This window comes from Pseudoduganella sp. jia 9, assembly GCF_055502615.1.
In genome coordinates, this window is the sequence record NZ_JBUPWE010000006.1 from 166,981 (window position 1) to 224,651 (window position 57,671).

The 57,671-nt window shown below is 66.2% G+C and carries 46 protein-coding genes (2 of these 46 only partly in view); 15 read left to right on the top strand and 31 right to left on the bottom strand.

The features are described from left to right. The 3 genes from ACY34H_RS08905 to cysM all read left to right on the top strand — a co-directional run. On the top strand, positions 1-2,380 hold the 3' portion of the coding sequence (locus ACY34H_RS08905) for a GH36-type glycosyl hydrolase domain-containing protein (protein ID WP_464977134.1). Its footprint begins 1,646 nt before the window's first position; the window shows 2,380 of its 4,026 coding nt (coding positions 1,647-4,026); its start codon lies beyond the left edge, outside the window; its stop codon occupies positions 2,378-2,380. Between the two features lie 44 nt (positions 2,381-2,424). Continuing rightward, positions 2,425-3,492, top strand: coding sequence for an ABC transporter ATP-binding protein (locus ACY34H_RS08910; protein ID WP_464977135.1), 1,068 nt, complete (start codon positions 2,425-2,427; stop codon positions 3,490-3,492). Between the two features lie 76 nt (positions 3,493-3,568). Next, entirely contained in the window at positions 3,569-4,471 is a 903-nt protein-coding gene (gene cysM, locus ACY34H_RS08915; protein WP_464977136.1) for a cysteine synthase CysM, read from the top strand. A 34-nt stretch (positions 4,472-4,505) separates the two neighbouring features. Here the strand turns inward: cysM and ACY34H_RS08920 are convergent, their stop codons facing one another. The 5 genes from ACY34H_RS08920 to ACY34H_RS08940 form a co-directional block, all read right to left on the bottom strand. Beyond that, on the bottom strand, positions 4,506-4,865 hold the full coding sequence (locus ACY34H_RS08920) for a hypothetical protein (protein ID WP_464977137.1): 360 nt from the start codon (positions 4,863-4,865) through the stop codon (positions 4,506-4,508). A 462-nt stretch (positions 4,866-5,327) separates the two neighbouring features. Next, positions 5,328-6,527, bottom strand: coding sequence for a lytic murein transglycosylase B (mltB, locus tag ACY34H_RS08925; protein ID WP_464977138.1), 1,200 nt, complete (start codon positions 6,525-6,527; stop codon positions 5,328-5,330). Continuing rightward, positions 6,524-8,521: a transglutaminase TgpA family protein gene (locus ACY34H_RS08930; protein ID WP_464977283.1), complete on the bottom strand. Its 1,998-nt coding sequence runs from the start codon at positions 8,519-8,521 to the stop codon at positions 6,524-6,526. Before ACY34H_RS08930 ends, mltB begins: the two co-directional genes overlap by 4 nt. Before the next feature lie 2 nt (positions 8,522-8,523). After that, positions 8,524-9,501 (bottom strand): DUF58 domain-containing protein, encoded by a 978-nt coding sequence (locus ACY34H_RS08935; protein WP_464977139.1) that lies wholly within the window; start codon positions 9,499-9,501, stop codon positions 8,524-8,526. A 2-nt stretch (positions 9,502-9,503) separates the two neighbouring features. Next, positions 9,504-10,424, bottom strand: a complete 921-nt coding sequence (locus ACY34H_RS08940; protein WP_464977140.1) for an AAA family ATPase — start codon at positions 10,422-10,424, stop codon at positions 9,504-9,506. A gap of 98 nt (positions 10,425-10,522) precedes the next feature. On the opposite strand from ACY34H_RS08940, the gene ACY34H_RS08945 reads away from it, so the two are divergent. Next, positions 10,523-11,449, top strand: coding sequence for a histone deacetylase family protein (locus ACY34H_RS08945; RefSeq protein WP_464977141.1), 927 nt, complete (start codon positions 10,523-10,525; stop codon positions 11,447-11,449). Positions 11,450-11,506: 57 nt separating this feature from the next. On the opposite strand, the gene ACY34H_RS08950 is transcribed toward ACY34H_RS08945, so the two are convergent. Next, a complete protein-coding gene (locus ACY34H_RS08950) occupies positions 11,507-12,202 on the bottom strand; it encodes a hypothetical protein (protein WP_464977142.1) in 696 nt (231 codons plus the stop codon). 94 nt (positions 12,203-12,296) lie between these two features. On the opposite strand from ACY34H_RS08950, the gene ylqF reads away from it, so the two are divergent. Then, positions 12,297-13,244 carry a ribosome biogenesis GTPase YlqF gene (gene ylqF, locus ACY34H_RS08955; protein ID WP_464977143.1) on the top strand — a complete coding sequence of 316 codons (948 nt, stop codon included), beginning with the start codon at positions 12,297-12,299 and terminating at the stop codon, positions 13,242-13,244. Between the two features lie 52 nt (positions 13,245-13,296). Here ylqF and ACY34H_RS08960 read toward each other — a convergent pair whose 3' ends face one another. The 3 genes from ACY34H_RS08960 to ACY34H_RS08970 all read right to left on the bottom strand — a co-directional run bounded on the left by ACY34H_RS08960 (position 13,297) and on the right by ACY34H_RS08970 (position 17,194). Further along, a complete protein-coding gene (locus ACY34H_RS08960; protein ID WP_464977144.1) occupies positions 13,297-14,091 on the bottom strand; it encodes a DODA-type extradiol aromatic ring-opening family dioxygenase in 795 nt (264 codons plus the stop codon). A 110-nt stretch (positions 14,092-14,201) separates the two neighbouring features. Continuing rightward, positions 14,202-15,086 (bottom strand): hypothetical protein, encoded by an 885-nt coding sequence (locus tag ACY34H_RS08965; protein WP_464977145.1) that lies wholly within the window; start codon positions 15,084-15,086, stop codon positions 14,202-14,204. Next, positions 15,083-17,194 carry a M1 family metallopeptidase gene (locus ACY34H_RS08970; RefSeq protein WP_464977146.1) on the bottom strand — a complete coding sequence of 704 codons (2,112 nt, stop codon included), beginning with the start codon at positions 17,192-17,194 and terminating at the stop codon, positions 15,083-15,085. Before ACY34H_RS08970 ends, ACY34H_RS08965 begins: the two co-directional genes overlap by 4 nt. 174 nt (positions 17,195-17,368) lie before the next feature. Here ACY34H_RS08970 and ACY34H_RS08975 point away from each other — a divergent pair, with 174 nt between their 5' ends. Both ACY34H_RS08975 and ACY34H_RS08980 read left to right on the top strand, forming a co-directional pair. Next, entirely contained in the window at positions 17,369-18,031 is a 663-nt protein-coding gene (locus tag ACY34H_RS08975; protein ID WP_464977147.1) for a thiol:disulfide interchange protein DsbA/DsbL, read from the top strand. A gap of 36 nt (positions 18,032-18,067) precedes the next feature. Continuing rightward, on the top strand, positions 18,068-18,379 hold the full coding sequence (locus ACY34H_RS08980) for a hypothetical protein (RefSeq protein WP_464977148.1): 312 nt from the start codon (positions 18,068-18,070) through the stop codon (positions 18,377-18,379). A gap of 150 nt (positions 18,380-18,529) precedes the next feature. Here the strand turns inward: ACY34H_RS08980 and ACY34H_RS08985 are convergent, their stop codons facing one another. The 10 genes from ACY34H_RS08985 to ACY34H_RS09030 form a co-directional block, all read right to left on the bottom strand. Further along, positions 18,530-19,849 carry an acyltransferase family protein gene (locus ACY34H_RS08985; RefSeq protein ID WP_464977149.1) on the bottom strand — a complete coding sequence of 440 codons (1,320 nt, stop codon included), beginning with the start codon at positions 19,847-19,849 and terminating at the stop codon, positions 18,530-18,532. Positions 19,850-20,341: 492 nt separating this feature from the next. Then, complete coding sequence (locus ACY34H_RS08990; RefSeq protein WP_464977150.1) at positions 20,342-22,735, bottom strand: glycoside hydrolase family 3 N-terminal domain-containing protein; 2,394 nt, start codon at positions 22,733-22,735, stop codon at positions 20,342-20,344. A 71-nt stretch (positions 22,736-22,806) separates the two neighbouring features. After that, on the bottom strand, positions 22,807-23,949 hold the full coding sequence (locus ACY34H_RS08995) for a sugar ABC transporter permease (RefSeq protein WP_464977151.1): 1,143 nt from the start codon (positions 23,947-23,949) through the stop codon (positions 22,807-22,809). 22 nt (positions 23,950-23,971) lie between these two features. Beyond that, positions 23,972-25,501 carry a D-xylose ABC transporter ATP-binding protein gene (xylG, locus tag ACY34H_RS09000; RefSeq protein WP_464977152.1) on the bottom strand — a complete coding sequence of 510 codons (1,530 nt, stop codon included), beginning with the start codon at positions 25,499-25,501 and terminating at the stop codon, positions 23,972-23,974. Positions 25,502-25,519: 18 nt separating this feature from the next. Further along, positions 25,520-26,518 (bottom strand): D-xylose ABC transporter substrate-binding protein, encoded by a 999-nt coding sequence (gene xylF / locus ACY34H_RS09005; protein ID WP_464977153.1) that lies wholly within the window; start codon positions 26,516-26,518, stop codon positions 25,520-25,522. A gap of 406 nt (positions 26,519-26,924) precedes the next feature. Continuing rightward, on the bottom strand, positions 26,925-28,691 hold the full coding sequence (locus ACY34H_RS09010; RefSeq protein ID WP_464977154.1) for an IlvD/Edd family dehydratase: 1,767 nt from the start codon (positions 28,689-28,691) through the stop codon (positions 26,925-26,927). Between the two features lies 1 nt (position 28,692). Then, positions 28,693-29,568, bottom strand: a complete 876-nt coding sequence (locus ACY34H_RS09015; protein WP_464977155.1) for an SMP-30/gluconolactonase/LRE family protein — start codon at positions 29,566-29,568, stop codon at positions 28,693-28,695. Further along, on the bottom strand, positions 29,565-30,362 hold the full coding sequence (locus ACY34H_RS09020; protein WP_464977284.1) for an SDR family NAD(P)-dependent oxidoreductase: 798 nt from the start codon (positions 30,360-30,362) through the stop codon (positions 29,565-29,567). Before ACY34H_RS09020 ends, ACY34H_RS09015 begins: the two co-directional genes overlap by 4 nt. Further along, positions 30,362-31,579, bottom strand: coding sequence for a fumarylacetoacetate hydrolase family protein (locus tag ACY34H_RS09025; RefSeq protein ID WP_464977156.1), 1,218 nt, complete (start codon positions 31,577-31,579; stop codon positions 30,362-30,364). The genes ACY34H_RS09020 and ACY34H_RS09025 overlap by 1 nt, the downstream gene beginning before the upstream one ends. Before the next feature lie 46 nt (positions 31,580-31,625). Next, positions 31,626-33,038, bottom strand: coding sequence for an enolase C-terminal domain-like protein (locus ACY34H_RS09030; RefSeq protein WP_464977157.1), 1,413 nt, complete (start codon positions 33,036-33,038; stop codon positions 31,626-31,628). Between the two features lie 198 nt (positions 33,039-33,236). Here ACY34H_RS09030 and ACY34H_RS09035 point away from each other — a divergent pair, with 198 nt between their 5' ends. Genes ACY34H_RS09035 through ACY34H_RS09045 form a run of 3 tightly spaced genes read left to right on the top strand, consistent with a single transcriptional unit; the run spans position 33,237 to position 38,938 of the window. Next, positions 33,237-34,496: an SGNH/GDSL hydrolase family protein gene (locus ACY34H_RS09035; RefSeq protein WP_464977158.1), complete on the top strand. Its 1,260-nt coding sequence runs from the start codon at positions 33,237-33,239 to the stop codon at positions 34,494-34,496. Beyond that, positions 34,493-36,079 (top strand): glycoside hydrolase family 43 protein, encoded by a 1,587-nt coding sequence (locus ACY34H_RS09040; RefSeq protein WP_464977159.1) that lies wholly within the window; start codon positions 34,493-34,495, stop codon positions 36,077-36,079. Before ACY34H_RS09035 ends, ACY34H_RS09040 begins: the two co-directional genes overlap by 4 nt. A gap of 3 nt (positions 36,080-36,082) precedes the next feature. Next, positions 36,083-38,938, top strand: a complete 2,856-nt coding sequence (locus ACY34H_RS09045) for a glycosyl hydrolase 115 family protein (RefSeq protein WP_464977160.1) — start codon at positions 36,083-36,085, stop codon at positions 38,936-38,938. Positions 38,939-39,001: 63 nt separating this feature from the next. Here the strand turns inward: ACY34H_RS09045 and ACY34H_RS09050 are convergent, their stop codons facing one another. Together ACY34H_RS09050 and ACY34H_RS09055 are read right to left on the bottom strand one after the other, a co-directional pair. Further along, positions 39,002-40,432 (bottom strand): family 43 glycosylhydrolase, encoded by a 1,431-nt coding sequence (locus ACY34H_RS09050; protein ID WP_464977161.1) that lies wholly within the window; start codon positions 40,430-40,432, stop codon positions 39,002-39,004. A 277-nt stretch (positions 40,433-40,709) separates the two neighbouring features. After that, positions 40,710-41,828, bottom strand: a complete 1,119-nt coding sequence (locus ACY34H_RS09055; protein ID WP_464977162.1) for an endo-1,4-beta-xylanase — start codon at positions 41,826-41,828, stop codon at positions 40,710-40,712. Positions 41,829-41,945: 117 nt separating this feature from the next. On the opposite strand from ACY34H_RS09055, the gene ACY34H_RS09060 reads away from it, so the two are divergent. After that, entirely contained in the window at positions 41,946-44,153 is a 2,208-nt protein-coding gene (locus tag ACY34H_RS09060; RefSeq protein ID WP_464977163.1) for an alpha-glucuronidase family glycosyl hydrolase, read from the top strand. A 241-nt stretch (positions 44,154-44,394) separates the two neighbouring features. Then, entirely contained in the window at positions 44,395-45,525 is a 1,131-nt protein-coding gene (locus ACY34H_RS09065; protein ID WP_464977164.1) for a LacI family DNA-binding transcriptional regulator, read from the top strand. Between the two features lie 126 nt (positions 45,526-45,651). Here ACY34H_RS09065 and ACY34H_RS09070 read toward each other — a convergent pair whose 3' ends face one another. The 6 genes from ACY34H_RS09070 to ACY34H_RS09095 form a co-directional block, all read right to left on the bottom strand. After that, on the bottom strand, positions 45,652-46,572 hold the full coding sequence (locus ACY34H_RS09070) for an HlyD family secretion protein (protein WP_464977165.1): 921 nt from the start codon (positions 46,570-46,572) through the stop codon (positions 45,652-45,654). Between the two features lie 21 nt (positions 46,573-46,593). After that, positions 46,594-46,794, bottom strand: a complete 201-nt coding sequence (locus tag ACY34H_RS09075; protein WP_464977166.1) for a DUF1656 domain-containing protein — start codon at positions 46,792-46,794, stop codon at positions 46,594-46,596. Further along, on the bottom strand, positions 46,784-48,919 hold the full coding sequence (locus ACY34H_RS09080) for an FUSC family protein (RefSeq protein WP_464977167.1): 2,136 nt from the start codon (positions 48,917-48,919) through the stop codon (positions 46,784-46,786). The genes ACY34H_RS09075 and ACY34H_RS09080 overlap by 11 nt, the downstream gene beginning before the upstream one ends. A 34-nt stretch (positions 48,920-48,953) precedes the next feature. Then, positions 48,954-49,448, bottom strand: a complete 495-nt coding sequence (locus tag ACY34H_RS09085; RefSeq protein ID WP_464977168.1) for a MarR family winged helix-turn-helix transcriptional regulator — start codon at positions 49,446-49,448, stop codon at positions 48,954-48,956. A 71-nt stretch (positions 49,449-49,519) separates the two neighbouring features. Beyond that, positions 49,520-50,965 (bottom strand): efflux transporter outer membrane subunit, encoded by a 1,446-nt coding sequence (locus ACY34H_RS09090; RefSeq protein ID WP_464977169.1) that lies wholly within the window; start codon positions 50,963-50,965, stop codon positions 49,520-49,522. 19 nt (positions 50,966-50,984) lie between these two features. Further along, positions 50,985-51,257: a DUF4148 domain-containing protein gene (locus ACY34H_RS09095; RefSeq protein WP_464977170.1), complete on the bottom strand. Its 273-nt coding sequence runs from the start codon at positions 51,255-51,257 to the stop codon at positions 50,985-50,987. 282 nt (positions 51,258-51,539) lie between these two features. On the opposite strand from ACY34H_RS09095, the gene ACY34H_RS09100 reads away from it, so the two are divergent. Further along, a complete protein-coding gene (locus ACY34H_RS09100; protein WP_464977171.1) occupies positions 51,540-51,938 on the top strand; it encodes a hypothetical protein in 399 nt (132 codons plus the stop codon). A gap of 112 nt (positions 51,939-52,050) precedes the next feature. On the opposite strand, the gene ACY34H_RS09105 is transcribed toward ACY34H_RS09100, so the two are convergent. Further along, positions 52,051-53,409 (bottom strand): MFS transporter, encoded by a 1,359-nt coding sequence (locus tag ACY34H_RS09105; RefSeq protein ID WP_464977172.1) that lies wholly within the window; start codon positions 53,407-53,409, stop codon positions 52,051-52,053. Positions 53,410-53,733: 324 nt separating this feature from the next. Here ACY34H_RS09105 and ACY34H_RS09110 point away from each other — a divergent pair, with 324 nt between their 5' ends. Further along, positions 53,734-54,009 carry a DUF4214 domain-containing protein gene (locus ACY34H_RS09110; protein ID WP_464977285.1) on the top strand — a complete coding sequence of 92 codons (276 nt, stop codon included), beginning with the start codon at positions 53,734-53,736 and terminating at the stop codon, positions 54,007-54,009. A gap of 152 nt (positions 54,010-54,161) precedes the next feature. Here ACY34H_RS09110 and ACY34H_RS09115 read toward each other — a convergent pair whose 3' ends face one another. From ACY34H_RS09115 to ACY34H_RS09125, 3 genes are all read right to left on the bottom strand, one after another. After that, entirely contained in the window at positions 54,162-55,118 is a 957-nt protein-coding gene (locus ACY34H_RS09115; protein WP_464977173.1) for a beta-1,6-N-acetylglucosaminyltransferase, read from the bottom strand. 196 nt (positions 55,119-55,314) lie between these two features. Further along, complete coding sequence (locus ACY34H_RS09120; RefSeq protein ID WP_464977174.1) at positions 55,315-56,337, bottom strand: SDR family oxidoreductase; 1,023 nt, start codon at positions 56,335-56,337, stop codon at positions 55,315-55,317. A gap of 113 nt (positions 56,338-56,450) precedes the next feature. Further along, on the bottom strand, positions 56,451-57,344 hold the full coding sequence (locus ACY34H_RS09125; protein WP_464977175.1) for a LysR family transcriptional regulator: 894 nt from the start codon (positions 57,342-57,344) through the stop codon (positions 56,451-56,453). A gap of 104 nt (positions 57,345-57,448) precedes the next feature. Between ACY34H_RS09125 and ACY34H_RS09130 the strand changes: the two genes are divergently transcribed. Next, positions 57,449-57,671, top strand: the start of a protein-coding gene (locus tag ACY34H_RS09130; protein ID WP_464977176.1) for an SDR family oxidoreductase. It continues 518 nt past the right edge of the window; the window shows 223 of its 741 coding nt (coding positions 1-223); its start codon is at positions 57,449-57,451; its stop codon lies off the right edge, out of view.

Genomic DNA, 57,671 nt, shown 5'->3' on the forward strand with positions numbered 1-57,671 from the left:
GGCCTGGACCAACGCGATCTCGAACGAGACCTTCGGCTGCCTGGTCAGCGACGGCGGAGCCGGCTACACGTGGAGCCGCAACAGCCGGGTGCATCGCCTGACGCCCTGGCACAACGATCCGGTCGCCGACCCGCACGGCGAAGCGCTGTACGTGCGCGACGAAGATACCGGCGAGTTCTGGTCGCCGCTGCCCGGCCCGGTGCCGGCCGCCGCGGCATACGAAGCGGCGCACGGTTTCGGCTACAGCCGCTTCGACCACGCCAGCCATGGCTTACGGCAGGAAACGACGGTCTTCGTGCCGCGTCACGACCCGGTGAAGATCGTGCGGCTGACGGTTACCAATGATGGCGCCAGGCCGCGCCGTGTATCGCTGTATTCTTACCAGCAGCTGGTGCTGGGCGGCACGCCGGCCGACAGCGGCCGCTACGTCGTCACCGAAGCACGGAACAATGCCGATGCCGATGCCACCGTCGATGCCACTGTCCAGGCGATCCTCGCCACGAACGCGCAGGCCGGCGTGTTTGCCGACGGCGTCACGTTCGCGGCGGTGGTGGCGCCGGGCGCGCAGGTGACCCATTTCACCGCCGACCGTGCCGCGTTCCTGGGGCGGCATGGCGCCGCCGACCGTCCCGCCGGCCTGGCCGTGCCGGCGCTGGATCACGCCACCGGCGGCGGGCTCGATCCGTGCGCCGCGTTCCAGGCCATGTACGACCTGGCGCCCGGCCAGGCCGTCAGCTGCGTCTTCCTGCTGGGTGAAACGACAGCCCGGGAAACGGCATTGGAGCTGGTCCGCCGCTACCGCGCGGAAGGCGCCGCGCAGGCCGCGCTGGAGCAGGTGACTGCCTTCTGGCGGGACACGCTGGGCGCGGTGCGCATCGAGACGCCGGTGAAGGAACTGGATTTGGTGATGAACGGCTGGCTCACCTACCAGAACCTGTCGTGCCGGATCTGGGGCCGCTCGGCGTTCTACCAGTCCGGCGGCGCGTTCGGCTTCCGCGACCAGTTGCAGGATTCCTCGGCGCTGGTCTACGCGCGGCCGGACCTGGCACGCAGCCAGATCCTGCTGCATGCGGCGCACCAGTTCGAGGAAGGCGACGTGCTGCACTGGTGGCACCCGGCGCCGATGGAGCAGGGCTTGCGCACCCGCTTCTCCGATGACCTGTGCTGGTTGCCGTATATCGCCGCGTTCTATGTGAAGACCACCGGCGACCTGGCCGTGCTCGACGAGATGGCGCCTTTCCTCACCGCGCGCCAGCTGGAGGAAGGGGAAGACGAGGAGTACCTGACGCCGGCGCAGGCCGGCACCAGTGCCGATGTGTACGAGCACTGCTGCCGGGCGCTGGACCGTTCGCTGACGAAAGGCGCGCACGGCCTGCCCCTGATGGGCACCGGCGACTGGAACGACGGCATGAACCGCGTCGGCCGCGAAGGGCGCGGCGAAAGCGTGTGGATGGGTTTTTTCCTGATGCGGATCCTGCGCGACTTCATCCCGTTCTGCGAAGGGCGGCGCGACACCTCGCGCGTGAAGATGTACACCGAGTACCTGGAGCACCTGGCCCGGGCGCTCAACGACGGCGGCTGGGATGGCGAGTGGTACCGCCGCGCCTATTACGACAATGGCGCCGTGCTGGGATCGAAGGACAGCGACGAATGCCGGATCGACGCGCTGGCGCAGGCCTGGGCGGTGATTTCCGAAGCGGCGCCGCCCGAGCGTGCGCGGCAGGCGCTCGACGCGATGGAAGCGCAACTGGTCGACGAGGACGACAAACTGATCCGGCTGCTCACGCCGCCGTTCGTCGACACGCCGCACGATCCCGGCTACATCAAGGGCTATGTCGCCGGCGTGCGCGAAAACGGCGGCCAGTACACGCATGCCGCCTGCTGGGCGGTACGGGCGCTGGCCGAAGCGGGCCGGCGCGACCGCGCCACGCAGTTGCTGCGCATGCTGTCGCCGGTCAGCCATGCGCTCGACACGGCGGCGGCCGACATCTACAAGGTGGAGCCGTACGTGGTGGCGGCGGACATCTACGGCGCCGCGCCGCACGTGGGGCGCGGCGGCTGGACGTGGTACACGGGGTCGGCCGGCTGGCTGTTCCGCGTGGGCCTGGAATCGGTCCTCGGCTGCACGTTCGAGAACGGCGATACGCTGGTGGTGGCGCCACGCATCCCGGACGACTGGCCGGAGTTCCACGTGCACTACAATCTGCCCGGTGGCGGCGCCTGCCGCGTCGCCGTGCGCAATCCGAACGGCAGCGCGGCCAAGGTGATCGGCGTCACGCTGGACGGCGTGGAATTGAACATCGCCGATGGGGTGGCGCGGATCCCGCTGATGCGCGACGGCGCATCGCACGATGTCGAGATCGTGCTGGGAAGCGCCTGAAACGCGGAAGTGGCGTGTGAAGAACTGATCGAGGAGCGAAACACATGGCGGAACTGAAGATTCGCGGCGTGCGCAAGCGGTTTGGGGAAACCACCATCCTGCACGGGATCGACCTGGACATCGGCGACGGTGAATTCGTCGTGTTCGTCGGGCCGTCCGGCTGCGGCAAGTCGACGCTGCTGCGCACCATCTGCGGGCTGGAGGAACCGGACGACGGCACGATCGCCATCGGCGGCCGCGACATGACGAACGTGCCGCCGGCGCAGCGCGGCATCGCGATGGTGTTCCAGAGCTACGCGCTGTACCCGCACATGACCGTGTACGAGAACATGGCGTTCGCGCTGAAGCTGGCCGGCACGCCGGCGGCCACGATCCGCGACAAGGTGCTGGCCGCCGCCGCCAGCCTGCGCATCGAGGCGCTGCTGGAACGCAAGCCGAAGGAATTGTCCGGCGGGCAGCGCCAGCGCGTGGCGATCGGCCGCGCGATCGTGCGGCACCCGGAAGTATTCCTGTTCGACGAACCGCTGTCGAACCTGGACGCGGCGCTGCGCGTGCAGATGCGCATCGAACTGAAGCACCTGCACCGCACGCTGAAGAGCACCATGATCTACGTGACGCACGACCAGGTCGAGGCCATGACCCTGGCCGACCGGATCGTGGTGCTGCGCGGCGGGAAGGTCGAGCAGGTGGGCGCGCCGCTGGAGCTGTACAACCGGCCCGATAACGTGTTCGTCGCCGGCTTCATGGGTTCCCCGGCGATGAATTTCCTGCGCGGCGCGGCCGACGGCAACGGTGCCGTCGCGCTGGCCGCCGGCGGCACCGTCGCGCCGCCGTCCGCCGCCGGGCTGGCTCCGGGGGCGCCCGTCACGCTGGGCCTGCGTTCCGAGCACGTGGTGCTGGGCGACAGCGGCGAAGGTGTCGCCGCCGTGGTGCGCAACGTCGAACTGCTGGGCGACTTCAGCTATGTCTACCTGCAAACGGAAAGCTCCGGCGAAGCGCTGGTCGCCCGCGCCGACAGCAACAGCGCCTGGCACCCCGGCCAGCGCGCCTTTCTCGGTGCCGCGCCGCAGTGCTGGCACCTGTTCGACAGCGACGGCAAGGCGCGGCGCTGAAGCGCCGGGCAGCGGCGAGCGGCCAAGCGGCAACCGGGCTAGAATGGTTGTTTTGGTGAAGAAAAGAAGCTAACGCATGGCATACAAAACCATTGCCGATACGATCGGCAACACGCCGCTGGTCCAGCTGGTGCGCCTGCCGGGCGCGGAAGCGGCGGCGCGCAACAATATCATCCTGGGCAAGCTGGAAGGCGACAATCCGGCCGGTTCCGTGAAGGACCGGGCGGCGATGTCGATGCTGCGCCGGGCCGAAGAGCGTGGCGACATCAAGCCGGGCGATACGCTGATCGAGGCCACCAGCGGCAACACCGGCATCGCGCTGGCGATGGCGGCGGCGATCCGCGGCTACAAGATGCTGCTGCTGATGCCGGAAAACCTGTCCGAGGAGCGTCGCCAGAGCATGGCCGCGTACGGTGCGCAGATCGTGCTGACGCCGAAGACGGGCGGCATGGAATACGCACGCGACCTGGCCGAGCAGATGCAGCGCGACGGCAAGGGCATCATTCTCGACCAGTTCGCCAATGGCGACAATCCGCGCGCCCACTATGAATCGACCGGCCCGGAAATCTGGCGCGACACGGAAGGCAGGATCACGCACTTCGTGTCGGCGATGGGCACCACCGGCACCATCATGGGCGTGTCGCAATACCTGAAGGAGCAAAACCCGGACGTGCGCATCATCGGCGCCCAGCCGGAAGACGGCTCGTCGATCCCGGGCATCCGCAAGTGGCCGGAAGCCTACCTGCCGAAAATCTTCGACAAGGCCAGGGTCGACCAGATCGAATCCGTGTCGCAGGCGGCGGCCGAACGCATGGCGCGCCGGCTCGCGGCGGAAGAGGGCATTTTCTGCGGTATTTCGGCGGCCGGCGCCTGCGAAATCGCACTGCGCATCTCGCAAACCGTGGAGAACGCGACGATCGTGTTCATCGTCTGCGACCGCGGCGACCGCTACCTGTCGACCGGCGTGTTTCCCGCATAATGAAAAAGCCGGGATATCCCGGCTTTTTTTACACTCAGCTGTTGTTGCTGTTGTTGTTATTGTTTGCCGCTGGCGTTTCGCCTTCCTTCGGCTTGAACTGCTTGTCGCTGATGCGGAATTTGTTGCGGCGGTCGCCCATCAGGTAGCGCAGGTCGCGGATCGACAGGTCGCTCACCTCGTGCATGCGGATCAGCAGCGAAGCGCCGACCGGCAGGCGGTGGTGGCGGATCTTGCTGATGACCGGCGGTGCAACCTCGAGTGCGCGGGACAGCGCTGCGTCGTTTTTCAGGCGCAGGTTTTCGATCAGCGTATCCAGCAGACGGTTCGGGTTGTACTGCAGCAGATCATCGCCGTCCGAATCGTTGTTCATATCAATGCCGACTTGGTTTGTCATGATGCGTCTGTTCCTTCTGTAAAGTTTGTCCTGCAAAGTGAATCACTCGGAGCTCATGCTGCGCGTTGAAGTTTCTCTTCGCCGAGGAACGATCGACACACGATTCCGGGATAACAAGTTTCATAATATATACACAATTGTACAACATCATGCAATCTCATACTCATGAGCAATAAAAAAATATTACTCATTGATGACGTCGTTGTCGTATCGCAACAATTGGAGAGAATTCTACCGTAGTTTGTGTGGTAGATAAAAGCATTGACCAAGCGCGGCTTTGTCAATCATACAATTTTAAGTGTAATATAAAACTTATCACCAATGCTGCCATGGAAGCAACTGTGTTCGACGCGTTGCCAATACGTTACATTCCAGCAACGTTGAACTCAAGTTCCATTACGCATCTTTACACCGCGCATTGCTTCTAACGAGTCGACCTTGCCGGCCGCTCTCCGGCCAGTCCTACTGGCGTGCCAGCCGGATGGCGCGGCCCAGTTCCACGACGGACATCGCATAGAAGTAGCTGCGGTTGTACTGCGTGATCGTGTAAAAATTATTGCTGGCTACCCAGTATTCAGTCGGCTCCGAGCCGTTCTGCAAATCCACCAGACCATACAGCATGCCTGGCGGTAATGAGGAAGTGGTGACGATGCCCGCCGCCATCAAGTCTTCGGGATGGAATTTCGCTTCCAGGCCGCCATCGGCGTAACGTTCCCACTCGCGCGCGGGCGATACGGTGGCGGGGAATACGATCGGGCCGGCCTGGTCGCGCTGCCAGCCATGGCCGACCAGGAACGAGGCCACGCTGCCGATTGCATCCGCCGGGGAATTGCGCAGGTCGACATGGCCGTCGCCGTCGAAGTCCACGGCGTATTTCAGGATATTGCTGGGCATGAATTGGGGCAGGCCGACGGCGCCGGCAAACGAGCCCTGCAGCGACAGCGGATCGATGCCCGTCTGGCGGGCATACAGCAGCGTGGCTTCCAGTTCGCCGCGGAAGAAGGTCATCCGCGCGTCGCGATTCGGCGCCACCGGGTAGGCGAAGGCCAGCGTCGTCAGCGTATCGACGACACGGAAGCGCCCCGTGTCGCGCCCGTAGATCGTTTCCACGCCGATCACGCCGGCCAGGATCTCGGCCGGCACGCCGTACAGCGCCTCGGCGCGCGCCAGCGTATCGGCATGCTCGTTCCAGAAACGGACGCCGGCCGCGATGCGGATCGGTTCGATGAAGCGGCTGCTGTACACGGCCCAGTTCTTCGGCTTGCCCGGCGGTGCCGGCTTCACCAGCTGCACCACCGAATCGAGGAAGCGCACATTGCCCATCAGGGTGTCCAGCTCGGCGCGGGTGAAGCCATGCCGCGCCACCATGTCGTCCATGAAGGCCTGCACTTCCTTCCATTGCCCGAAGTCGACGAACTCGCCCGTGTAGTAGTTGCTCGCCGGAGCCGCCACGGCCGCAACCTTCTTCGCAACTTTCTTCTTTACAGCTTTCTTCTTGCCGGCTTTCTTCACCGGCCTGGCCTTCCTGGCCTTGTCGGTCTTGTTGGCCTCGGCGGACTTGGCCGATTCGGTGGATTGCGCCGGAGCGGCCAGCAGTTCGGCCGGAAGCAGGGAGGTGGTGGCAACGGTTGCCGCCAGCATTAATGTAACCAGGGTTTTCATCGTGACAGGCTCAGCAATTTAGCCAGCCGGCGGGCCGACCGGTGTCGTTCATCGTCATCCAGCGCGCGGTAGCGCAGCGCCGCATACAGTTCCAGGAATTCGGCCATCGCGGCCTTTTTTTCGTCCGGCAGGGCCAGTACCGCCACGCGGCGGGCCAGGCTGTGCGGGCCCTCGTCGGGCGTGCGCGCGATGCCGTGGCGCGCCAGCAGCACGGCGAACCGATCCCACGCAGTCTGCACGGGATCGCGCCGCCGCCGCGCACGAAGCAGGCGCCACAGCCAGCCCAGCACCAGCAATGCCGGCAGGATGGCCAGCGTGCGCCAGTCGCCGGCAAGCCAGGATAGTTCCGCAAGGAAATTCCGCTGCCGTTCCGGATTGTAATCCAGCACCCATTGATTCCAGGCATTATTTGCGGCATTCACATGGAAACGGAGGCGCGCAAGCCACGAATCCTTGTCGTTCCGGAAAGCCGAGAGCCCGAACGGCGCTTCGCGCGGCAGCGCGCCGCCGATGCCGAGCCGCACCCGGTCCGGCGCCACGGCCGCGGTGGGGTCGACCCGGATCCAGCCCCGGTCCTTCAGCCAGACCTCGGCCCAGGCATGGGCGTCCGACTGGCGCACCGTCATGTAGCCGTCGACCGGATTCACTTCGCCGCCCTGGTAGCCCGTGACCACGCGGGCCGGGATGCCGGCGGCCCGCATCAGGAACACGAAGGCACCGGCGTAGTGTTCGCAAAAGCCCTGGCGGGTGACGAACAGGAATTCGTCGATCGAATCGCGGCCCAGCAGCGGCGGCTGCAGCGTGTAGACGAAGCGCTGCTCGCGCAGCAGCAGCAGTACCTCCGCGGCGACGCGCGCATCGTCCTTGCCGGCTGCCGCGCGCAACTGGCGGGCCAGTTGCCGTGCCAGCGGATTGAAGCCCGCCGGCAGTTGCAGCCACTTGCCCGTCAGGGCGGGATCGAGCGCCGGCTGTACCGCATAGTCGGCATAGGCCGCCGCCCGATAGCGCACGCGCTGGTGCATCGGCCGTACCGTGAAGCTTTCCAGTTCGTCGGAAACGGCGACCCGTTCGCCCGGCACGTCCAGCGCCGGGGGTGTCAGTTCCAGCGTGAACAGCCAGCGCCGCTGGCTCGGTTCCAGCGTCACTTCGTAGGGCGCCGGCGTGCCACCCACGCGCAGCGTCATTGCATCGCCGTCGCGGCGGTACAGCCGTCCGCCGATGCGGGTCCAGGTGCGGCCGTCGTAGTGGCTGAGCACCACGCCGCGCCAGTACAGCCGGTTCTGCGCCGGCGGCGCGCCGTCGAAGCGAACCCGGAACGCCAGCTCTTCCGACAGCGCCAGGTTCGTCATCGTGCCGGGCGCCATCGTGTCGGACAGGCCGCTGCGCGGACCCCGGGCCTCGTCCGGCCTGCCCCACAGCGGCCCTTCGAAGCGCGGGAACAGCACGAACAGCGCGGCCGCCAGCGGCACGGCCAGTGCGAACATCTTGCCGGCCAGGCGCAGGCGCCGGCCCAGCGATGGCACGGTGCCGGTGTACTGGAACGTGAGCTGGACGGTCAGCAGCACGACCAGCGTGGCGGCCATCGCCAGCCCGGTCAGCATGCTCTGCGAATAAAAGAAGTTCGTCAGCATCAGGAAAAAGCCGAGGAACAGCACCACATACAGGTCGCGCTTGGCATGCATTTCCAGCAGCTTGAACGCCAGCAGCAGTGCCAGCATCGCCACGCCGGGGTCGGTACCGAGCAGCGTGCCATAGGTCTGGAACACGCCGCCCATCGCGATCAGCGCGACCGGCAGCAGCAGCCACACGGGTGGCAGGCGCCGGCCGCGCAGCGTGAGCAGCACGCGCCACAGCAGCGTGACGCAGACGGTGCCGGCGATCCACCACGGCAGGTGGCCGAAGTGCGGTGCGACGACCAGCAGCGCCGCGGCCACCAGCAGCAGCGTATCCTGCTTGTCGCGTGTGAGCGGGGCGGAGGCGAGGGACGCGAACATCTTCACGGCGGCCCCTCGCGCCCGTACAGCGCCAGCGCCTGCAGGCACGCGGCGCGGTGCGCATCGCCCAGGCCGGCCGGATAGCGGTAGCCGCCGAGCCGGAACGAGTAGGGCAGCGCGCGCTGTTCCGCATCCAGCACCCAGCGCGTCATGCGCGCCAGGCGCAGTTCCAGGTCCAGCTGCGGCGGCAGCCGGGCGAAATCGAGCACCAGTTCGGCCACCGCGCCGCCTTCGAAATGCTTGGTGACGAGCTGGCCGCCGTCCTCAGGCGCCAGGCGGGCGATCTGCCGCCATGCCAGGTGCCGCATCGGGTCGCCCGGCTGGTAGCTGCGGATCCCGGCGAAATTGTCCAGGCCCACCTCGCCATGACCTTCTTCGCTGGCGGCGCCGCGCACCGGCAGCGGCTGCGCCGGCGATTCGGGATGCGGATAGACCAGCACGCGCAGGTCGGGCTGCCACCAGCTCCAGGCGCGGAACAGGCCGAGCGGGAAACGGGTTTCGAGGTGGACGCGCGGTGCGCGCAGCCAGCCCCTTTCCGGGGCCGGAACGGCCAGCGCCACGGTGGCGCTGCCCTGCGCCGGCACGTCCGCCGCATGCTCGGCGGCGCCGGCGCTGCCGAAGCGCAGGCGGATCGCATGGCGGTCGGTCGTTCCGGCATTGTGCAGGTGGATGTCGAACTGCGCGGCATCGCCGGCAAACACGGGGGCCGCGCGCCCGCCGGCCAGGCGCAGGCCGGCCAGGTTCTTCACGGTGAGCACCATGTCGGCCATGGCGCACGAGGCGGCCAGGAACGTCAGCGCGAAGCCCAGGCCCAGCGCGTAATTGGTGGCGCCGATCAGCATCAGCACCAGCAGCACGGCAAATGCCAGCCCGGCACGGGCCGGCAGGATATACACGCGGCGCAGCGTCAGCACCACTTCGCCGTCGCGCGCCTTGCGGCGTTCGAACCGGAATACGCGGCGCCAGAACGCTTCGAGCATCGCTAGACCGGGACCGATTTCTGCAATTGCAGCACCAGTTCGCGGCTGGCCAGCGCCACGCCCTGGCTCGATTTCACCGGCCGCAGGCGGTGCGCGCACACGGGTACCAGCACGGCCTGCACGTCTTCCGGGATCACGTGGTCGCGCCCTTCCAGCGCCGCCCACGCACGCGCAGCCTGCAGCAGCGCCAGCGCCGCCCGCGGGCTCAGGCCCTCGGCGAACGAACCGTTGCCGCGCGAGGCCAGCACCAGCGCATGCACGTAATCGATCAGCGCGGCCGACGCGTGGATCGCGCGCAGGCCGCGCTGCGCCGCCGCCAGTTCGGCCGGCGCCATCGCCGGTGCGAGCGATTTCAGCATGCTGCGGCGGTCTTCGCCCATCAGCAGCGCGCGCTCGGCGGCGGGATCGGGGTAGCCCAGCGAGATGCACATCAGGAAGCGGTCCAGCTGCGATTCGGGCAGCGGGAACGTGCCGATCTGGTGGGTAGGATTCTGCGTGGCGATCACGAAGAACGGCTCGGGCAGCGCGCGCGTGACGCCGTCGGCCGTGACCTGCCGCTCCTCCATCGCCTCCAGCAGGCCGGACTGGGTTTTCGGCGTGGCGCGGTTGATTTCGTCCGCCAGCAGCACCTGCGTGAAGATCGGGCCCGGATGGAACGCAAAACCGTTCTTTTCGCGCTCGTAGACGGATATGCCGGCCACGTCGGCCGGCAGCAGGTCGCTGGTAAACTGGACGCGATTGAATTGCAGGCCGAGCGACAGCGCCAGCGCATGCGACAGCGTGGTCTTGCCGACACCGGGCACGTCTTCCAGCAGCAGGTGGCCGCCGGCCAGCAGGCAAGCCAGCGACTGGCGGATCTGCACGTCCTTGCCGACGATGAGGCTGCCGACCTGGCGCGCGACGGCGTGCAATTTCGTATACATGGTCTGTTATAGTTGGCCCTGATGCGGGTCATTCTACCCTGCATGGAAAACGATGTACCGTAAATGATGCAGTAAAGAATGATGCAGCAAAGAAACCTGTGACTACAGCCATCTACAGCCATCCCGACTGCCTGCGTCATGAAATGGGCGAATGGCATCCCGAGTGCCCCGCGCGGCTGCAAGCCATCGCGGACCAGCTGATCAACGCCCACATCGACGGCCTGCTCGACCACCGCGAGGCGCCGCTGGCGGACCTCGCCGCGATCGCGCGCAATCACACGCCGAACGCGATCGCCATCGCGCAAAGCCAGCCCCACGTTGGCGACGATTACTATCCGATCGACGGCGACACGTCGCTGAACCGCCACAGCTACACGGCCGCGCTGCGCGCCGCGGGCGCGGCGGTGGCGGCCACCGATGCCGTCATCGACGGCGCCATCGACAACGCGTTCTGCGCGGTGCGCCCGCCCGGCCACCACGCGCGGCCGTCGGTGCCGATGGGCTTTTGCGTGTTCAACAACGTGGCGGTGGCCGCGCGCCACGCGCTCGATGCGCGCGGCCTGCGCCGGGTGGCGATCATCGATTTCGACGTCCACCACGGCAACGGCACCGAAGAGGCGTTTCGCGACGAGCCGCGCGTGCTGATGGCCAGCTTCTTCCAGCATCCGCTGTACCCGTACACCGATCCGCAGCCGGTCACGCCGAACCGCATCAACGTACCGGTACCGGCCGGCACGAAGGGCGACGTGGTACGCCAGCTGGTGCAGGACCAGTGGCTGCCGGCGCTGCACGCGTTCAGGCCGGAGATGATCTTCATCTCGGCCGGCTTCGACGCCCACCGCGAGGACGACCTGGCCGGCATGGGCCTGGTCGAAGCCGATTACGCGTGGATGACGGAGCAGGTGATGGACATCGCCAGGCGCTATGCGCAGGGCCGTATCGTCAGCTGCCTGGAAGGCGGCTACAACCTGTCGGCGCTGGGGCGCAGCGTCGTGGCGCACGTGAAGGCGCTGGCCGAGATATAGCAGTGCGCCGCCGCGGTGGAATGCGTCCGGAACCTGCGACAGGGCCGGTCATGCGGCTCAGCGCGCGTACTCGAAGCGCACCAGCGTGTCGTCGCTCCACGAGCGGTCGGCCAGCGGTGGATTGAACACGCGGCGGTAGTGGCGGCTGACGGGAATCGGTTCGCGGCGTTCGCCATCCTGCAGCCACGCCGCGCGCAGCGGCGCCGGTGCATCGAAGCCCATGTGCATCGTCATCGCGCGGCATGGTCCGCCGCCGGCCGACAGCGCGCCGCGCGCCTGCGGCGGCAGGTCTTCCTGTTCGATCGCCCACTGCACCGCGCATTGCACGCGCAGGTCGCCGAGGCGCCGCGCATCGGCCGGTACACCGGGGCTGCGTACTTCCGGGCGCCAGCGGAACGAATTCCTTTTCCTGTTCAGTACCAGTTCCGCCTTGTCGTGCAGCGCCGCGGCGCTGCGCGGCAGCGTGAAGCCGCCATCGGCATCGACGCGCACCGGCAGCGTGACGGCATCGCCGACGATCTTCAGCTCCAGCCCTTCCAGGCTGTCTTCGCGGGTGGCGGGGCGCAGCAGGAAGCGCAGCGTGCCGCGCGGCGCCTGGGCGCGGCTGGCGTCGAACGCGTCGAGGCCCTTGGCCATCGTCGCATAGGCTTTCAGTTCCGGGTCGCGCACGTTGCTGACTTCGACGACGGGTTGCGCCGATGCGGAAATGGCAATGAACGCCAGGCAGGCGGGGAAGAAGGACGGGAATTTCATGGCAGGCACAACGGTGGGGCAAAACGCCGATGGTAACAGCAGCGGCAGTGCCGGTAAAATAGCGGATTGTTCCAGACATACAGAAGGTAACAGCATGGCCATTCAATGGTTCCCGGGGCACATGAACGCCGCCAAGAAAAAGGCGGCCGAACAGATGGCCGACGTCGACGTCGTCATCGAAGTCGTCGATGCGCGCCTGCCGCAGGCCAGCACCAATCCGCTGGTCGAGGAACTGCGCAAGTTCCGCTCCAAGCCGTGCCTGAAGGTGCTGAACAAGATCGACCTGGCCGATCCGGACGCCACCAATGCATGGATCCGCCACTTCGAGCAGGACAGCACGGTGACCGCGTACGCGATGACTACCAAGAAGCCGTCCGACGTGGCGAAGGTGATCGACAAGGCGCGCGCGCTGGCGCCGCACCGCGGCGTGCCGACCAAGCCGCTGCGGATGATGATCATGGGGATCCCGAACGTGGGCAAGTCCACGCTGATGAATGCGCTGCTGAAGCGCCGCGTTGCGAAGGTGGGCGACGAGCCGGCCGTGACGAAGACCCAGCAGAAGATCTACCTGGACATGAACACGGCGATCATCGATACCCCCGGCCTGCTGTGGCCGAAGATCGAGATGCCGAGCGACGGCCTGGCACTGGCCGCCAGCCACGCGATCGGCGCCAATGCCCTGATCGAGGAAGAAGTGGCGGAGTGGCTGGCCGCCGAACTGCTCAAGCGCTACCCGCAACTGCTGGCCGCCCGCTACGGCTACAAGACGGATGGCATGGACGGCATCGCCGTCGTCGAGGGCATCGCGCAGAAGCGCGGCTACCGCGTGCGCGGCGGCGACTGGGACTACGAAAAGGCGTCGCACATGCTGCTGCAGGATTACCGCAGCGGCGCGCTGGGCCGCATCTCGCTGGAAACGCCGGAAAGCCGCGCCGCCGCGCTGGCCGTGTTCGCCGAGCAGGAACGCATCAAGGCCGAAGCCGCCGCCGCCAAGGCCGCCGAAAAGGAGGCCGAGCGGATGCGGGGCAAGCGGGGCACCTGACACGACGGTAAAGCTTCACCATGGAGTCAACCCCATGATGGACACGAACCGCTCAGCCGCCGAACCTGAAACTGCTGACCGCCAGCGCACCCATGAACGCGTCCTCGTGGTAGACCACGCTGGCGGCATCGTCCTCGGCGGCGCCGAGCGCCACCATCAGCGGCAGCAGGTGTTCTTCGCGCGGATGGGCGGCACGTGCGGCGGGGGCGCGTTCCCAGTTCATCAGCGCGATGCCGCGTTCCTTCGGCGGCAGCGCCATCGCCTGCCGCAGCCACGCATCGAACTGGTGCGAGGCGGCCGCGCCGGCGCCGTTGAAGGCGCGCAGGTTGTGGTAACTGAGCCCGCTGCCAATGATCAGCACTCCTTCGTCCCGCAAGGGCCGCAGCGCGCGGCCTGCTTCCAGGTGCGCCAGCGGATCAAGCCCTTGCTGCAGCGACAGTTGCACGATCGGCACATCCGCGTCCGGGAATACCGGGTACATCGCCGAGAACGTACCGTGGTCGAAACCCCGTTCCGCATCCAGGCCGGCCGCGATGCCGGCTCCCTCCAGCAGCGCCCGCGCGCTGGCCGCCAGTTGCGGCGAGCCCGGTGCCGGGTAGCGGATCTGGTACGTATGGGGCGGGAAGCCGCCGTAGTCGTAGATCATGCCGGGCTGCGTGCCCGAGGATAGCTGGAACGCCGGTGCCTCCCAGTGCGCCGTCACGGCCAGCACGGCCTTTGGCTTGCCGCCGATCTGTCGCGGGAGGTCGCGCAGCGACGCGTCGAGCACGTCATACGCGCCGCCGAATTCGGTTTTCATCCACGGCCACGGGCCGCCGCCGTGCGACAGGAAATATGTGGGCAACATGCCTGGCTCCATCGTTTGAACGGGACGACTATACGGCTGCCCGCACGCCGCCGCAACCGCCAGAAAATCGATACTGACGTTCGATTCGTTCGCGGCGGTCCGGATGCGGATCAGTGCAGCCTGGGCGGTCCCGCCTGTTGCTGCGCCAGCCATATCAGCCCGAACAGCCGCGCCATCCGCATCCAGGCCAGCACCAGCACGAGCAGTTGCGCCAGCAGCAGCGCGCCCAGCGTGCCGGCGACGCCGATGGCGGGCACGTGCATCCGGGCCCAGCCAAGCATTGCCGCCAGCGCAAGGCCGCCAGCCGTGGGCACCGCCCACGCCAGCAGCGCACCGCCTGGCCTCCGCCACAGCAGCAGCGCGCCGTCGCACCAGGCGCGCACGGCACCGGTGCGCCGGCGGTCGGCCGCCAGCATCGCCCGGCCGGCGTCGAGCGTCAGGTTGGCCAGCAGTACCAGCAGCACAGCCGTGGTGGCCGCGGCGACCTGCCATGGCTGCGTATCGGCATAGGTGAACGCCCGGTCGGCATGATGGCGCGCGGCGTCGGCCAGTTCGCCGCCCAGCATGGCCGCGGCGCCCAGCGGCACCACGGCCCAGGCCAGCATCCGGAACATGCGCGGATACTGTTCGCCAGCGCCGGCCAGCAGTTCGCGCAGGCGCGGCGCCTGCGGCGCGCGGGCGGCCGTGACGGCGGCGCCGGTCAGCCATGGCGACAGCAGCAGCGTGACGAGCAATGCGCCGGTGCCGGCCGCCGTCAACGCATCGCGCTCGCGGTGCAGGGCCGTGCCCAGGTCCGTGATCGCCACCATGTCGAGCGCGCGGGCCAGCGCCGGCGCGTGGACCGAGTGATCGAGCTCGGGCGACAGCAGCAGCCACACGGGCAGCGATGCCAGCACGGCCGGCAGCAGCAGGCAGGCGAGCCACAGCAGCAGCAGGCGCCATTGCAGCGCGGCGCGGCAGGCAGCCAGCAGGCGGTTCAACGGCGGACGATTCATATCGCCGCCACCAGCGCGAGCAGGGCCTGCACGGCGGCGGCGAAGTCCAGTGTCCAGCGGCGCGTGGCGCCATTGTCCGGCTCCACCGTCCGCGTGTCGTCGAGCTTGTTCGTGTCGAGCAGGTGGCGGCGCTCCGGATCCAGTTGCGCCGACACGGCCCGCACCGGCTTGACCCATTCGAAGCGCCGCCATGGTTCAACGCCGTTCCACTGCACGGTTTCCCTGCCGCCGTCGGCAAAGGTCACCACCAGCGTCTGCGGCACGGCCGCACCGCGGCGGCGCACGACGACCGTGGTCCTGAACGCCAATGCGCCGCCCGCTGCGGCGGCGGTTTCCGCCGTCAGTTCCACGTTCCTTCCTTGCCGGACGACGTAGCCGGGTTGCGGCGTCACTTCCTCGCTGTCCAGCGAGGCGATGCGGTCATCCACTTTCTGCGCGCCGTACACCTGTTGCGCGAACACGGATTCCACCAGCGCGCGCTGGCCGCTGGCCTCGGCGATGGTCTCGCGCAGGTCCGCCACGCTCGGGTGCCGGAACCGCCAGCGCCGGTAGTATTCGCGGAAGGCGCGGTCCATCGTTTCCGTGCCCAGTTGCGCCTGCAGGTCGTGCAGCATCACGGCCGTGCGCGAATACACCGGCCCGACGCCTTCGAGCCGGTCGTAGGCATTGGCGCCCAGCGGATCGGCCGGTTCCTCGAGCGGCGAATCGAAGCGCTCGCCCGGGAAACCGCCGAACGCGAACGCGCCGCCGCCATGCAGCAGCGAGGCCAGCACCGGCAGCGACGCGGGCCGCTGGCCCAGCATGCGGGCATTCCAGTATTCGTTCAGGCCTTCGTCCAGCATGGGTTCCTCGAACTCGTTGCTGGCGAGGATGCCTTGCAGGTACTGGTGGGCGAATTCATGCACGGTGACGAAATCGAGGTCGTAGAGGTCGCGCGAGCCGGGCGCCGGATCATGCACGCTGTCCGTGGTGAAGAACGTCGGGTATTCCATGCTGCCCGCGTGCGCGGCATTGTAGGGAGGAATCACGACGGTCAGCGTGTCATAAGGGTAGGGCCCCAGCTTGCCGGCGAAATACGCCAGCGATTTCTTCGTCACCTCCAGCACCGGCGCCGCGTTCGATGCGTAGTCGGGCGGATACAGCACGGTGATGTCGACGTTCCGGCCATCCGCCCCGGTCCACCTGGCCCGCAGCGGCGGCGCGGTGCGGCTGTCCGCCGTCCAGGCGAAATCGTGTACGTCGCCCTGTACGTAATGATGGGTGACCAGGCCGCCGTGCGCCACCGGCTTGCCCTGCAAGGCACCGGTGGCGCCCACGGTATAGCCCTGCGGGACGGTCAGCTTCACGTCGTAGTGGCCGAAGTCCGCGTAGTACTCGGAATCGGTGTGGTACTCGTGCACGTTCCAGCGCACGGCGGTGGCGCCCCGTTCGCCCGGCAGTTCGAGCACGCCGATCTTCGGAAACCATTGCGCCACCAGGTGGAACGTGCCGAAGTGGCCGGTGCGCGCGGTCACGCGCGGCAACTGGTCGAAGAAGCCGATGTCGAGTGTGGTGCTGGCGCCGGGCGGCACGCCGGCGGGCAGGTCGAGGCGCACCACGGTGCGGTCGGTGGCCGGCCCGCCGTCCGGCTGCACGAACGTCCACGGCACGTCGGCGCCGCCCTGGCGCACATGGCGCAGGTCGATGTAGCCCCATTCGCCTTCGCCCATGCCGTCGGCCAGGCCCTGGGCGCGCAATTCCGTGTTGAAGGTGCTGTCGCCGTTGCGGAATGCATTCAGGTACAGGTGCAGGTAGACGCTGTTCACCGTGCGGTCGCTGCGGTTGCGCCAGCTGAGCTGCTGCCGGCCGGCGATCGTGTGCCGGACGGGGTCGAGCGTTGCTTCGATGCGGTAGTTCGCCACGCGATCCGACAGCGTGGCTTCGCCGCCGCTGCGGATACCGCCCCAGGCACCCGGGCTGCTGGGCGTGGCCACGGCCGCGGCATGCGGCGGTGCAAAGGGAATTTCCTGCGCAGCCGCGGGGTGGATGCCTTGCGCCAGCGGCGCCGGTGGCACCAGCAGGACGGCGGCTGCCGCGGCGGCAACAACGAGGCTGTGCAGGACGCGCATGCTGATCCTTGGGCAATGACGATGTGCCCACTATAGCGAGCCAACTGCCGGGATGGCAATGCATTCGGCCTCTTAAAGCAACCTTAATGCTGCACTACGTTACTTACGTTGGCGCAAAAAATGGTAATCTCCCGGCGTTTGTCTTACCATGCGACCCAACCGAGAAGGAAGATCATGCGTCCAATGCGCCGCCTCATGCTTGCCGCCACCGTCACGCTGGCGTTCTCCGCCAGTTTTTCCGCCACGGCTTACGCCGCGGGTCCAGGCTACACGACCCTGAGCACGCCTGTAGCCGCCACCGCGCCGGGCAAGAAGGTCGAGGTCATCGAGTTCTTCATGTACACCTGCCCGCACTGCTATTCGCTCGATCCGTTGCTGGAAGAGTGGGTCAAGAAGCAGGGCGACCGCATCGTGTTCAAGCGGCTGCATTTCGCGCAAAACCCCACCGATCCGCTGGCGCATGCCTACGTGACGCTGGAAGCGATGGGGCAGACCGAACTGGTACACAGCAAGATCCTGCGTGCGATCCATGGCGAGCGCCAGCGCATCTACCGCAGCGACGAGCAGATGAAGGAATTCCTGGTCAAGAACGGCATCGACAAGACGCGCTACGAACAGCTCTTTAATTCCTTCAGCGTGCAGACTAAGATGAAGTCACTTGCCAGCACGATCACGAAGTACCAGGTCAGCTCGGCGCCCACGCTGGTCGTCGATGGCCGCTACATGACGTCGCCGTCGCTCGCCGGCGCGCCCGGTACCTCGGAGGCGCAGGCCGGCCGCCAGACGATGGCTGTCCTGGACCAGCTCGTGGCCAAGGCAGCGGCCGAGAAGAAATAAGAGATTCTGTAATACTTACAAGGCAGGGGTAGTGTCATGACCGATCGCGAAAAAGGCATCATGGAGGCATTCGACGCGCTGGAGCCGGATGAAAAGCGGCTCTTCAGCGCCAGCAACGTCAACCACCTGGCATGGAGCCTGGTGGTGCTGCTGGCGATCCTGGGCTGCTGGCTGGCGGCGGCGCTGGTCAATGCCGAGAACCAGCGCCATGCGCTGATGACCAAACAATGCCAGGACCGGGTGTTCAAGGAGGAAGTCGACAGGACGTGCCTGCTGACCGTGCGTTCGCGCGAGCACTGGTGGCAGCATCTCGGCTATGGCCTAGGGCACCTGGCCCCGGAAAAATAAGCGGCGCCGCCGTCAAGCCCGCAAACAAAAAGCCCGCGATTGCGGGCTTTTTTGTTTGCGGCTTTTTTGTTTGTGGGCTATTTCTTTGCGGGCTTTTTTTGCGGGCTGTTATCTTCCCGCCTCTGCGCTGCCATCGCGTCAGCGTATCGATCAGGCGGTGCCGGTCCGCGCTTCCTTGTCCAGCGCATCCGCCATTGTACGGCTGGACAGGCGGTTGCGGATTTTCGCCTGTACCGGGATCACGAAACGCTCCTGCACGACGACACACAGGATGACCAGCGAAACGACATAGAGCGGATAAAACGCCAGCGACAAGTCGATGTCGCGCGCGGCGGCAAGAATGGCCGAGGGCTTTGCGCCGAGGTTCTGCGCCACCGCCCTGACGAGCTTCTCGACTTTCTCGAACAGCATATAGGTCGGCGCATGCAGCAGGAACATCGGCAGCGATGCCGAACCCAGGCGGGCGCCCCAATACTTGAGTGCGCCATTCGTTGTCGGCCGCACGCATACGCACAGCCAGATGATGGCAAGGCTCGCCGGATAGTACAGGCCATTCCTCAAGAGGTGAGGATGGTACTCGGGTCCCTGGAAACTCAAGGCAATGGCCAGGGTGGCGAGTACCACGCCGGCCAGCGCGACGATCAGTTTCTTCGGCGCGGGCGCACTGGAGCGCGCAAACAGGACGCACAACACCATCCCGGCCACGAACAGCGGAAGGCGGATCACGGGGTTCCTGTGCAACAAGCCATCGGTGACGACGTCGTTCCTGTCGGTGAAATGCGCGATCGCGCCCGGGATGGTGAACAGGATCCCCAGGATCACCAGCCCATAGACGGGATATTTCATCCTGTAGACTTTCGGCGCCAGCACGGGGAAGAGCAGATAAAAGAACATCAGCGTGGAAATGGACCACGACGGATAGTTAATGATCAGGTAGTAAGGATTCCATGCATGCAGCATGGCGAAATTCATGAACAGCGTGAAGCCGATCTCCGCTGTTCCCAGCATGCGCTTGCCCGGGCCGGACAATTCAGTGGGGACATACAGCCCGCCCATCGCATGCACCATCAAGGCAATGGGTACCAGGGCGAACAGCAACGCGACGGCATGCAGCGGATACAGCGTCGACAAACGCGCTGTCAGGAAATTGCGTTTGTTGAACGGGCGCCCGTCTTTCATGACGACATAAACATGTGTCAGCAGGAAGCCGGAGAGGACGAAGAATATACTCGTGCCCCAGTTCCCCAGGCCGAATAACTTGTCGAACGCGGTATCCTTGAGGGGAGCATACCGGGAATACATGGTATGGAATAAAACGATATAAAGGGCGACGACGAAACGTAGCCAGTTCAATGCCCAGAATTCCTTTCGTCCGGCTGCAGGTTTTTCGCTGTTCAGCTGGCCGGGCACGGGCTCGACGTTTTCAATTTTCATTCTTCGGGTTTTTTGTGTTGGATCTTGAGGAAACATCCGCTGTTCCGGCAAATCTGGTGAGGTGCCCGATCGTCAGCGCGGCAGTGCGGAACATGGCGGTGCCGCTGTCAACGACCGGCGTCAGCCATCCGGGATGCCTCCATGGCATGGGGGAGCAATGGTGCCGCTGCGCGAAGCCCGGCCTTGCTGTCGTCAACGATAGAGACGGAGAGTCATGCCTGTATACCCGAGCCATCGCGCACCCATGGACGTGCTGATTTGATTGCTGAGTGTTGTTTGCGTGCCGCGCTTCAACGACTTGGCGCCAGAGAAATAGGCAGGAAAGTCATGCAAAAGGCAGGAAAGTCATGCAAAGTTGAATTTTGCATAACTATAGCCTTATACCTATGGGGATATCAAGCGTTATTTCATGATATTTGCCGCGCCAACGCGACCGGGCGCGGGTGCGGGTGCGGGCAGCATGCCGCGCAAGCGCGCGGCATCGAAGGCCCGGCCGGCAGCTTGCCTGCCAGCCGGGCTGGGGGAACATCAGCTGACGAGCAATTTCGCCGATTTCAGCCGCACGCTGTCCGGCCCGGCATGAATGGTGAAGCTGCCGGGTTCGACGACGCGTTTCATGTCGACGTTGTAGAACCACAGGTCGGACGGCTTGATGTCGAACACCAGCGTGCGTTTTTCGCCCGGCTGCAATGTCACGCGGCGGAATGCCTTCAATTCCAGCACGGGGCGGGTCACGGACGAAATGTCGTCGCGGATGTAGACCTGCACCACCTCGTCGCCGGCGACCCTGCCGGTATTGGTCACATCCACCTCGACCTGCGTGGTTTCGTCCGGCCGGATCGTCGCCTTCTTCAGGCGCGGCGCGGAGATGTCGAACGTGGTGTACGACAGCCCGAAGCCGAACGGATACAGCGGTTTCGTGCTGCCGTCGATGTAGCCGCGCCGCGCCGAGGGCTTGTGGTTGTAGAAGATCGGCAGCTGGCCCACGTTGCGCGCGATCGACACCGGCAGCTTGCCGCCCGGGTTGACGCGGCCGAACAGTACGTCGGCCGCAGCGTTGCCGGTTTCCTGGCCCATGTACCAGCCTTCGACGATCGCGTCGGCACGCTCGGCAAGCAGGTTGATCGACATCGGCCGGCCGTTCAGCAGGAACACGACGGTGGGCTTGCCCAGGTCGAAGATGGCTTTCGCGAGATCGTTCTGCTGGCCCATCAGGTCCAGCGTGGCGCGGTCGCCCAGGTGCTTGTCGGCCCATGCTTCGCGGCTGGTCATCTCGTTGTCGCCCAGGACCATGACGATCGTGTCGGCCGTCTTCGCCGCCGCCACCGCCTCGGCGATCAGCCGCGCATTGACATCGGCCGCGGTGAAGCGGATCTCGTCCTTGCCCCAGATGCGCTCCTCGGTGATGCGCACGCCTTCGCGGTAGTCGAAGCCGAAGCCTTGCGCTTTCGCCTCCGCGGCGAGCGCTTCGTGGATCGACACGACCTTGCGCGGAATATCGGAATAGCCGCCGATCGGCGTGTCCTTCGCGTGCGTGCCGAGCAGCAGCAGCTTGCCGACCTTGCCAGCTTGCAGGGGCAGCACGCCCTTGTCGTTCTTCAGCAGTACCACCGAGCGGCCCGCCGCTTCGCGCGCCAGCGCCACGTCGGCCGCCGTCGCCGTCCGCGCATCGGCGCTGGCCGCGTCGGCATACGGATTCTCGAACAGGCCAGCCAGGAATTTCAGTTCGAGGATGCGGCGCACCATGGCGTCGATCTCTTTCTCCGAGACGCGGCCTTCCTTCACCAGTTCGGCCAGGTGGCGGTAGCCGTGGCCATCCGGGGTTTCGATATCCACGCCGGCCTTCACAGCGTAGTAACCGGCTTCTTTCGGCGTGGCGGCCAGGTGGTGGCGCGTCACCAGTTCCCTGATGCCCATGTAGTCCGACACCATCACGCCCTTGAAGCCCCATTCCTTGCGGGCCACGTCGTTCAGCATCCACTTGCTGGCATGCGACGGCACGCCGCCGATCTCGTTATACGACGGCATGATCGCCGCCACCGTGGTTTCTTTCACGAGCCGCTCGAACGGCGGGAAGAAGTCCTCGCGCAGCGTCCGCTCGCTGATCTCCGCCGGGCCGATGTTGGTGCCCGATTCCGGCTGGCCGTGGCCCGTCATGTGCTTCAGCGTAGCCAGCACCTTGTCCTTCGCCAGTTGCCGCGACGTGCCGGAAAAGCCGATCACGGCAGCCTTGCCGATCTCCGCGCTCAGGTGCGGATCTTCGCCATAGGTTTCCTCGATGCGGCCCCAGCGCGGCTCGCGCGCGACGTCGACCACAGGCGCCAGCGCGAAGTTCGCGCCCCGCGCGCGCATTTCGCGCGCCGCCACCGAGAACACCTTCGTCACCAGGTCCGTGTCGAACGACGAGGCCAGGCCGATCGCCTGCGGGAACGAGGTGGCATCGCGCGCCGCATAGCCGTGCAGCGCTTCCTCGTGCATGAACAGCGGGATGCCCAGGCGGGTCTGCTCGAGCGCCCATTTCTGCGCCGCGTTGACGTAGTTGGCGGTGTCCTGCGCGCCGCGGTTCGGGCGCGCGCCGTCGTCGCCGGCAGCCGCCGCGCCGCCCGCTTCGGATTTGCCCTGCCGGTCGGAGGGCCGGGCCAGCATGCCGATACCGTGCGGGTACACCTTTGCCGCCTTGGCGGCCGAGAAGGCGCCGTTGTCCTCGATCCTGCCCTTTTCGTTCCACACGCAATCCATCTGCGCGATCTTCTCTTCCAGCGTCATCCGCTTCAGCAGGTCGTCGACGCGCTTCGGCACCGGCGCCGCCGGATCCTTGTAGAGCGGGCGTGCCGTCGCGGCGATCGACAGGGTAGGGGCCGCGCCGGCTGCCGCCATCGTTGCCAGGAAGCGCCGGCGGCCGTTGTTCGATTCGTGTTGCATGTATCTCCTCGTTCTTGTTTGTTGATCGCTTGCCGGTGCAGGATGGATAGCGCCCCGGCAAGCGCGGTGGTTCAGCGCTTGCCGGTCCGCGTGGCCACGTCGACCCACACGGCCAGCGTCAGGATGCCGCCCTTGACGATCATCTGCCAGTACGTGTCCACGTCCAGCATCGACATGCCGTTGTCCAGGCTCGCCATCACCAGTGCGCCGATCAGCGCGCCGTAGACGGTGCCGGAGCCGCCGCGCATCGACGTGCCGCCGATGAAGCAGGCGGCGATCGCATCGAGTTCGGCCGAGGTGCCGGCCGACGGTGCGCCCGCTGCCAGGCGCGCCGTGTTGATCAGGCCCGCCAGCGCGCACATCAGGCCCATGATCCCGAAGATCCACAGCTTGACGGCTTTCACGTTGATGCCGGACAGGCGGGTCGCCTCCATGTTCGAGCCCACCGCGTAGATGCGGCGGCCGAATACGGTCTGCGTCGTCATGTAGGTGAACACGCCCAGCAGCGCGAGCAGCAGCAGCACCGGCAGCGGAATGCCTTCGTAGCTGTTCAGCGTGCTTACGATGCCGAACACCACGGCGGCGATGATGCCCAGGCGCAGGCCTTCGCGCCAGGGCGGCGTCTGTTCCAGGCCGTGGTGCGCGCGGCTCTTGCGCTGGCGGACCGTGAGCGCGATGGCGATCACGCACAGCGTCACGCCCAGCACGATGCCCCATTGCGGCGGCAGGTAGCCCTGGCCGATGTAGACGAATTCCTCGGACACGGGCGCGATCGTCACGCCATCGGTCACGCCGAGCAGGATGCCGCGGTAGGCCAGCATGCCGCCCAGGCCGACGATGAACGACGGGATGTGCAGGTAGGCAGTCAGGTAACCGTTGAACAGGCCGATGAACAGGCCCACCGCCAGCACGGCGATCATGTTCGCGGGCAGGCCCATGCCGTGCGTGACGTCCAGCACGGCCGCGACGCCGCCCAGCAGGCCAAGCAGCGAACCGACCGACAGGTCGATCTCGCCGGCAATGATCACCAGCGACATGCCGCAGGCCAGGATGCCGGTCACCGCCATCTGCCGCATCAGGTTCGACATATTGCGCGGCGTGAGGAAGCCGCCTTCCGTCATCCACGTGAAGAAGCCCCAGATCAGCACGATCGCGACCAGCAGGGCCAGCATCTTGTACTGCGTGAACAGCTTTTTGAATTGATTGCTTTTCATGAGTAGTTTTCGATAGAGCCCGTCAGTGAAGCGGTTGCGCCAGGGCGGCGGCCAGCAGGGTTTCCTGCGTCAGGTTGTCGTTGACGAAGTCGCCGCGCAATTGACCCTCGCCGATCACCAGCACGCGGTCGGAAACGCCCAGCACTTCCTGCAGTTCGGACGACACCATGACGATCGGGATGCCCTCGCTGGCCAGGTTCAGCATCAGCTGGTAGATCTCGAACTTGGCGCCCACGTCGACGCCGCGCGTGGGTTCGTCGAGGATCAGGATCTTCGGTTTCGTCAGCAGCAGTTTCGACAGCACGGCCTTCTGCTGGTTGCCCCCGGAAAGGCCGGTGATCGGCAGGAACGGGCTGGCTGTCTTCAGCTTCAGCCGGCCGATCTCTTCGCGGATCACCTTCAGCTCTCCGTCCTGGTCGATGCGCGTGCCATGCGAAAACTGCTGCAGCACCGCCATCGTCATGTTCTGGCCCACCGACAGGTCAGGCACGATGCCATGGTGCTTGCGGTCTTCCGGCACCATCGCCAGGCCGGCGCGGATCGATTTCAACGGGGAGCCGGTATCCCAGCGCTTGCCGTCGTACCATACCTCGGCCCGGTACTGGCCTTCGTACGAACCGAAGATGGCCGATACCAGCTCGGTGCGGCCCGCACCAACCAGGCCGGCGATGCCGAGGATCTCGCCGCGGCGCAGCGTGAACGACACGTCGTCCACGCGCTTCCTTTGCGGGTTGTCCGGGTCCCAGCACGTCACGTGTTTCGCCTCGAAGATCACGTCGCCCGGCGTGTGCCGCTTCTCCGGATACAGCTGGTTCATCTCGCGGCCGACCATCTGCGCGATGATCTTTTCCACGCTCATCTCCCGCATCGGCGTGGTGGCGATGTGCTGGCCGTCGCGGATCGTCACGATGGTGTCGCAGATCGCCGCGATCTCGTCGAGCTTGTGCGAGATATAGATGCAGGTGACACCCTTGGCCTTCAGCTGGTGGATGATGTCGAGCAGGATGCGGATCTCGGACGTCGTCAGCGACGACGACGGTTCGTCCAGGATCAGCAGCCGGGCATTCTTGTTCAGGGCCTTGGCGATCTCGATCAGCTGCTGGTGGCCGCCGCCGTACTGCTTCACGGGCAGCACCACGTTGACGTCGCGGATATTCAGCTCGGCCAGCAGTTCGTTGGCGCGGCGGTTCATGGTGCCGTAGTCGAGGCGCCCGCCGGGCAGGGTGATCTCGTTGCCGAGGAAGATATTTTCCGTCACCGACAGTTCCGGCACGAGCATCAGTTCCTGGTGGATGATGACGATGCCGGCGGCTTCCGTTTCACGGATCGAGGTGGCCTTCAATGGCGCGCCGTCCCAATAAATCTCGCCGTCGTAGGTGCCGTGCGGGTAGACCCCGGACAGCACCTTCATCAGCGTGGATTTACCGGCGCCATTTTCTCCGCACAGGCCGACGCATTCGCCGGCCTTCACCTTGATGTCGATGCCATTCAGTGCGCGCACACCGTCGAACTGCTTGACGATGCCGCGCATCTCGAGAAGGTAATCGCTCATTCGCTCAGGTGACCTTTATCAATTCGCGGTCAACTGGGCCTTTGAATAAAACCCGTCGTCGGCCAGCACCTGCACGTTGGCCTTCGTCAGCGGAATGGGTTTCAGCAGCAGTGTGGGCACCTGTTTCGCGCCGTTGTTGTACTGCGAATTGAAGCCTGGCTTCTCGTTGCGCACCAGCTGCACCGACAGCTTCGCCGCTTCGGTGGCGATGAGCTTCAGCGGCTTGTACACCGTCATGGCCTGGGTGCCGGCGATCACGCGCTTCACCGCGGCCAGGTCGGCATCCTGGCCGGAGACCGGCACCTTGCCCTGCAGCTTCTGCGAGGTCAGCGCCTGGATCGCGCCGCCGGCCGTGGCATCGTTCGATGCGACGATGGCGTCGATCTTGTTGTTGTTCGCGGTCAGCGCATTCTCGACGATGGACATCGCCTCCGAAGCGCTCCAGTCCTTCACCCACTGCTTGCCGACCACCTTGATGTCGCCCTTGTCGATCAGCGGCTGCAGCACCTTCAGCTGGCCCTCGCGCAGCATCTTGGCGTTGTTGTCGGTCGGCGCGCCGCCCAGCAGGTAGTAGTTGCCTTTCGGCTTGATGGCCTTGATGGCTTCCGCCTGCAGTTCGCCCACCTTCTGGTTGTCGAACGAGATGTACGCATCCACGTCGGAGTTCAGGATCAGCCGGTCGTACGACACCACCTTGATCTTGGCTTTCTTCGCCTCCCGGATCGCGTTGTTCAGTACCGTGGCGTTGTAGGGCACGATCACCAGCACGTCCACGCCGCGCGAGATCAGGTTCTCGATCTGCGAGATCTGGCGCTGTTCGCTGGCATCGGCCGACTGCACATAGACCTTGGCGCCGAGGCGCTCGGCTTCCTTGACGAAGTAATCGCGGTCGCGCGTCCAGCGCTCGAGGCGCAGGTCGTCGATGCAGAAGCCGATTTTCGGATTTTTCGCATCCGCCAGGGCGGCGGTGGAGGTAAGGGCGAGCAGGACGCTCGCGATGGCGATCTTCAACTTCATGTGTGTCTCCTAAGATGGGTGGCCGGTGGCCTGTTGTTGTTATCTTTGGATGAGTGATGCGCGTTTTGGTGTTCGGTACGGTTCCTGTTTGATGCTTGATGTTGCTAGTAATTGTTCGATGTTGCAGACGGCGTCCGCGTCACAGGGGTCTGTCCCCGGTAAGTGTTGGCGAGTGCTTTTGCCGTTGGCGCCGTCAGGGGACTGACCCCGGTTTTTGCCGGCGTGCTGATGCATCCAGTAAAAACCGGGGTCAGTCCCCTTGTGACGCTGGTGGCAAGCACTAGTGCCAGCACTTACCGGGGACAGGAAGGAGTGATCCCTTGCAAGGAATCACCGCTACGCAGGCGAGGAGCATGCTCCTCGAAACCCCTGCTTCGCCCCCTGCGGATCCACCGTTAGTGGTCAATCAGTGGTTATGCCTCGGCAGCACGCCCGCGACGTTCTTGTACTCCAGCGCCAGCTCCATGCAGGCGCCCGACTGCATCTGCCCGACGGTGGAGCGGTAGATCTGCTGCCACGGCGTCTGGCTGGCCGGGAAGGCCGGGATGCCGTCGCCCTTGCGCCGTTCGATCTCGGCGTCGTCGACCAGCATGTTGGCGGTGCCGTTGTTCAGGTCGATGCGCACGGTGTCGCCGGTGCGGATCCAGGCCAGGCCGCCGCCCACCGCCGATTCCGGCGAGGCGTTCAGGATCGACGGACTGTCCGACGTGCCGGACTGGCGGCCGTCGCCCAAGGTCGGCAGGTTCTTCACGCCGCGCTTGATCAGCGCGTCGGGCGGTTGCATGTTGACGACTTCGGCCGAACCGGGCCAGCCGATCGGGCCGGCGCCGCGGATCACCAGGATGCAGTCCTCGTCGATGTTCAGCGACGGATCGTTGATGCGCTTGTGGTAGTCGTCCGAACCGTCGAACACGATGGCGCGGGCTTCGAACACGCCTTCGCTGCCTGGTTTGCTCAGGTAGCGCGCGCGGAATTCGTCCGAGATCACGGATGTCTTCATGATCGCGAAGTCGAACAGGTTGCCGGACAGGACGAAGAAGCCCGCCTTTTCCTTCAGCGGCGCGGCGAACGGCCAGATCATCTCGCGGTCGTTGGTTTCGCGGTTGACCAGGTTGTCCTTCATGGTCTTGCCGGTGACGGTGAGCCGGTCGGAACGCAGCAGGCCGTTCTGTTCCAGTTCCCACATCACGGCCGGCACGCCGCCGGCGCGGTGGAAGCGTTCGCCCAGGTACTTGCCCGAAGGCTGCATGTTCAGCAGCAGCGGCACGTCGTGGCCGTACTTCATCCAGTCTTCGGTATGGATTTCCACGCCGGCGTGCCGCGCCATCGCCATGATGTGCTGCTGCGCATTGGTGGAACCGCCGATCGCCGCGTTGGTGACGATCGCATCGAGGAACGCTTCGCGCGTCAGGATCGCCGTCGGGCGGATGTCCTGCTCGGCCAGCGCCACGATGCGGCGGCCGGTTTCGTAGGCCATCTGGCCCCGTTCGCGGTACGGTGCCGGGATCGCCGAGCAGCCGGTCAGCGACATGCCCAGCGCTTCGGCGATGGCGTTCATCGTCGAGGCGGTACCCATCGTGTTGCAGTGGCCGGCGGACGGCGCGGACGCGGCGGCGATTTCCAGGAACTTCTCGTTGTCGATCTCGCCGGCAGCCAGGCGGCGGCGGCCTTTCCAGATGGCCGCGCCGGAACCGACCAGCTCACCATCGAGCCAGCCGTCGAGCATCGGTCCGCCGGACAGCACGATCGCCGGGATGTCGACGGTGGCGGCAGCCATCAGCTGCGCCGGCGTCGTCTTGTCGCAGCCGGTGGTCAGCACCACGGCATCGATCGGATAGCCGTGCAGGATCTCCACCAGGCCCATGTAGGCCAGGTTGCGGTCGATCGCGGCGGTGGGGCGGCGGCAGTTCTCGAAGATGGGGTGCAGCGGGAATTCCATCGGAATGCCGCCGGCATCGCGGATGCCGTCGCGCACGCGCTTGGCCAAGTCCAGGTGGATGCGGTTGCACGGGCTGATGTCGCTGCCCGACTGGGCGATGCCGATGATCGGCTTGCCGCTGCGCAGCTCGTCGGGAGTGATCCCGTAATTCATGAAGCGCTCCAGGTACAGCGCGGTCATGTCGATGTGGTCGGGGTTGTCGAACCAGTCCTGGGAACGGTAACGGCGGGTCATTTTAGAATCCAATCATGTGCTGCGGCAGGCCGGGCACGTCGACGCGGAACGCGAACACGCCGCCCGCGAGCGGGGCGGCGGCACGTTCGTCGGGCGTGAGGCCTTTCGTGGCGGTCGTGGCAAAGGCGGTTTTCAGGTCCGGGCCGCCGAAGGCGATCTTGGTGATGTTCGGCACCGGGAAGTCGATGGTTTGCAGCAGCTCGCCGGCGGGCGAATAGCACAGCACGCGGGCGCCGCGGAACACCGCCACCCATACGTTGCCGGCGGCGTCGACGGCGCTGCCGTCCGGCCAGCCAGGTTCGGCGATGGCGGCGAACACCCGCTTGTTGGCCAGCGTGCCCTCGGCGCTCGCGTCGAACGCGTAGACGGTCTTGCCGAAGGTGTCGGTGTGGTAGAAGGTCTGGCGGTCCGGGGAAAACGCCGGGCCGTTGGTGATGATGATGCCGTCGTCATGCTTTGTCAGTTCGCCGTCGTAGCGGTACAGGGCGCCGCTGGCCGACGCTTCGGCATTGTCCATCGAACCGAACCACACGGCGCCGTCATGCGCCACGTGGCCGTCGTTCAGGCGGTTGCCCGGGCGGTCCGCTTCGAACTCGGTGACCGGGGTGAACTCACCCGTCGCCGGATCGAAGTGCACCAGCTTGCCGGCCAGGCCGCAGACGAAGCCGCCGCGTTCGGCGGGCAGGGCAAAGCCGGTCTCGCCCGGCATGTCCCAGGTCTGGCGGTTTTCACCGTGCGCATCGCAGCGGTGCAGCTTGTGCTGCTTGATGTCGACGAAGTACAGCATCTGCTCGGCCGGATGCCAGATCGGGCCTTCGCCCAGCGTGGCTTCCAGCGGCCAGATGCACTCGGGCGCCGCTTTGGCCACGGACGTCATTTGCCGTCTCCGTACCAGCCGGCGTCGACGAAGTAATCGCGGCCGGTGCAGCGCGATGCCTGGTTCGACGACAGGAACAGCGTCAGCGCCGCCACGTCTTCCGGCTCGATGCGCTCCTTCAGCAGCTGGGACGCCATGATCTGCGCTTCGCCTTCCGGCGTGTACCACAGCGCCATCTGCTTCGGCGTCTTCACCGAACCGGGAATGACCGTGTTGACGCGGATGCCGTCGTTGCCCAGGTCGCGGGCCAGGCCGCGCGTCAGGCCTTCGATGGCCGCCTTGGCGGTCATGTACAGGGTCAGCTGCGGCAGCGCCAGGTACCAGGAGATCGAACCGAAGTTCAGGATCACGCCGCCGCCGTTCTTCTTCATGCCCGGCGCCACGGCCTGCGCGCAGAAGAACTGGTGGCGCAGGTTGACGGCCAGGCTGTCGTCCCAGTACTGCGGCGTGACGTCGGCCACGGCGTGGCGGTGGTCGTTGGCCGCATTGTTGATCAGGATGTCGACGCCGCCGATCTCGCGCTCGATGTCTGCAAACGTTTTCTTCAGCTCATCAATGTTCGTCATGTCGCAGTGGAGGTAGCGCGGCTGGTGCGCCGCGCCAGGGTAGCTGGCGGCCAGTTGCTGCGACGGTTCGTCGGCGATGTCCAGGAACACCACCTGCGAGCCTTGCCTGACGTACGCATCGACGATCCCCGCGCCGATGCCGGTGCCGCCGCCGGTGACGACGACACGCTTGTTCTTCAGGTCGGGGTAGGTGGCGTATTCGAATGGTTGCCTTGTTTCGCCAGCCATCATTTTTCTCCAGTTGCTTTGGTTGCTGCAGTCACATTCCCCAGCAAGCCGCGGCGTGCCAGGTTGTTGTACAGGGCGCGAACGCCGAACGTCCATGGCGCGATCTCGTCGCTCCGGTGAACGTGGTTGATCAGGGCCCCCAGTGCCGGGCTCGCGATGGTGACGCGGTCGCCCTTGTGGTGCGTGAACCCGCCGCCCTTGGCGTCGCGGTCCTTGATAGGGGAGAACATGGTACCGAGGAACAGCATGAAGCCGTCCGGGTACTGGTGGTGCGCGCCGCAGGTCTGGCCGATCAGGTCGAGCGGATCGCGGCTGATCTGTTTCATCAGGCTCACGCCGTCGAGCACGAACTCGTCGTCCGCGCCTTCGATGGTCAGGCGCACTTCGGCATTGCGCACGGTGTCGAGCGAATACTTGTCGTCGAACAGGCGGATGAACGGGCCGATCGCGGTGGAGCCGTTGTTGTCCTTGGCTTTGCCGAGCAGCAGCGCGCTGCGGCCTTCGATGTCGCGCAGGTTGACGTCGTTGCCCAGCGTGGCGCCGACCGGCTTGCCCTGGCTCGTCACGGCCAGCACGATTTCCGGCTCCGGGTTGTTCCACTTCGATTCCGGGTGCAGGCCCACGTCGGCGCCGAAGCCCACCGCCGACATCGGCTGCGACTTCGAGAACACTTCCGCATACGGGCCGATGCCCACTTCCATGTACTGCGACCAGGCGCCGCGGCTGATGAATTCCTGCTTCAGCTGTTCGGCCTGCGGCGAACCGGGCTTGATGCTGGAAAGGTCGGCGCCGATCGATGCCAGCAGCTCGCCGCGCAACTGTTCGGCGCGGGCCGGATCGCCGTTGGCCTGTTCCTCGATGACGCGTTCCAGCAGGCTGACGGCGAACGTCACGCCGCAGGCCTTGATGGCCTGCAGGTCGTTCGGTGCCAGCAGGCGCGGCACGTCCGCGGCCGGGTTGGCCGACAGCGCGTTCTCGATCAGCTTTTCCACGCGGCCCAGCGATTCGCCCGGTGCCGAGCGAACGATGGCGACCCGGTCGTCGCGTTCCAGCAGTTCGGCAACCGTCGACGCGTGGCGCGTGATGTCGAACACTTCGCCATTGCGGACGGCGACGACGGCGGGGCCGTCGATGTCACCGCTCCGCCAGACGCGGCCGACGAGCAAAGCCTGCGGCAGGTCGGCAGGCAACAAAGTCAAGGCTGGCGCTTCCTTCATGTGAGTCTCCTCTTGTTCTGGTTATGGATGAAAAAACCGGATCGTATCAGCGGCCGAGACTCGGCAGCCGGGGCGAATAGGTCCATCCGGGAATTAAATATTGCATGGCCATCGCATCGTCGCGCGCGCCGGTGCCGACTTTCCTGTAAAGCTCGTGCGCGGCGGCGATGCGGTCCAGGTCCGGTTCGATGCCCAGGCCGGGGCGATCGGGTACGGCGACTTCGCCACCGACGATCTGCAGCGGCTCGCGGGTCAGGCGCTCTTGCCCTTCCTGCCAGATCCAGTGCGTGTCGATCGCCGTGATGCGGCCCGGCGCGGCGGCGGCCGCGTGCGTGAACATCGCCAGCGACACGTCGAAGTGGTTGTTCGAATGGGAGCCCCACGTCATGCCCCATTCCTGGCACAGCTGGGCAAGGCGCACCGAACCCTGCATGGTCCAGAAGTGCGGGTCGGCCAGCGGGATGTCGACGGCGCCCAGCAGGTGCGAATGCGCCATTTGCCGCCAGTCGGTGGCGATCATGTTGGTGGCGGTCGGCAGGCCGGTGGCGCGCTTGAATTCGGCCATGATCTCGCGGCCCGAGTAGCCGTTCTCCGGGCCGCACGGGTCTTCGGCATACGCCAGCACGTGGCCCTGGTTGCGGCACAGGCGGATCGCTTCATCGAGAGACCAGGCACCGTTCGGATCGAGCGTGACGCGGGCATCGGGAAAGCGCTGCTTGATGGCGGTGACGGCGGCGATTTCTTCCTCGCCGCGCATTACGCCGCCCTTCAGCTTGAAGTCGCGGAAGCCATAGCGGGCCACCGTGGCTTCGGCCTGCTCGACGATGGCCTGCACCGTGATGGCTTCCTGGTGACGCATGCGATACCAGTCGTCCGCCTTGCCCGAGCCCTCAAGGTAGGGCAGGTCGGTGCGCGTGCGGTCGCCGATATAGAACAGGTAGGCGAGCATCGGCACCCGGTCGCGCTGCTGGCCGCTGCCGAGCAGTTCGCAGACGGGCACGCCGAGGTGCTGGCCCAGCAGGTCGAGCAGCGCGGCCTCGATCGCCGTGACGACGTTCTCGAGGCGCAGGTTGATTTCATGGGGTTGCTTGAGCACCGCCGCCTCGGCTGCCGAGGTGACCTGGTGCTGCAGCGTTTGCGGGCCGCTGGCTTTTCCGCCGATGCCTTCGCGTACCGCGTTCAGGGTGCGGTTGAAGCGGCCGATCTGCGTGCCGACCACGCGGGGAATCGAATTTTCCAGCGCCTTCGTGATGCCGGCGCCGCCCGGTACTTCGCCGATGCCGGTGTTGCCCGCGCTATCGGTCAGCAGCACGAGCGTGCGCAGGAAATAAGGGCCGTGCGCGCCGCACAGGTTGAACAACATGCTGTCGTGGCCGGCCACTGGAATCACCTGCATCGCGGTGATCACGGGCGTTTTTGTCCCCACATTCGTCTCGTTATTATATGTTGCCTGTACCATCGGCTTAACCTAAAATGAATAGCGCTAACATTTTGCAGTGTGCGGCATTTGGAATGCCAAGTCAACATATCCGCGCTGTAAAGATGGGCAATTCGGATGGTAAAGATAGCGCTACGACATCCGGCGTGAACCGCACGCCGCTCGATACGGACAAAGTGCTGGAAAGCAACTTCCAGACACGATAAAAACGGAGACAACATGCAGAAAACGCAGATGCACCTGGCCGCGCTCGCGGCCGGCCTGCTGCTGGCCGCCAGCGCGGCAACGGCCGCCGATTCACCGAAAAAATGGCACTGGGTCGCCTCGTGGGGCGCGGCCCAGATGGTGCCCGAAGGGCCGAACGAACTGCCGCAGGAGCACTGGCGCGACGCCACGCTGCGCCAGATCGTGCACGTGGCGCTGGGCGGTGAAAAACTGCGCGTCCGTATCAGCAATGCGTTCGGCACCACGCCGCTGACGGTGGAAGCGGCCGGCATCGGCCTGGCGAAGGCGCCCGGCAATCCGGATATCGATCCGCAATCGGCCAAGGCGCTGACCTTCGGCGGCCGTCCCTCCGTCATGATCCCGGCCGGCGCCGAGTACTACAGCGACGTGGTCGCCCTGCCGCACAAGGCCGGCGCCGATATCGCCGTGTCTCTGTACTTCAATGGCGCGCCGTCGAAGCAGACCGGTCACCCGGGCTCGCGCGCAACGAGCTTCGTGGCCAAGGGCCAGCGCACGCTCGATGCGGCATGGAGCGGCGCCGAGAAGATCCCGCGCTGGTACATGCTGGCCGACGTCGAAGTGCAGGCGCCGCGCGACGTGGGGGCCGTGGTTGCCGTCGGCGATTCGATCACCGACGGCTACGGCACCACGACGGACGGCAACGACCGCTGGCCGGACGTGCTGGCCAGCCGCATCGCGCAGGGCGGCAAGGCGATGGGCGTCGTCAACGTGGGCATCGGCGGCGGCCGGATGCTGCGCGACGGCCTGGGCCCGAACCTGGCGTCGCGCTTCGACCGCGACGTGATCGGCCGTGCCGGCGTCACGCACGCGGTCGTGATGATCGGCGTGAACGACCTGGGCGGGCAGCACCGCAACGGCGAGGACATCCCGGCCGCGCGGGCCAAGCTGGTCGAGGATCTGCAGCAGGCGCATCGCCAGCTCGTCGAGCGCGCCCATGCGCACGGCATCTGCGTGATCGGCGGCACCGTCACACCGTATGCCGGCAGCGACTACTACCGTCCCGCCGCCACCAACGAGGCGGATCGCCAGCAGCTGAACGACTGGATCCGCAAGTCCGGCGTGTTCGACGCGGTGGCCGACTTCGACGCGGCGCTGCGCGACCCGCAGCAGCCGGACAAGCTGCGCAAGGAATACGACAACGACGGCCTGCATCCGTCGATCGCCGGCCTGCGCGCGATGGCCGAAGCGGTGCCGCTGAAGGCGCTGCGCACCAGCTGCGGAGCCGGGCAATGACGCGCGCCATGCTGAAGGCCGCGGCGTTCGCCGGCGCGTTCCTGCTTGCCGCGGGAACCCAGGCGGCCGAAACCTATCGCAATCCCGTCATCACCGGCTTTCACCCGGATCCCAGCATCTGCCGCGTCGGCAAGGATTACTACCTGGCCAACAGTACCTTCGAGTACTTCCCCGGCGTGCCGATCTTCCACAGCCGCGACCTGGTCAACTGGAAGCTGATCGGCCATGCGCTGACGCGCGAATCGCAACTGCCGCTGAAGGGCCAGCGCTCCTCGCGCGGCATCTATGCGCCGACCTTGCGCTGCGTGGGCGACACCTTCTACATGATCACCACCAACGTCGAAACCGGCGGTAATTTCATCGTCCACACGAAGGACCCGGCCGGGGAGTGGTCGGAACCGGTGTGGCTGAAGGAAAAGACGCCATGGATCGACCCGTCGCTGTTCTTCGACGACGACGGCACGGTGTACTACACGCGGCACGACGGCGGAGAAAAGGGCGGCATCGTGCAGTCGCGCATCGACGTGAGGACCGGCACGCTGCTCGATGAACCGAAGCGGATCTGGAACGGTACCGGCGGCGTGTGGCCGGAAGGCCCGCACCTGTACAAGGTCGACGGCTGGTATTACCTGATGATCGCCGAAGGCGGCACCTCGTACGAGCACATGATCACGGTGGCGCGCTCGAAGTCGCCGTTCGGGCCGTTCGAGGCGCACAAAGGCAACCCGATCCTGTCGCACCGCGATCATCCGGAATCGCCATTGCAGGCCACCGGCCACGGCGACCTGGTGCAGACGGACGAAGGCAAATGGTGGATGGTGCTGCTGGGCGTGCGGCCCAACGATCAAAGTGGCAAGCGCAAGCATCACCTTGGCCGGGAAACACTGCTGGCGCCGGTGACGTGGCAGGATGGCTGGCCCGTCGTCAACGGCGGAAAACCGCTGGCGCTGGAGATGAGCGCGGCCGGCCTGCCGCCGTTGTCGCCGCTGCCGAAGGCTCCGGTGCGCACGCAGTTCGACCAGCCGAAGCTGGACCTGCACTGGACGTTCGTGCGCGGCCCGTCTGCCGGCCTGTATTCGCTGGCGGCGAGGCCCGGCTTCCTGCGCCTGAACGGCAACCAGGCCACGCTGGACGACGTGGCCACGCCGGCCTTCGTGGCACGGCGCCAGCAGCACCTGAACGCCCGCATCGCCGCGCGCATGGATTTCAAGCCGGAAGGGGCGGGCCAGTATGCCGGCATTGCACTGCGGATGAACGAAGCCAATCACTATCAATTGCGGATCGGCGGCAGCCAGGCGGCCCGGCGCATCGAGTTCGTCACGCGGGTCAAGGGAGAAAGCAAAGTGGTAGCCTCGACCGCGCTGCGTCCCGGTGCGGTGGACCTGCAGGTGCGCGCATGGCCCGACCGCTACGAATTCAGCTATCTGCAGGACGGCGGCAAGCCGGTGGTGCTGGGAAGCGCGCCGACCGCGGCGCTGTCGTCGGAAGACGCGGGCGGCTTTACCGGCGTGTTTGCCGGCGTGGTCGCGACCGGTGCGCCGGCCGATGTGGACTGGTTCGACTACGAACCGCTGGGAGACTGATCGATGTTGTTGCGTTTCATTTTGCTGGCGCTGCTGCTCCAGCTGTCCGGCGCCGCGCAGGCGCTGGGCCAGAAGCCCTTCATCGCGTTCGAACGCGAACATGCCGATGCGGTAGAACTGCTGGCCAGGGGCAGGGCGGCGCCGATCTTCGTCGACGCCAATGATCACAAGGGCGTGCTGCGTGCGGCCGGCGACCTGCAGGCCGACCTTGCCCGCGTCGGTGGCGTGAAGCCGGTGCTGCGCCAGGTCCGAGATCGGGAAAAACCGGTCGGCATCGATATCGTCATTGCCGGCACCATCGGCAAGAGCGCGCTGATCGACGGCCTGGCGCAGTCCGGCATGCTCGACGTGGCGGCCATCCGCGGCAAGTGGGAAGGCTACATCGTGCGCACCGTTCGCAATCCGATGCCCGGCGTGCAGCGCGCGCTGGTGATCGCCGGCAGCGACAAGCGCGGCACGATCTACGGCATCTACGAAGTCTCCGAACAGATCGGCGTTTCGCCGTGGTACTGGTGGGCCGACGTGCCGCCGGTACAGCGCAAGTCGCTGTACGCGCAGGCCGGCACGGCGCTGCAGGATGCGCCGGTGGTGCAATACCGCGGCATCTTCCTGAACGACGAGGCGCCGGCGCTGACCGGCTGGGCCAAGGAACGCTACGGCGGCTACAACAGCAAATTCTACAAGGGCGTGTTCGAGCTGATCCTGCGCCTGCGCGGCAATTATCTGTGGCCGGCGATGTGGGATGCCGCCTTCTTCGACGACGACCCGGAAAACGGCCGGCTGGCCGACGAATACGGCATCGTCATGGGCACCTCGCACCACGAGCCGATGATGCGCGCCCACAAGGAGTGGTCGCGCTACGGCAAGGGACCGTGGGACTACAGCCGCAACGAGAACGTGCTGAAGGACTTCTGGCGCGACGGCCTGAAGAAGACGCGCGGCTACGAAAAGGTCGTCACGCTCGGCATGCGCGGCGATGGCGACGAGCCGATGTCGCAGGATGCCAATGTCGCGCTGCTCGAGAAAATCGTGTCCGACCAGCGCAGGATGATCGGCGAGGAACTGGACCCCGACATGGCGAAGGTGCCGCAGGCATGGGCGCTGTACAAGGAAGTGCAGGATTACTACGAGCAGGGCATGCGCGTACCGGACGACGTGCTGCTGCTGTGGTGCGACGACAACTGGGGCAATATCCGCCGCCTGCCGACTGCGCAGGAACGCAAGCGGGCCGGCGGCGCCGGCGTGTATTACCACTTCGACTACGTGGGCGGGCCGCGCAACTACAAATGGCTGAACGTGACGCCGCTGCCGAAAGTGTGGGAGCAGATGCACCTGGCCTGGAAGCATGAGGCGACGCGCATGTGGATCGTCAACGTGGGCGACCTGAAGCCGATGGAAGTGCCGATGGAGTTCTTCCTGTCGTATGCGTGGAACCCGGCTGCCTGGCCGGCCGACCGCCTGCAGGAATACCTGCGGCTGTGGGCGGCGCGCGAGTTCGGCGCACGCGATGCGGCGGACATTGCCGACATCGTGGCGAAGTACGCCAAGTACAACGGCCGCCGCCGGCCGGAGATGCTGGAGCCGGACACCTACAGCCTGGTGAACTACGGCGAATCGGCTCGCATCGTGGCCGAGTACCGCGAACTCGAGGCGCGTGCCGAGAAAATCTCCTCCGGCCTGCCGAAGGAACGCCGCGATGCGTTCTACCAGCTGGTGCTGCACCCGGTGAAGGCGGGCGCCATCGTCAACGAGCTGTATGCGGCGGCGGGCCTGAACCGGCTGTATGCGAAACAGGGCAGGGCGGCGGCGAACGACATGGCCGAACGCGCCCGCGCGCTGTTCCGCGACGACGCCGCGCTGACGCGACGCTACCACGCGATCAATGGCGGCAAGTGGAACCACATGATGGCGCAGACCCACCTGGGCTACACGTACTGGCAGCAGCCGCCGGTCAACGTGATGCCGGCCGTCAGCGAAGTGCAGGTACCGAAAGCCGGCGCGCTGGGCATCGCCGTCGAAGGCAGCGAAGGGGCCTGGCCGGATGCGCAGGGACTGAAGCTGCCGGCGCTCGATGCCTTCGAGCGCAAGCCGCGCGTGCTGGAACTGTTCAACCGGGGCGGCACGCCGTTCCGGTATTCGGTGCGCGCCAGCGAACCGTGGATCGTGCTCGACAGGACTGCCGGCACAGTGGACAAGGTGCAGCGCATCGTGGTCGATGCGCGCTGGGACCAGGTGCCGGCAGGTGTGAAGAATGCCACCCTGGTCGTCACCGGTCCGAACGGTGAAGCGAAGATCGAAGTGCCGGTGCACAAGCCGGCCGGTGTCGTGCCGGTGCGGGGCTTCGTGGAAACCCATGGCGTGGTGTCGATCGAAGCCGAGCACTATGCCCGCGCGGTGGCCGCGCCGGGGCGCGAGTGGCTCAACGTGCCGGACCATGGCCGTACGCTGTCCGGCATGACGACCCTGCCGGTCGATGCGCCGGCGCTGGCGCCGGCCGACGGCATGCGCCTCGAATACGACATGCACCTGTTCAGCAGCGGCAGCGTGAAGGTGCATGTCACCGTGGCGCCGACCCTGAAATTCCAGCCGGGCCAGGGCTTGCGCTACGCGATCGCGTTCGACGACGAGGCGCCGCAGATCGTCAACCTGCATGCCGACGCTTCCGAAAAATTCTGGGAAAAAATCGTCGGCGACGGTGCCGCTGTGTTCACGACGCGGCATGCGGTCGGCAAGCCGGGCGCGCATGTGCTGAAGATCTGGGCGGTCGATCCGGCGGTGGTGCTGCAGAAGGTGGTCGTGGATGCGGGCGGCATGAAGCCCAGCTATCTCGGGCCGCAGGAAAGCCCGCGCATCAAGTAAGGTGACGGCGGCGAGGCTGCCGCCGTCTGCTGCACCGGACGCCGCTCACCGAGCGGCGTCCGTTCATTCCCGTACCAGCACCTTGTCGAACGACACGGCCACGCCCTGGCTGCCCGATTTCACGCCCGCCTTGTTGACCCAGTACCAGCTCTCGCCCAGCACGGTGACCTTCATCGTGTAGCTGTCCTTCGGCAGGAGCGGGCTGACGAACTTCACGGTCGGCACCGTCACTTTCGAATACATGTCCACGTTTGCCGCCAGTACCGTGTCGCCGCGGCTGTTGGCCAGCGTGACGCGGGCATAGCCGCCATCGGCCGCGGCCACGCCGTACAGGCTGGCCTGCGTGCCGGTGAACTGCAGCGAGAACGAGGCGGCGCCGGCGTCGGCAACGCTGTGCGTTTGGGAGGGCATGCCGGGCGCCGTGCGGCGCTGCCATCCTGCGCTGTAAGCGACGCGCGCATCGGTGTCGTCGATCCCGGTGGCTGGCGGCGCGGCATTGCCGGCAATGCCCGTGCGGGTGTCGATGGTCCATGCTTCCTGGTAGCGCGGCAGCGAGATCGCGCCATCGCGCACGGTCAGCGGCTGCCACACATAGGTCGCGGCCGTCGCCTGCCGGGGGAAGGACCAGCGGTCCCCCATGAACATGTAGGTGGTGCCTTGCGAACCGGTGATCGGCAGCACGAACGTTACCTGGGAATTCCAGGTGAGCGTGCCCTCCGGCGCGATGGCGCCGCGCCGCGTCCACGGGCCCTTCAGCGACGGCGCGCTGTAGTAGTAGTTGTCGTTGCGTTCCCAGCCGGTCAGGTTCGAGCCGAGGAAGTAGTAGGTATCGCCGTCGCGGAACAGCGCGGGCGATTCAAAGCCATGCGCCATGGCCTGGTTGACGTGTTCGGCCACGCTGCGGAAATCGTCCGCCAGCCGGTAGATGTCGCCGCCGTGCAGCAGCACGTAGCCGGCCCCGTCCCTGTCCTGGAAGGCGCCCATGTCCCATTTCCTGATCGGCTTGCCATTGAACAGCAGCGGGCCCTGGAAGGCATACGGACCGGCGATGGATTTCGCCGTGGCGTAAGCGACGAACTGGCCGCGGTAATCCATCGAATCGGCGTGCATGAACATCACGTACTCGCCGGTGGCGGGCGACTTCATCACTTTCGGGCGTTCCCCCACGGTTTGCGGGCCGAGCGCGCCGGAGCGCTGGACCGGCAGCGCCACGCCTTCGAACTTCCAGTTGTACAGGTCAGTCGAGGAGTAGCAATTGAAACCGGTGAAGGCATTGGTGCCGTCGGCGTGGGCCTCGCCGAACAGGTAATACGTGTCGCCTTCCCGGACGATGTTGGCGCCATGCGCGCTGACTTCCTTGCCCCGGTCGTCGAACAGCGGCACGCCCGAATGCACGGCCGCGTAGTTGCCGGGCGCCTGGGCCATTGCCTGGGGCGCGGCAAGTGCCAGCAACAGGGGCAGGGACAGCGACAGCAGCGGGATCAGTGTTTTCATCGTTTCGGCCTTGGATGCGGAAGGCACATCGTGCATGCAATCGCGCGAGCCGGTGAAGGGAAGCGCACAAACATTCACGGTGTTGACCGATGTAACGCGGTGGGCCAGGCGATTGCTGCCCGCGCTCAACGTCGACAACAACTGGGGACAAAACTGGGGACGTACCCCTGTTTATGGGAAATTTCTGTGAAACCGGGACGTCCGGTGCGGGTGCACTGGATGTTTCCTGAAAACAGGGGTACGTCCCCTGTTTTTTTGCGGGGGACGCGGAGACGCGCTACGCCGCGCGCTTCGGCATCGCGCGCAGTGCGGCGGCGATGGCGTCGCGCAGCGGTTTCGAGCGCAGTTGCGCGTCGTACGGGCAGGGGCGCTGCGGCAGCTTGTCCTTGCGGGGTGCCTCGTCCCAGGTCTGCAGCCAGCTGACGTTGTCGGACAGCCCCCACAGCAGGAAGTCCTTCAGTTGCGGATACGACAGCGTGATGTCGAGGTAGTCCTTCGCCAGCGCCGCCACGCCGGCATCGCGCATCGCGAAGTCGGCCGGGAGCATGCGGTCGTTGACGTCGAACTCGGTGATCAGCAGGTCGTACCCCATGCCGGTGACTTCATCGAGGAAGGCGCGCCAGTCCCGTTCCGGATTGGTTTTCTGCTTGGCGTCGTCCCACGAACCGATATGGCTCTGGATGCCCAGCGCGTGCACCGGCGTGCCGCGCTTCTTCAGTTCCGCCAGCATCTTCAGCACTCCGGCGCGGTGCTTCGTGCTGCCGGCGTCTTCGCGCATGTAGTCGTTGTAGACCAGTTGCGCATGGGGCGCCTGCTCGCGCGCCACACGGAAGGCGAAGTCGATCTGCTCGATCGCGCCCATCCGCTGCGTGAACACGTTGGCGCGCATCTCGCCCGTTTCCGGCTCCACCGCCTCGTTGACCACGTCCCAGCTGTAGATCCCGGTGCCGTAGTGCTTGCAGACCGTGGTGATGTGTTCGCGCAGCAGGCGCTCCGCCTCGGCGCTGCCCTGGCCGAAGTCGTGCGCGTTGACCCAGGCCGGCAGCCATTTCGCCGGCTGCCACACCAGCGTGTGGCCGCGCACCTGCATGCCTTCCTTGCGGGCCCACGCGAACATCTCGTCGGCCGGGCCGAAATTGTGCCGGCCGCGCTGCGGCTCGAGCGCCGGCCACTTGGTTTCGTTCTCGGCGACGATGACGCCGCATTCGCGTGCCATCAGCGCACGGTGCGCCGGGTCCTTGAAATACTTGTAGCCGAGCGCGTTACCGAAGCGCAGGCCCTTGGCCGCGGCAAGCGCCTTCAGCGGTTCCGGGTCGGCGGCGAACAAAGGGGGCAGGGCGGCGGCGCAGGCGGTGCCGGCCAGCAGGCGCAGCATGTCGCGGCGGGTCGTGGTCATGTCGTCTCCTGTGCGGGTCACTGAAGCCCGCGATTTAGTTATGGCGTATGGCTGAAGGTTACGCTAACATCGTTTCTGGTGCAAACGGTTGCGCTACCAAAAAACAACGGAGACAAGATGCGAATGTTGAACCGGGTTGCCGGCGGCGACCTGCGCGGTGCGAAAAACAAGCGGCGTATCCTCGGCGGAGCACTGGCGGCGGTGGTGTCGCTGGTGGTGGTGCTGGCGCCTGTTCAGGCGGCGGAAGAGGATGGCTACGAACTCTGGTTGCGGTACCGTCCAGTGCAGCAGGCTGGCCAGCTGCAGCAGCAGGCGCGGACGATCAGCTACGCCGGCAAGGCCTCGCCGACGATCCAGGCAGCCATCGACGAACTGCGCCGCGGCCTGCAGGGCATGGCGGGCAAGGCACCCGCGTCCGCCACGTCGGTCGGCGACGGCGCCATCGTGCTGGCCAAGGCCGGCGCGCTGCCGCAGGGCTTCAAGGCCGACGGCCTGGCGGCGCTGGGCCGCGAAGGCTACCTGCTCAAGAGCGCCAGCGTGAACGGCAAGCGCGTCACGGTGATCGCCGCCAACGAGGATATCGGTTTGCTGTACGGCGCTTTCGGCCTGCTGCGCGCGGTAAGCACCGGCAAGGCGCTGGCCGCGATCGACGAGCGGTCGGCGCCGAAGCTGCAGCTGCGCGTGCTGAACCACTGGGACAACCTCGATCGCACCGTGGAACGGGGCTATTCGGGCCAGTCGATCTGGAACTGGTGGGAGCTGCCCGACATCCGCGAGCGGCAATACGTCGACTATGCGCGCGCCAATGCGTCGCTGGGCATCAACGGCACGGTGCTGAACAATGTCAATTCCAAGGCCGAGATCCTGACCGCGCCATGGATCGCCAAGGTGGCCGCGCTGGCCGACGTGCTGCGGCCGTACGGCATCAAGGTCTACCTGTCGGCGCGCTGGTCGACGCCGCTGGAACTGAAGGAAACGACGACGGCCGATCCGCTGGCGCCCGAGGTGGCGGCATGGTGGCGCGCCAAGGCTGACGAGATCTACCGCGCCATCCCCGACTTCGGCGGCTTCCTGGTCAAGGCCAACTCCGAGGGGCAGCCCGGCCCGCAGGATTACCATCGCACCCACGCCGACGGTGCCAACATGCTGGCTGCCGCGCTGGCGCCGCACAAGGGCATCGTGATGTGGCGCGCGTTCGTGTACGCGGCCGAGAAGCCGGATGACCGCGCCAAGCAGGCCTACGACGAGTTCAAGCCGCTGGACGGCAAGTTCGCCCCGAACGTGATGGTGCAGGTGAAGAATGGCGCGATCGACTTCCAGCCGCGCGAACCGTTCCACCCGCTGTTCGGCGCCATGCCGCACACGCCGCTGATGATGGAGTTCCAGATCACCAAGGAGTATCTGGGCTTCGCGATGCACATGGCGTATCTCGGCCCGCTGTTCGAGGAAGTGCTGAAGGCCGACACGCAACAGCGGCCGAACGGCTTTACGGTGGCGCAGGTATTGGAGGACACCGAGCATGGCCGGCGCCCGACCGGCATGGCCGGCGTGGCCAATATCGGCAGCTCGCGCACTTGGAGCGGTTCGCATTTTGACCAGGCCAACTGGTATGCGTACGGCCGCTTTGCCTGGGACCCGCAGGGCGATTCGCGCGCCTTCGCGCAGGAATGGGCGATGCAGACCTTCAGCCGCGAGCCGCAGGCCGTCACGCAGATCGTCGACATGATGATGCGTTCGCGCGAAGCGGTCGTCGATTACATGACGCCGCTCGGCCTGCACCACCTGATGGATACCGGCCACCACCATGGTCCCGGTCCATGGGTCGACAACCTGGGCCGTCCGGACTGGAACCCCACCTACTACCACAAGGCCGACAAGAAAGGCATCGGCTTCGACCGCACGGCCAGCGGTTCGAATGCGCTGGCGCAGTATGCGCCGGGCGTGGCGGCACGCTGGTCCGATCCGCGCACCACGCCGGAAGAGCTGCTGCTGTGGTTCCATCACCTGCCGTGGGATTACGCGATGCCGTCCGGCCGCACCTTGTGGACCGAACTGGTGGCCCGCTACGACCGCGGCGTGAGCGAGGCGGAAGGCTTGCGCGCCCGCTGGGAGAAATTGAAACCGCTCGTGGACGAGCGCCGCTACGACGAAGTCGCCCAGCGCCTCGACACGCAGGTGAAGGAAGCACGCTGGTGGCGCGACGCGTCGGTGGCGTACTTCCAGTCGGTTTCCGGGCTGCCGCTGCCGCCGGGCGTGCGCAAGCCGGAGCGCACGCTGGAGCAGTACAAGGCCATCAAGTTCCCTTACGCGGCCGGCCACCACTGAGCGTCGCCAGCGTTCAGGAGGATGCCGAACCATTGGCCGTGATGTCCGTGCGGCAGGGCATCGCGGCACGAATGAACGCCCGGGGCCGATGTGTGCGCTAACATCGGCCCCAGTTTCGGATGTTAGAATGATAAATGGAAGACACGCGCAGGCAAGCTGCCGCGAAGCCGGGCAGTGGCCGGCGGGCCTGGAGAAGCGCGTGTCGGAATCCGCACAATAACTATTCGATAAGTACAGTCCGATGACGAAAATACAGGCCAAGGCGCACGGCGGCACGCCAGCAGAAAAGGCGCCGGTTGCCGGGCGCGGCGACAAGCCGGGCGTGCCAACGATGTCCGACGTCGCCAAGCTGGCCGGCGTATCGCCGATGACGGTGTCGCGCGTGATGAACGGCGATCCGAACGTGCGCCCGGCCACGCGCCGCAAGGTGGACGAGGCCGTGGCGGCGCTGAACTACGTGCCGAACCAGGCGGCGCGGCGCCTCGCCGGCGCGCGTGCGATCCGCATCGGCTTCCTGTATTCGAATCCGTCGGCCGGCTACCTGAGCGAATTCCTCGTTGGCCTGCTGAACCAGGCCAGCATCCACAACGTGCAGCTCGTCGTCGAGAATTGCGAGGACGGGCACACGTGGGAAGCACATGCGCGCCGGCTGATCGAGAACGGCGTCGACGGCATCATCCTGCCGCCGCCGCTGTGCGACACGCCGGAACTGATCGAGCTGATTACGCAGGCGGACATGCCGGCGGCCACCGTTGCCTGCGGCCAGCCGGACCGGCGCGTGGGCGCCGTGTCGATCGACGACTACCACGCCGCCTACGACATGACGAGCCACCTGATCGCGCTGGGCCACCACCGCATCGGTTTCGTCATCGGCCACCCGAACCAGACTGCATCGGCGCGCCGCCTCGACGGCTACAAGGCCGCGATCGCCGACAAGGGCGGTGACGGCTCGCCCGAACTGGTGGTGCAGGGCATGTTCACTTACCGCTCGGGCCTCGACGCCGCCGAAATCCTGCTGGGGCTGGAACAGCGGCCCACCGCGGTCTTCGCCAGCAACGATGACATGGCCGCGGCCACCGTCGCGATTGCCCACCGCCTGGGCCTGGACGTGCCGGGCGACCTGACCGTGGCCGGTTTCGACGATACGGCGCTGGCCACCACCATCTGGCCCGAGCTGACGACCGTGCGCCAGCCCATCGCGCAGATGGCGGAAATGGCGGTGCAGTTCCTGGTGCGCCAGATCCGCGCCCAGCGCGACGGCGCCGTGCAGGAACCGGAACACATCGTGATGGATTTCTCCCTCATCCGGCGGCAATCCGACGCCGCCCCGCGGCGGCGGCCGAAGCTGGCCGGCAAATCGACCGAAGCGTAACTGCCGCTCTGAAATCAAAAAATGGGGACGGACCCTGTTTTTCAGGAAATTTCCTCAAAAACAGGGTCCGTCCCTGATTTCCATTTTCCGAGCAACATTTCCTGAAACCGGGGTCAGACCCCGATTCTAGGAAATATTTCCAAAACTTGGGGTCTGACCCCGATTCTCGGCAACTTTCTTGGGTGGTGGCTGCGTGATGGTGACGGTGCATGTGGTGCCGGCCACCAGCGGCACGCCGGGCGGGATGCTGTCGATGGCGATGCGGACCGGGATGCGCTGGGCCAGCCGGACCCAGTTGAACGTGGGGTTGACGTCGGCCAGCAGTTCGCGGCCGGTGGCGGCGTCGCGGTCGGTGATGCCGCGGGCGATGCTGTCGATGTGCCCGCGCAGCGCCACGCCATCCATCAGTTGCACGTCGACCGCGGCGCCCGGTTTCAGCAGCGGCAGCCGGGTCTCCTCGAAATACCCCATCACGTAGTATGAAGCGCTGTCGATCAGCGCCAGTTTCGGCGCGCCCACGGCGGCGAAGTCGCCGGGACGCACGTGCAGGTTCGTCACGTAGCCGGCGACCGGCGCCCTGACCACCGTGCGGGCCAGGTTCAGGCGCGCCAGCCGGCGTGCCGCCAGCGCGCCGCGGTACTGGGCGGCGGCGGCGTCGGCCGCGTAGATGGCGGATTCGCGGTGTTCGGCCGGGATCACGTCGTCGTCCAGGGCGGCGCGCCGTTTCGCCTCGCTGCCGCGGCGCGTGCGTTCCACTTCCTGCGTGGCCAGCGCGGCATCCGCCGTGGCCAGCGCGCTGGCATAGCGTGCGTCGTCGACGACGAACAGCACCTCGCCCTTGCGCACGAACTGGTTGTCGCGCACGCGCACCGCGGTGACGACGCCGGCCACGTCGGCGCCGATGGTGACCACGTCGGCCCGCACGCGCGCGTCGCGGGTCCAGGGCGCTTCCATGTAGTGATTCCATCCCGCGTGGCCGGCGTAGAGTGCGGCCGCCGCGAGCAGAAGGGTGATGGAGAGGCGAAACAGCTTGACGGCGAAGGTCACGGTGACGGATTCCAGTGCAGGTTATTGGTAGAGAAGGGTGGTGAGCCCGCCGAAGATGCAGACGAACAGCGCCAGGCGGGCCAGCGCAGGGTGCCACAGGCGGCGGTAGATGCCGGCGGCGCCGAGCAGCCGGTCCAGCGCGGCCTGCGCCAGCACGCAGGCAAGGAACAGCGGCAGCAGGGTGGGAATCAGCAGGCCGAAGAGCGGCAGTTCACGCGGCATCGGGGGCTCCATTCAGGGAAGGCTGCGGCACCTGGTCCAGCAGCGAGGTGTAGATCGAATGCAGGTCGGTCAGCGCGAGGCGCAGGCGGACGGCGTCGGCACCGGACGCGGTCGCCAGGCCGGCACGCACGACCGGGCCGGCGGCCCGCAGCGCGTAGATCGCGGCGGTGCGCGTGTCGTCGCGCGGAGCCGCCAGGTAGGCGGCAAGCGCCTGCAGCGTGGCCTTGCACGAACGGGCGACGGGACCGTCGGCCGTCATCCGCAGCAAGGCGCGCAGTTCGATGACGGCGTGGCCCAGTTCCAGCAGCGTCAGGCCCTGGCGCACCACGGCCAGCATGTCGGCGGACGGCATGGGGCCCGCTGCCGCGTTCAACTGCGCCAGCAGGTCGCGCACGCGGTTGTCGAAGCGGTGCCGCAGCCGCTCACCACGCCCGCGCAGCCTCGCCGTGCAGGTCGACAGCGCTTCGCGCCACAGGGCCGACGCCACGTGGGCGCGATTGCCCATCGTGTGCGCGGGCAGCACCACCTGGAAAATCGCCAGGGCCAGCAGCACGCCGGCCACCTGGCCCAGCATGTTGTTTAGCAGGGCACCGGCGTCATAGCGCATCAGGTTGGCCGGTGCCAGGAACTGGCTGCTGAACATCGCCAGGCCGATGCCGGTGCCGGTGCGCTTCGGGTCCGTCATCAGCCAGGCCGCGAAGGCCAGCAGCGGCGCCGTGGCCAGCATCATCGCCGGATAGCCGTCGGCGCGCGCGACCAGCAGGAATTCGGTGGCGCAGGTCAGCGGGACGCCGATCACGAAGCCAGCCAGCACCTGCCGCACCATCGCGGTGGGGCGCGGCGAGCCGGAAGCCAGCGCGCAGAAGATCGTCGTCATGACCAGGGCGTTGGCCAGCGGCGCCCACGCCAGCCAGTACCACAGCGTGGCGGCGGCCAGCATCGCGCAGGCGGCTCGCACGCCGCTGGCGGCCACGATGCCGGGCGGCGTCTTCGGCGCCCAGGCAAGCGCTGCACTCGCCTGCGTGCGCTTGCCGGTGGACAGATTCCGGTAGATGCCGGTGAATGCCGCCAGGTTGCCGGCGAAGCGCTCCGCCAGATCCGCCGCGGTCTCGAAGTCGATGCGCCAGCGTTGCGCGCGCTCATCGCCGTCCGGTGCGATGGCCGGCAGGCCCGCGCCGGCGCTGGCGGCGGCTTGCCGGATCGCGGCCGGAAGGGTGTCGAGGGGCGCGCCGGAAACCAGGGCGCCGGCCAGCCGCGCCTCCAGCGGTGCCACCAGCGCCGGCACCGGTGACGCGGTGTCGCGGCGCTGCCGGTGCAGCAGCCGGTGCAAGGTATGAAACGTGGTCAGCGCGGCCATGAAAGCGCCATTGAACGCGTGGAGCTGGCGTGTCTGCGCCGTTCCGGCTTCGAAGAACGCGGCGGCACGGCCCGATTCGATCGCCGCGATGTCGGCCGCGAAGCGCAGGTGATTCAGTTCCGCCTCGGCCGGCGGCAGCCGGTGTTCCAGCACCTGCCGGCAAAAATCCAGGAAGTGGCAGTAGCGCTCCTGCGCGGTGCGCATCACTTGCCGGCCGTGGTGCCGGGGCAGCAGCACGTCGTGCACGGCCGCCGCCACCAGTACGCCGAGGCCGACTTCGGTGGCGCGCGTGATGGCCAGCGCAAACACGCCGGCCGGCGCATCGAGCGCGGGCACGGCAATCATGCAGGCGGTGTACCCGGCCAGCACGAAGCTGTAGGACTGCTGGTTGCGGTGCATCGCGGCGCCCGCGGTGCACAGGGCGATCCACAGCGCGAGGCCGGCGAACAGCGGCGGGGCCTGCTGCGGAAACAGGGCTGCCAGCACCAGCGCGGCTGCGCAGCCGACGATCGTGCCGAGCAGGCGGTACAGTGCCTTTTCCAGCACCATGCCGGATGACGGCAGCGCCAGCACGAACGTGGTGGTCATGGCCGTCATCGGCGAGTCGAGGCCGAGGCGGAAAGCGAGCCACAGCGCGATGTATGCGGCCGCCAGCGTGCGCGCCACGAACAGGATGCGTACGCCGTCGGCGGCGGCCCAGCCGCGCAGTTCGCGGCGCAGCCAGTGAAAGACGGGGAGGGCGGAGCAAGCTGCGGATTCGGGTGTCATCGTTGTTCAACGACCCCGCCGCAGCAAGGGACCGTTATATATTGTCCAAGTTTTCCAGCTGCCGGGTAAACAACCGTTCCTGCTGCCCGAGCTCTTCAGGCGTCAAACCATCGTAAGCGCGCGTGGTGCGCCCCCACACTTCCGGCATCACCTGTTCGATCAGGCTGCGGCCGCGGTCGGTCAGCGAGATCATCACGCAGCGCCGGTCGCCGGGACGGTTGCCCCGCGTGATCAGGCCCTGCGTTTCCAGGTCGTTGCACACGCGGGTGAGGTTGGCCGGCTTTTCCATGCAGGCCTCCCCGAGCGCCGATGCCGTCGACGTTTCGTTCTCCGAGCCGTACAGCACCGCCAGCACCATGTAACTGGCATCCACCAGGTCATATTTGCGCAGCACTGCGTTCGACAGATCCTTCATCCGTTTCTGCACGTGGTACGTCATGCGGAGCAGGCGCATGAGGTCTTCCGGGAACGCTGGAATCCGTTCGTGGATGGTCTTCAGGCGCTTGTTCGTTGCGTCGAAACTGCTCATTGGCGCACTCCTGTGCATTAAGGCTATCAATACATGGATTGTACTAGTGGTTGCACAAAGGTAAATTGTTTTTAGATGCCTTCCTCCACTCCGGCACCGCCGCCGAGCGCCGTCATCAGGCTCGCATGGAGATCCAGTTGCTCGCTTTCCACGCGTAGCAACTGCTCCCGTTCACCCAGCAATACCAGCTGCGCACGCAGGGTGTCGGTAGCATCCGTGATGCCACTGCGGTAAGCACGGATGGCCAGCGCATGGGCCCGCGCGGCAAGCGCCAGTGCCTGCTCGGCAAGGCGCCGCTGCTCGTTGCTCGACTGTATCTTTGCTACAACATCCGCCACCTCGGCCAGTGCGTCGACCACCGTGCCGTTGTACTGCTCGACGGCGGCATCGTAGACGGCCGTCTCCGCGGCGAGCCGGCTGCGCAGCCGGCCGCCTTCGAATACCGGCAGGCTGAACGCGGGCGTGAAGCCCAGCGTGCGGGCCGAGGCATCGAAGAAGCGGGCGAACCCGAATGACTGCAGGCCGGCAAAGGCGAGCAGGTTCAGGTTCGGGTAGAACGCCGCGCGGGCACCGTCGATGCGCTTGCCGGCCGCTTCGACGCGCCAGCGCATGGCGGCGATGTCGGGCCGGCGGCCCAGCAGGTCGGCCGGCAGTGCGCCGGGCAGGGCGGCTGCCTGTCGCAGGGCCGGCGTTGGCCGGGCGATCGTTTCCCCGTCGCCCGGTCCCTTGCCGATCAGTGCCGCCAGCTGGTTGCGCAGCACCGCGATCGACTCGCCGACCCGCTCGTGCTCGCGCCGGCCAGCCGGCAGCGTGTTTTCAACCGTCGCCACGTCGATGGTGCTGGCCAGGCCGGCGGCCTGGCGGCGCCGCACGATATCGAGCAACCGGCGCCGCTGCGCGAGGCTGTCGGCGATGCTGTCCTGCAGCGCGTGGCGGTACCACAACTGGATATAGGCGCGCACCACCGCCGCCTGCAGCGACAGGCGCGCCATTTGCGCCTCCGCGCCGGCCGCTCGGGCGTCGCCCAATGCGGCCGCCAGCAGGTCGTGGTGGCGGCCCCACAGGTCGAGGTCGTACGAGCCGTTCAGCATGGCCGAGTTGTACCAGGCCCAGTTGCCGGCCAGCGGCGCGGGTACCGAGGCATGCGCCGGAAAGCGCTCGCGGGTCGTGCCTGCGCTGGCGCTGGCTTGCGGCCCGGCCGCCGTCGCCTCAGCTTCCGCCAGCGCGGCGGCTTGCCGCACACGGGCCTGCGCCGCCTTCAGGCCGGGATTGCCGGCCAGCGCGGCTTCCACCAGGCGGTCGAGCTGCGGGTCGCCGAATGCGCGCCACCATTGTTTGGCCGGCCATTGCCCATCGGGCGCCACCGCGGCGGCGATTGCCGCACCGGCCGACAGCTCATTTGCCGCCAATCGATGCGATTGCGGCCGTACATCGTTGATGTCCGCGCAACCGGCCAGTGCCAGCGCCAGCCCAACCCTCATCGCAAGGGATGGCGCAAACAGGACGGCACGCGGCATCGGCGCTCGGTTCCGAACGTTATTGCGCGTAGTGCTTGCGAGTCTGCGCGACGTCCATGTCGGCTTCTGTTTCGATCAGCGTGCCGTTCTTGCGTGCGGCAATTACTTGCGCCTGCACTTCGGCGCGGGTCAGGCCTTGCGGCTTTTTCGGTGCTTGCTGCACGGCGGCGGCGCTCGCGACGGTGGCCGTGCTGGCAGCGGCGGCCGCAGCCGCTTCGGTGTTGTCGGCGCCGAAGGCTGCGCCGGCAGTGGCAAGGGTCAGCGCGGCGATGAGGTAGTAAGCGGTTTTCATGATGTCCTCCTGTAAGATGGATTCATTATATGCCTGAATTATTCATTAGTGAAATAAAGTGTTGTGATATGGGAGATTCAGCGTTGCAATGTCTACGGCGCTCTCCGGCCGGCTGCTTGCTGGACAATACAGGCGGCACGGCGGCACGGCGCTCCAGCGGCCCGCGCTCCCGGCAGTCCATTGCCCGGTGCCGCGTCGCCCTCGGGTGCGACGCCGTTCGGCAGCGGCTGTTACAGTCTTTGCAAGGCCGCGCAAAGCGGCGATGTATTCACAGGAGGCTTTATGTCAGGCAGCAGCACACTCGATCCCGATAACTTCCCGTCCGCACCGGACCGCGTGCTCGGCCGCGGGCATGGCACCGGGGCGCTCGGCCCCAGCGACACGTCCGACTCCGGCAGCGATGTCCAGGGCGGTTCGGGCCTGGCCCAGCAGATCGAGGAAAACAACCTCGATGGCGGGACCAACGAGGATATCGACCAGAACACGGCGGGCGGCACGGCCGGCCCGGATGTCGGCGATGCCGATCTCGACAGTGATACCGATGCGGGCGGCACCGGCGAACGGGCAACCGTGGGACGCGACACGACGGCGCCGGATGGCGCCGACATCGATGTCGACCACATCGAATCGGTACCGCTGAGCGGCGAGCGGGAAGCGGACGATATCGAACGAGGCGCCTGAACGGCGCGGCGAACGAGGCGCCTGAGCGGCGTTGTGAACGCGGCGCCTGAACGGCGCTGGTAAAAGAAACGGGGCCCGCGGGCCCCGTTGTCACGTCATGCGGCGTCTTGCGTCACGCCGCGGCCGCGGTCTTGACCACCGGCCGTGCGAATTCAAAGCGCTTGATCTCGCCCACCAGGAACAGGTAGCACAGCACCGTCACCAGCGCATTGGCGCCGACGAACACGAGGGCGCCATAGAATGACCCGGTGGCTTGCAGGATGAAGCCGATGACGATCGGCGTCGTGATGCCGGCCACATTGCCGAACATGTTGAACAGCGACCCGCTCATGCCGCCCGCCTGGCTCGGCGACGTGTCGCCGACCACGGCCCAGCCCAGTGCGCCGATGCCCTTGCCGAAGAACGCCAGCGCCATCACGGCGACGACCACCCAGTCCTGCTCGACGTAATTGCACAGCACCATCGTGGTGGCCAGCAGCATGCCGCCGATGATCGGCGTCTTGCGCGCCACCGACGTGCTGTAGCCGCGCTTGATCATGCGGTCGGAGATGATGCCGCCCAGTACGCCGCCGAGGAAGCCCGCGATAGCTGGCAGCGCGGCGATGAAGCCCGCCTTCAGGATCGTCATGTGGCGCTCCTTGACCAGGTAGATCGGGAACCACGTCAGGAAGAAATAGGTCAGCGTATTGATGCAGTACTGGCCGATATAAATCCCCAGCAGCATGCGCGAGGACAGCAATTGCTTCAGGCAAGACCAGGTATCGATCTGTGGCCGGTCGGCAGCGAGCAGGCCGGTTGTTTCCAGGTCGACCAGCGCACCGCCGCGTTCGATGTGCTGCAGTTCCGCCGCGTTGGCCCCGGGATGCTGTCGCGGGCCGTGAACGAACTTCAGCCATGCCAGCGCCATCACGATCCCCAGTCCGCCCATCACGAAGAACACGCTTTCCCAGCCGAACGAATGCACCAGCCAGCCCATGATCGGGGCGAACAGCACGGTGGCGAAATACTGCGCCGAGTTGAAGATGGCGGCTGCCGTACCCCGCTCCGCGGTCGGGAACCAGGAAGTCGTCAGACGACTATTGCCTGGAAATGACGGCGCCTCGGCCGCGCCGACGATCAGCCGCAGCGTGAACAGCATTGCGACGGCCGCGCCGCCGCTGAAGAAACCGATCCAGCCCTGCGCCAGCGTGAACAGCGACCACAGGAAGATCGAGAAGAAGTAAACGATCTTGGTACCGAAGCGGTCCAGCAGCCAGCCGCCGGGCAGCTGACACAGCACGTAAGACCACGAGAAGGCCGAGAAAACCAGCCCCATCTGGACGGGCGTCAGCCCCAGTTGCCTGCTCAGTTCCGGCCCGGCGATCGAGATCGTGGCACGGTCGGCGTAGTTGATGGTGGTGACGATGAACAGGATCGCGAGGATTGTCCAGCGTACGCGGGTGGCCTTGACGGCCGGGATGTGCTTGCCCATGTGTTGCCTCATAGTGTGCCCAGTTTGACTGGTTATACGTTATCAGTTGTCGTACGACTGGCTTGAGTATAGCGATCAAAAACTGAGCAGGGCAAGTGTTTTAGTGATAAAAATTTGATTGATGAATGATCTATTGGATGGTGAATTCGTTCGTGGAACTGCAGTACGGCGATCATGTGCTGACGGCCGCGATCGTGGATTCGAACGCTCCGGCACCGGTCAACGTGCTGACGACGCTGGCGGCTTGTACGAGAACGCGCTGGGCCGGCAGGCCGACGTGGACGGCTTCGCTGCTGGGCCGGCGTGGAAGCGCAGGGCGTGAGCATGGGCACGATCGCGCTGCAACTGATTACGTCGGCGGAAGGCGTGGCCTCGTTCGGCGCGCTGAACGGCGAAGTCACGCACGATATGGGAATCCTGTACCAGGGCATCTTCAACCGTGCCGCGGGTACGGCTGGCCTGGCGTACTGCGCCGAGCAGCCGGCCCACGGCGCTATGCTGGAGAACGTGGCGCAGGCGATGACGCAATCGGCGGAGATCGTTGGTCACCAGATGGCGGTGACTGGAACTTCGCCGGCTGACGTGTTCGACCTGACCTGACGGAGAAAGCCGTTACCGCCGCAGTCATGCCGTGCAGTCAGCACTGAACGGCATTTTTTTGGCGCTGTTCGCGTCGAATCGCCTGTGCGTATCGAACTTCCTGGCGCCCACCATCGCTGTCGGCCCTTCGGCGCCGCGAGCGGCGCCTGCCGTCAGGACGTGGCCACGCCCTGCCGCGTCTCGCGCTCTTCCGAGGCACGGACCGTGTCGATCTTCTCGAGCAGGCTGGCCGAGCGCTGCGGCTCGAATTTTCGGGCGAACAGCTTGCCCGATGCATACAGGGGGTCGAAGTCGCGATCGTCCAGCACGGCCGGGTCCTCGCGCCCCGGGGTCCAGTCGATGTAATGGAGCGAAGCCTTGTTCTCGTTCTTCATTTCACCGGGCGGGCGGTGTCCGTCGACGTCGAACAGGTTCAGCGTTGCGGCATGGGGCGAGTTCAACACGATGGTCTGGAAGAAGATTTCGTCGCAGCACGAGACACTGCGGAAAAAGTCCACGAAACGGACATTGCGCGGATCATTCACGAACTCGACGATATACTGCGCGATCTGCTGGGTGATGCACCAGGATGTCGAGCCCCGGTAGGGCTGCATGCCTGGGATGAACTTGCGATCCGGCAAGCGGGCACTGATTTCAATGACAAGACGGTTGGCGGCACGCTGGAGGATTTGCGTAGGCAGCCGACCGTACACGTCGTGGTAGCAGTAGTTGCGGATCTTGTGGATGAAAACGGTATCATCCGCGAGCGCATAGAAATTCATGTAACTGCGGCCTGGATGGCGGCCCAGCACATCCAGCAGGTGACTATGTGAACGCACCGGGAAATCACGCCCGCTGAGGAAAATGTAATAGTCGTGCTGCCCGGCCCGTACGGCCTGCTCCAGCAGCCTGAGCATTGCCGCGACCTGGGAAAATCCACCCCAGTAGACCTTGACGGGATCCGGCGTGAATTCGACGGGAACGCCGGAACAGGCGGCGGCGAACGGTGCGCGGTCGGTCTTGCCATCGATATGTGCATAGATCGCCACGTTGTCAGCATGGACAGCGCGCGCGAGGCGGCCAAACTGCTCCGGTTGGTCGTGGGCCAGGATCAAGTAGGCAATCCGCATTTATATCCCTATGCTATCCATTGTTCGTCGGCAGGCATCCTGTCCACGTCCCGCGAAAGCGAGCGCGACTGCTCCAACGCAAGGCGAAGAAGTATAGCACATTTGCTCTTTAATCAACTATCCGGCGGGCCGGCACCCCGGCACCCGCCGGATGGCGTACAGCCCGCCCTAGAGCGGTAGCGGGGGGGGGGCGAGGCTAGTCCTGGCGCGGCCGTTCGCCAGTGCCGGCCGGCCGCGTCAGCATCCAGGCGGCCACCAGCGCGCCGCCGCCCAGCAGCGCCAGCTTCAGCGGCGACCGGGACACGGGGCGGTAGCTGGTGTCGCCCGTGGTCTGCGTGCCGAGCCGCTGCTGCAGTTCCTGGGCCGGATCGGACGAATGCAGTGCGTCGTTGCGGAGCAGGCGCGATGGCTTCTTCGAGCGCTGCTGGTTCCACATGGCCGATGCGCCCAGCTTGTCGAACAGGCTGGGCAGAGTGAAGCCGCCGATGGCGTTGGCGCGTGCCGCCTCGCCGACGAACACGTCGCGCTTCGGATGCTGGGCCGCATCGAGGATCGCCTCGGCCACCATTTCCGGCGGATAGATCGGCGCCGGCAGCTTCGGCTCCACGTCCATGTAGTTGCGTGCGTGCACGGAGAACATCGTGTCGATCGCCGCCGGCTTGATCAGCGTGACGGAGATCGGCAGCCTGTCATGCTCCAGCTCCATGCGCAGCGCATCCGTGTAGCCCTTCACGGCGTGCTTCGATGCCGCATACATGCCCTGCAGCGGCACCGCCACTTCCGACAGTTCGCTGCCCAGGTTGATCAGCGCGCCACCATCCTTGCGCAGGTGCTTCACTGCTTCCAGCGAGCCGTTGACCACGCCCCAGAAGTTGGTCTGGAACAGGCGGTGGTTGTCTTCTTCCGATACTTCCTCGGCGCGGCCGAAGATCGAGATGCCGGCGTTGTTGATCCAAGTGTCGATGCGGCCAAAGCGTTTCAGCGCCGCCTGCGCCAGTGCGTGCACCTCGTCTTTCTTGCCGACATCGGTGGGCACCGCCAGCGCCTCCGCGCCGCGCTGGCGCAGTTGCTGTTCCAGTTGTTCGAGGGCTTCCTCGCCGCGTGCCGCCAGCACCACCTTGGCGCCACGCGCGGCGGCCATCCGGGCCGTGGTCAGGCCGATGCCGCTGGTGGCGCCGGTGATGACGATGACCTGGTCCGACAGTCGTTTCAAACGCATGCTGTGCTCCTTTGCTGATGTGTACGATTAACCATGGTTGACGCAGTATCGTACCCGCCAGCTCTCTTGACGCGGCACACCATTCCGGTAATCAAGACCGCACGCGCCGGGCGTTACCCGGCAGCCGCCATCACGTCCGCCAGCCAGTCGGCGAACACGCGCACCCGCGGCGACAATTGCCGCTGGCGAGGGTACAGCACCGTTACCGGCAGGGCCGGCGGCGGATACTCGGGCAGCACTTCGCGCAGCGCGCCGGCGGCCAGCTGTTCGCGCACGTGGTAGCGCGGCAGTTGCGCCAACCCCATGCCGCCGACGCAGCAGGCGACATAGGCCTCGCCGCCGCTGACGGTGACCCGCCCCGGCAGCTGCAGCGTGCGCAGCGCGCCGTCGACGAGGAATTCGAACGGCAGCGTGCGCCCGCTCGCGGCCGAGTACCAGTTGACGGCCTGGTGGGCTTGCAGCCGTTCCAGCGTGGCGGGTGTACCGTGCCGGTCCAGATAGGCGGCGCTGGCGCAGGTAGCCTGGGCCAGCATGGCGACGCGCCGGCCCACCATCGACGAATCGCGCAATTCGCCCACGCGCAACACGCAGTCGACGCCTTCGCCGACCAGGTCCACGTGGCGGTCGCCCATGCCGATTTCCACGTCGATGTCCGGGTAGCGATCCATGAATTCATGCAGCCGCGGCAGCACATAGAAACGGCCCAGCGTCGGCAGGTCGATGCGCAGCCGGCCCTTCGGCAGCACGCCGCGGTGGCCGAAGCCCGCTTCGGTTTCCTCCACGTCGGCGAGGATGCGCAGGCAGCGCTGGTAATAAGCCTGGCCGTCGGTGGTGGCCGACACCTTGCGGGTGGTACGGTGCAGTAACTGTACGCCGAGCCGTGCCTCGAGCCGCCGGATCGCATGCGTGGCGGTGGCGGCCGGCAGTTTCAGGTCGTCCGCCGCCTTGCTGAAATTGCCCAGCTCGACGATGCGGACGAACAGCTTCATCGCGTCGAAGCGGTCCATCGAATTATTGTTGCAGGTTGAATAATGAGTTTAATCGTACCGTATTTATCCAGTGGACTGCATGATTCATACTGGGTCCATCGACACTGACCAGAGGACCCGACATGAACACCGGACAGCAGGTTGCCATCGTTACCGGCGCATCGCGCGGCATCGGCGCCGCCATCGCATTGCGCCTTGCCGAAGACGGCTATGCGATCATCGTCAATTACGCCGGCAGCACGGCCGAAGCGGCGCAGGTCGTCGCGGCGATCGAAGGGAAGGGGGGCCGCGCTGCCGCCGTGCAGGCCGACGTTGCCGATCCGGCGGCGGTGCGCCGGCTGTTCG

Coding starts and splice junctions, on each gene's coding strand:
- ACY34H_RS08910 (WP_464977135.1), top strand. CDS start 2,425: ATGGCGGAACTGAAGATTCGCGGCGTGCGCAAGCGGTTTGGGGAAACC.
- cysM (WP_464977136.1), top strand. CDS start 3,569: ATGGCATACAAAACCATTGCCGATACGATCGGCAACACGCCGCTGGTC.
- ACY34H_RS08920 (WP_464977137.1), bottom strand. CDS start 4,865: ATGACAAACCAAGTCGGCATTGATATGAACAACGATTCGGACGGCGAT.
- mltB (WP_464977138.1), bottom strand. CDS start 6,527: ATGAAAACCCTGGTTACATTAATGCTGGCGGCAACCGTTGCCACCACC.
- ACY34H_RS08930 (WP_464977283.1), bottom strand. CDS start 8,521: ATGTTCGCGTCCCTCGCCTCCGCCCCGCTCACACGCGACAAGCAGGAT.
- ACY34H_RS08935 (WP_464977139.1), bottom strand. CDS start 9,501: ATGCTCGAAGCGTTCTGGCGCCGCGTATTCCGGTTCGAACGCCGCAAG.
- ACY34H_RS08940 (WP_464977140.1), bottom strand. CDS start 10,424: ATGTATACGAAATTGCACGCCGTCGCGCGCCAGGTCGGCAGCCTCATC.
- ACY34H_RS08950 (WP_464977142.1), bottom strand. CDS start 12,202: ATGAAATTCCCGTCCTTCTTCCCCGCCTGCCTGGCGTTCATTGCCATT.
- ylqF (WP_464977143.1), top strand. CDS start 12,297: ATGGCCATTCAATGGTTCCCGGGGCACATGAACGCCGCCAAGAAAAAG.
- ACY34H_RS08960 (WP_464977144.1), bottom strand. CDS start 14,091: ATGTTGCCCACATATTTCCTGTCGCACGGCGGCGGCCCGTGGCCGTGG.
- ACY34H_RS08965 (WP_464977145.1), bottom strand. CDS start 15,086: ATGAATCGTCCGCCGTTGAACCGCCTGCTGGCTGCCTGCCGCGCCGCG.
- ACY34H_RS08970 (WP_464977146.1), bottom strand. CDS start 17,194: ATGCGCGTCCTGCACAGCCTCGTTGTTGCCGCCGCGGCAGCCGCCGTC.
- ACY34H_RS08975 (WP_464977147.1), top strand. CDS start 17,369: ATGCGTCCAATGCGCCGCCTCATGCTTGCCGCCACCGTCACGCTGGCG.
- ACY34H_RS08980 (WP_464977148.1), top strand. CDS start 18,068: ATGACCGATCGCGAAAAAGGCATCATGGAGGCATTCGACGCGCTGGAG.
- ACY34H_RS08985 (WP_464977149.1), bottom strand. CDS start 19,849: ATGTTTCCTCAAGATCCAACACAAAAAACCCGAAGAATGAAAATTGAA.
- ACY34H_RS08990 (WP_464977150.1), bottom strand. CDS start 22,735: ATGCAACACGAATCGAACAACGGCCGCCGGCGCTTCCTGGCAACGATG.
- ACY34H_RS08995 (WP_464977151.1), bottom strand. CDS start 23,949: ATGAAAAGCAATCAATTCAAAAAGCTGTTCACGCAGTACAAGATGCTG.
- xylG (WP_464977152.1), bottom strand. CDS start 25,501: ATGAGCGATTACCTTCTCGAGATGCGCGGCATCGTCAAGCAGTTCGAC.
- xylF (WP_464977153.1), bottom strand. CDS start 26,518: ATGAAGTTGAAGATCGCCATCGCGAGCGTCCTGCTCGCCCTTACCTCC.
- ACY34H_RS09010 (WP_464977154.1), bottom strand. CDS start 28,691: ATGACCCGCCGTTACCGTTCCCAGGACTGGTTCGACAACCCCGACCAC.
- ACY34H_RS09015 (WP_464977155.1), bottom strand. CDS start 29,568: ATGACGTCCGTGGCCAAAGCGGCGCCCGAGTGCATCTGGCCGCTGGAA.
- ACY34H_RS09020 (WP_464977284.1), bottom strand. CDS start 30,362: ATGGCTGGCGAAACAAGGCAACCATTCGAATACGCCACCTACCCCGAC.
- ACY34H_RS09025 (WP_464977156.1), bottom strand. CDS start 31,579: ATGAAGGAAGCGCCAGCCTTGACTTTGTTGCCTGCCGACCTGCCGCAG.
- ACY34H_RS09030 (WP_464977157.1), bottom strand. CDS start 33,038: ATGGTACAGGCAACATATAATAACGAGACGAATGTGGGGACAAAAACG.
- ACY34H_RS09035 (WP_464977158.1), top strand. CDS start 33,237: ATGCAGAAAACGCAGATGCACCTGGCCGCGCTCGCGGCCGGCCTGCTG.
- ACY34H_RS09040 (WP_464977159.1), top strand. CDS start 34,493: ATGACGCGCGCCATGCTGAAGGCCGCGGCGTTCGCCGGCGCGTTCCTG.
- ACY34H_RS09045 (WP_464977160.1), top strand. CDS start 36,083: ATGTTGTTGCGTTTCATTTTGCTGGCGCTGCTGCTCCAGCTGTCCGGC.
- ACY34H_RS09050 (WP_464977161.1), bottom strand. CDS start 40,432: ATGAAAACACTGATCCCGCTGCTGTCGCTGTCCCTGCCCCTGTTGCTG.
- ACY34H_RS09055 (WP_464977162.1), bottom strand. CDS start 41,828: ATGACCACGACCCGCCGCGACATGCTGCGCCTGCTGGCCGGCACCGCC.
- ACY34H_RS09060 (WP_464977163.1), top strand. CDS start 41,946: ATGCGAATGTTGAACCGGGTTGCCGGCGGCGACCTGCGCGGTGCGAAA.
- ACY34H_RS09065 (WP_464977164.1), top strand. CDS start 44,395: ATGACGAAAATACAGGCCAAGGCGCACGGCGGCACGCCAGCAGAAAAG.
- ACY34H_RS09075 (WP_464977166.1), bottom strand. CDS start 46,794: ATGCCGCGTGAACTGCCGCTCTTCGGCCTGCTGATTCCCACCCTGCTG.
- ACY34H_RS09080 (WP_464977167.1), bottom strand. CDS start 48,919: ATGACACCCGAATCCGCAGCTTGCTCCGCCCTCCCCGTCTTTCACTGG.
- ACY34H_RS09085 (WP_464977168.1), bottom strand. CDS start 49,448: ATGAGCAGTTTCGACGCAACGAACAAGCGCCTGAAGACCATCCACGAA.
- ACY34H_RS09090 (WP_464977169.1), bottom strand. CDS start 50,965: ATGCCGCGTGCCGTCCTGTTTGCGCCATCCCTTGCGATGAGGGTTGGG.
- ACY34H_RS09095 (WP_464977170.1), bottom strand. CDS start 51,257: ATGAAAACCGCTTACTACCTCATCGCCGCGCTGACCCTTGCCACTGCC.
- ACY34H_RS09100 (WP_464977171.1), top strand. CDS start 51,540: ATGTCAGGCAGCAGCACACTCGATCCCGATAACTTCCCGTCCGCACCG.
- ACY34H_RS09105 (WP_464977172.1), bottom strand. CDS start 53,409: ATGGGCAAGCACATCCCGGCCGTCAAGGCCACCCGCGTACGCTGGACA.
- ACY34H_RS09110 (WP_464977285.1), top strand. CDS start 53,734: ATGGGCACGATCGCGCTGCAACTGATTACGTCGGCGGAAGGCGTGGCC.
- ACY34H_RS09115 (WP_464977173.1), bottom strand. CDS start 55,118: ATGCGGATTGCCTACTTGATCCTGGCCCACGACCAACCGGAGCAGTTT.
- ACY34H_RS09120 (WP_464977174.1), bottom strand. CDS start 56,337: ATGCGTTTGAAACGACTGTCGGACCAGGTCATCGTCATCACCGGCGCC.
- ACY34H_RS09125 (WP_464977175.1), bottom strand. CDS start 57,344: ATGGACCGCTTCGACGCGATGAAGCTGTTCGTCCGCATCGTCGAGCTG.